Source organism: Marinococcus tarijensis (genome assembly GCF_054971385.1).
Window position 1 is genome coordinate 1 of sequence record NZ_JBQOJA010000016.1, and the last position, 55,983, is coordinate 55,983.

61 protein-coding genes and 2 pseudogenes (1 of these 63 only partly in view) are annotated in these 55,983 nt (G+C 47.7%); 41 read left to right on the forward strand and 22 right to left on the reverse strand.

The window, feature by feature from the left end:
- Positions 1-252, forward strand: a 252-nt coding sequence (locus ACTTK7_RS10240; RefSeq protein WP_462867928.1) for a transposase, incomplete at its 5' end; no start/stop codon positions are given.
- Between the two features lie 148 nt (positions 253-400).
- On the opposite strand, the gene istA is transcribed toward ACTTK7_RS10240, so the two are convergent.
- From istA to ACTTK7_RS10255, 3 genes are all read right to left on the reverse strand, one after another.
- Positions 401-1,615 carry an IS21 family transposase gene (istA, locus tag ACTTK7_RS10245; protein ID WP_462867930.1) on the reverse strand — a complete coding sequence of 405 codons (1,215 nt, stop codon included), beginning with the start codon at positions 1,613-1,615 and terminating at the stop codon, positions 401-403.
- A gap of 257 nt (positions 1,616-1,872) precedes the next feature.
- Positions 1,873-2,163, reverse strand: coding sequence for a hypothetical protein (locus ACTTK7_RS10250; RefSeq protein WP_462867931.1), 291 nt, complete (start codon positions 2,161-2,163; stop codon positions 1,873-1,875).
- Positions 2,164-2,289: 126 nt separating this feature from the next.
- Complete coding sequence (locus ACTTK7_RS10255; RefSeq protein ID WP_462867932.1) at positions 2,290-2,919, reverse strand: bifunctional 2-keto-4-hydroxyglutarate aldolase/2-keto-3-deoxy-6-phosphogluconate aldolase; 630 nt, start codon at positions 2,917-2,919, stop codon at positions 2,290-2,292.
- A gap of 247 nt (positions 2,920-3,166) precedes the next feature.
- Between ACTTK7_RS10255 and ACTTK7_RS10260 the strand changes: the two genes are divergently transcribed.
- From ACTTK7_RS10260 to ACTTK7_RS10290, 7 genes are read left to right on the forward strand one after another with little or no spacing between them, the layout of a single operon-like run.
- On the forward strand, positions 3,167-5,281 hold the full coding sequence (locus ACTTK7_RS10260; protein WP_462867934.1) for a BglG family transcription antiterminator: 2,115 nt from the start codon (positions 3,167-3,169) through the stop codon (positions 5,279-5,281).
- A gap of 16 nt (positions 5,282-5,297) precedes the next feature.
- A complete protein-coding gene (locus ACTTK7_RS10265) occupies positions 5,298-5,747 on the forward strand; it encodes a PTS sugar transporter subunit IIA (protein WP_462867936.1) in 450 nt (149 codons plus the stop codon).
- Complete coding sequence (locus ACTTK7_RS10270; RefSeq protein ID WP_298785411.1) at positions 5,744-6,013, forward strand: PTS sugar transporter subunit IIB; 270 nt, start codon at positions 5,744-5,746, stop codon at positions 6,011-6,013. The genes ACTTK7_RS10265 and ACTTK7_RS10270 overlap by 4 nt, the downstream gene beginning before the upstream one ends.
- Before the next feature lie 29 nt (positions 6,014-6,042).
- The gene (locus ACTTK7_RS10275; RefSeq protein WP_462867938.1) at positions 6,043-7,344 is read left to right on the forward strand and encodes a PTS ascorbate transporter subunit IIC; all 1,302 of its coding nucleotides are present in this window, start codon (positions 6,043-6,045) and stop codon (positions 7,342-7,344) included.
- Between the two features lie 41 nt (positions 7,345-7,385).
- Entirely contained in the window at positions 7,386-8,378 is a 993-nt protein-coding gene (locus ACTTK7_RS10280) for a phosphotriesterase family protein (RefSeq protein ID WP_462867940.1), read from the forward strand.
- 17 nt (positions 8,379-8,395) lie between these two features.
- The gene (locus ACTTK7_RS10285) at positions 8,396-9,148 is read left to right on the forward strand and encodes a creatininase family protein (protein ID WP_462867941.1); all 753 of its coding nucleotides are present in this window, start codon (positions 8,396-8,398) and stop codon (positions 9,146-9,148) included.
- Positions 9,145-9,873: an SIS domain-containing protein gene (locus tag ACTTK7_RS10290; RefSeq protein ID WP_462867943.1), complete on the forward strand. Its 729-nt coding sequence runs from the start codon at positions 9,145-9,147 to the stop codon at positions 9,871-9,873. The genes ACTTK7_RS10285 and ACTTK7_RS10290 overlap by 4 nt, the downstream gene beginning before the upstream one ends.
- Before the next feature lie 74 nt (positions 9,874-9,947).
- On the opposite strand, the gene ACTTK7_RS10295 is transcribed toward ACTTK7_RS10290, so the two are convergent.
- The 3 genes from ACTTK7_RS10295 to ACTTK7_RS10305 all read right to left on the reverse strand — a co-directional run bounded on the left by ACTTK7_RS10295 (position 9,948) and on the right by ACTTK7_RS10305 (position 14,943).
- Positions 9,948-11,078 (reverse strand): DUF418 domain-containing protein, encoded by a 1,131-nt coding sequence (locus ACTTK7_RS10295; protein ID WP_462867945.1) that lies wholly within the window; start codon positions 11,076-11,078, stop codon positions 9,948-9,950.
- Positions 11,079-11,257: 179 nt separating this feature from the next.
- Positions 11,258-13,072, reverse strand: coding sequence for an alkaline phosphatase D family protein (locus ACTTK7_RS10300; RefSeq protein WP_462867947.1), 1,815 nt, complete (start codon positions 13,070-13,072; stop codon positions 11,258-11,260).
- A gap of 152 nt (positions 13,073-13,224) precedes the next feature.
- Positions 13,225-14,943: a gamma-glutamyltransferase family protein gene (locus ACTTK7_RS10305; RefSeq protein WP_462867949.1), complete on the reverse strand. Its 1,719-nt coding sequence runs from the start codon at positions 14,941-14,943 to the stop codon at positions 13,225-13,227.
- Positions 14,944-15,088: 145 nt separating this feature from the next.
- Between ACTTK7_RS10305 and ACTTK7_RS10310 the strand changes: the two genes are divergently transcribed.
- The 4 genes from ACTTK7_RS10310 to ACTTK7_RS10325 are packed head-to-tail and all read left to right on the forward strand — an operon-like array spanning position 15,089 to position 19,452.
- Positions 15,089-15,409: a hypothetical protein gene (locus tag ACTTK7_RS10310; protein ID WP_462867951.1), complete on the forward strand. Its 321-nt coding sequence runs from the start codon at positions 15,089-15,091 to the stop codon at positions 15,407-15,409.
- Positions 15,327-16,919 carry a sodium:solute symporter family protein gene (locus tag ACTTK7_RS10315; RefSeq protein WP_462867953.1) on the forward strand — a complete coding sequence of 531 codons (1,593 nt, stop codon included), beginning with the start codon at positions 15,327-15,329 and terminating at the stop codon, positions 16,917-16,919. The genes ACTTK7_RS10310 and ACTTK7_RS10315 overlap by 83 nt, the downstream gene beginning before the upstream one ends.
- 22 nt (positions 16,920-16,941) lie before the next feature.
- On the forward strand, positions 16,942-18,168 hold the full coding sequence (locus ACTTK7_RS10320) for an allantoate amidohydrolase (protein ID WP_462867955.1): 1,227 nt from the start codon (positions 16,942-16,944) through the stop codon (positions 18,166-18,168).
- Between the two features lie 15 nt (positions 18,169-18,183).
- Positions 18,184-19,452, forward strand: coding sequence for an ArgE/DapE family deacylase (locus tag ACTTK7_RS10325; RefSeq protein ID WP_462867956.1), 1,269 nt, complete (start codon positions 18,184-18,186; stop codon positions 19,450-19,452).
- Between the two features lie 127 nt (positions 19,453-19,579).
- On the opposite strand, the gene ACTTK7_RS10330 is transcribed toward ACTTK7_RS10325, so the two are convergent.
- The gene (locus tag ACTTK7_RS10330; protein WP_462867958.1) at positions 19,580-20,353 is read right to left on the reverse strand and encodes an MBL fold metallo-hydrolase; all 774 of its coding nucleotides are present in this window, start codon (positions 20,351-20,353) and stop codon (positions 19,580-19,582) included.
- 272 nt (positions 20,354-20,625) lie between these two features.
- On the opposite strand from ACTTK7_RS10330, the gene ACTTK7_RS10335 reads away from it, so the two are divergent.
- From ACTTK7_RS10335 to ACTTK7_RS10345, 3 genes are all read left to right on the forward strand, one after another.
- Positions 20,626-21,651 carry a LytTR family transcriptional regulator DNA-binding domain-containing protein gene (locus ACTTK7_RS10335; RefSeq protein ID WP_462867960.1) on the forward strand — a complete coding sequence of 342 codons (1,026 nt, stop codon included), beginning with the start codon at positions 20,626-20,628 and terminating at the stop codon, positions 21,649-21,651.
- Positions 21,652-21,775: 124 nt separating this feature from the next.
- On the forward strand, positions 21,776-22,624 hold the full coding sequence (locus ACTTK7_RS10340; RefSeq protein WP_462867962.1) for an ABC transporter ATP-binding protein: 849 nt from the start codon (positions 21,776-21,778) through the stop codon (positions 22,622-22,624).
- A gap of 2 nt (positions 22,625-22,626) precedes the next feature.
- Complete coding sequence (locus ACTTK7_RS10345; RefSeq protein WP_462867964.1) at positions 22,627-23,334, forward strand: ABC transporter permease; 708 nt, start codon at positions 22,627-22,629, stop codon at positions 23,332-23,334.
- A 90-nt stretch (positions 23,335-23,424) separates the two neighbouring features.
- Here ACTTK7_RS10345 and mqo read toward each other — a convergent pair whose 3' ends face one another.
- Positions 23,425-24,981 (reverse strand): malate dehydrogenase (quinone), encoded by a 1,557-nt coding sequence (gene mqo, locus ACTTK7_RS10350; RefSeq protein WP_462867966.1) that lies wholly within the window; start codon positions 24,979-24,981, stop codon positions 23,425-23,427.
- 168 nt (positions 24,982-25,149) lie between these two features.
- Between mqo and ACTTK7_RS10355 the strand changes: the two genes are divergently transcribed.
- The 8 genes and pseudogenes from ACTTK7_RS10355 to ACTTK7_RS10390 all read left to right on the forward strand — a co-directional run bounded on the left by ACTTK7_RS10355 (position 25,150) and on the right by ACTTK7_RS10390 (position 33,821).
- On the forward strand, positions 25,150-25,935 hold the full coding sequence (locus ACTTK7_RS10355; RefSeq protein ID WP_462867967.1) for an SDR family NAD(P)-dependent oxidoreductase: 786 nt from the start codon (positions 25,150-25,152) through the stop codon (positions 25,933-25,935).
- 171 nt (positions 25,936-26,106) lie between these two features.
- On the forward strand, positions 26,107-26,700 hold the full coding sequence (locus tag ACTTK7_RS10360) for a TetR/AcrR family transcriptional regulator (RefSeq protein WP_462867969.1): 594 nt from the start codon (positions 26,107-26,109) through the stop codon (positions 26,698-26,700).
- Positions 26,701-26,746: 46 nt separating this feature from the next.
- On the forward strand, positions 26,747-27,967 hold the full coding sequence (locus ACTTK7_RS10365) for an MFS transporter (protein ID WP_462867970.1): 1,221 nt from the start codon (positions 26,747-26,749) through the stop codon (positions 27,965-27,967).
- A 181-nt stretch (positions 27,968-28,148) separates the two neighbouring features.
- Positions 28,149-29,216 carry a WD40/YVTN/BNR-like repeat-containing protein gene (locus tag ACTTK7_RS10370; RefSeq protein WP_462867972.1) on the forward strand — a complete coding sequence of 356 codons (1,068 nt, stop codon included), beginning with the start codon at positions 28,149-28,151 and terminating at the stop codon, positions 29,214-29,216.
- Between the two features lie 792 nt (positions 29,217-30,008).
- Positions 30,009-30,710, forward strand: a complete 702-nt coding sequence (locus tag ACTTK7_RS10375; RefSeq protein ID WP_462867974.1) for a carbonic anhydrase — start codon at positions 30,009-30,011, stop codon at positions 30,708-30,710.
- A gap of 214 nt (positions 30,711-30,924) precedes the next feature.
- Positions 30,925-31,257 (forward strand): annotated as a pseudogene (locus ACTTK7_RS10380) (YflT domain-containing protein); the annotation flags it as partial.
- A 286-nt stretch (positions 31,258-31,543) separates the two neighbouring features.
- Positions 31,544-33,151 carry an ATP-binding protein gene (locus ACTTK7_RS10385; RefSeq protein WP_462867976.1) on the forward strand — a complete coding sequence of 536 codons (1,608 nt, stop codon included), beginning with the start codon at positions 31,544-31,546 and terminating at the stop codon, positions 33,149-33,151.
- Positions 33,138-33,821 carry a response regulator gene (locus tag ACTTK7_RS10390; RefSeq protein ID WP_462867978.1) on the forward strand — a complete coding sequence of 228 codons (684 nt, stop codon included), beginning with the start codon at positions 33,138-33,140 and terminating at the stop codon, positions 33,819-33,821. Before ACTTK7_RS10385 ends, ACTTK7_RS10390 begins: the two co-directional genes overlap by 14 nt.
- Positions 33,822-33,869: 48 nt before the next feature.
- On the opposite strand, the gene ACTTK7_RS10395 is transcribed toward ACTTK7_RS10390, so the two are convergent.
- Entirely contained in the window at positions 33,870-35,201 is a 1,332-nt protein-coding gene (locus ACTTK7_RS10395) for a CitMHS family transporter (RefSeq protein WP_462867980.1), read from the reverse strand.
- Between the two features lie 884 nt (positions 35,202-36,085).
- Between ACTTK7_RS10395 and ACTTK7_RS10400 the strand changes: the two genes are divergently transcribed.
- Together ACTTK7_RS10400 and ACTTK7_RS10405 are read left to right on the forward strand one after the other, a co-directional pair.
- Positions 36,086-36,274, forward strand: a complete 189-nt coding sequence (locus ACTTK7_RS10400) for a hypothetical protein (protein WP_462867982.1) — start codon at positions 36,086-36,088, stop codon at positions 36,272-36,274.
- 72 nt (positions 36,275-36,346) lie between these two features.
- Positions 36,347-36,655, forward strand: coding sequence for a MazG-like family protein (locus ACTTK7_RS10405; RefSeq protein ID WP_462867983.1), 309 nt, complete (start codon positions 36,347-36,349; stop codon positions 36,653-36,655).
- A 117-nt stretch (positions 36,656-36,772) separates the two neighbouring features.
- Here the strand turns inward: ACTTK7_RS10405 and ACTTK7_RS10410 are convergent, their stop codons facing one another.
- A complete protein-coding gene (locus ACTTK7_RS10410) occupies positions 36,773-37,276 on the reverse strand; it encodes a hypothetical protein (RefSeq protein WP_462867985.1) in 504 nt (167 codons plus the stop codon).
- Positions 37,277-37,343: 67 nt separating this feature from the next.
- Positions 37,344-37,583: a hypothetical protein gene (locus ACTTK7_RS10415; RefSeq protein ID WP_462867987.1), complete on the reverse strand. Its 240-nt coding sequence runs from the start codon at positions 37,581-37,583 to the stop codon at positions 37,344-37,346.
- A 237-nt stretch (positions 37,584-37,820) separates the two neighbouring features.
- Here ACTTK7_RS10415 and ACTTK7_RS10420 point away from each other — a divergent pair, with 237 nt between their 5' ends.
- The 3 genes from ACTTK7_RS10420 to ACTTK7_RS10430 all read left to right on the forward strand — a co-directional run bounded on the left by ACTTK7_RS10420 (position 37,821) and on the right by ACTTK7_RS10430 (position 38,905).
- Positions 37,821-38,039: a hypothetical protein gene (locus ACTTK7_RS10420; RefSeq protein WP_462867989.1), complete on the forward strand. Its 219-nt coding sequence runs from the start codon at positions 37,821-37,823 to the stop codon at positions 38,037-38,039.
- Positions 38,040-38,060: 21 nt separating this feature from the next.
- Entirely contained in the window at positions 38,061-38,573 is a 513-nt protein-coding gene (locus ACTTK7_RS10425; RefSeq protein ID WP_462867991.1) for a hypothetical protein, read from the forward strand.
- 122 nt (positions 38,574-38,695) lie between these two features.
- On the forward strand, positions 38,696-38,905 hold the full coding sequence (locus tag ACTTK7_RS10430; RefSeq protein ID WP_462868053.1) for a DUF3923 family protein: 210 nt from the start codon (positions 38,696-38,698) through the stop codon (positions 38,903-38,905).
- Positions 38,906-38,915: 10 nt separating this feature from the next.
- Here the strand turns inward: ACTTK7_RS10430 and ACTTK7_RS10435 are convergent, their stop codons facing one another.
- The 3 genes from ACTTK7_RS10435 to ACTTK7_RS10445 all read right to left on the reverse strand — a co-directional run bounded on the left by ACTTK7_RS10435 (position 38,916) and on the right by ACTTK7_RS10445 (position 40,251).
- A complete protein-coding gene (locus ACTTK7_RS10435) occupies positions 38,916-39,386 on the reverse strand; it encodes an RNase adapter RapZ (RefSeq protein ID WP_462867993.1) in 471 nt (156 codons plus the stop codon).
- Between the two features lie 88 nt (positions 39,387-39,474).
- The gene (locus ACTTK7_RS10440) at positions 39,475-39,927 is read right to left on the reverse strand and encodes a hypothetical protein (protein ID WP_462867995.1); all 453 of its coding nucleotides are present in this window, start codon (positions 39,925-39,927) and stop codon (positions 39,475-39,477) included.
- Complete coding sequence (locus ACTTK7_RS10445; protein ID WP_462867996.1) at positions 39,928-40,251, reverse strand: class I SAM-dependent methyltransferase; 324 nt, start codon at positions 40,249-40,251, stop codon at positions 39,928-39,930.
- Positions 40,252-40,522: 271 nt separating this feature from the next.
- On the opposite strand from ACTTK7_RS10445, the gene ACTTK7_RS10450 reads away from it, so the two are divergent.
- From ACTTK7_RS10450 to ACTTK7_RS10460, 3 genes are all read left to right on the forward strand, one after another.
- Entirely contained in the window at positions 40,523-41,422 is a 900-nt protein-coding gene (locus ACTTK7_RS10450; protein ID WP_462867998.1) for a peptidoglycan DD-metalloendopeptidase family protein, read from the forward strand.
- A gap of 203 nt (positions 41,423-41,625) precedes the next feature.
- Positions 41,626-42,204, forward strand: a complete 579-nt coding sequence (locus ACTTK7_RS10455) for a hypothetical protein (protein ID WP_462868000.1) — start codon at positions 41,626-41,628, stop codon at positions 42,202-42,204.
- Positions 42,205-42,285: 81 nt separating this feature from the next.
- Positions 42,286-42,537, forward strand: a complete 252-nt coding sequence (locus tag ACTTK7_RS10460; protein WP_462868002.1) for a GNAT family N-acetyltransferase — start codon at positions 42,286-42,288, stop codon at positions 42,535-42,537.
- A gap of 27 nt (positions 42,538-42,564) precedes the next feature.
- Here the strand turns inward: ACTTK7_RS10460 and ACTTK7_RS10465 are convergent, their stop codons facing one another.
- Both ACTTK7_RS10465 and ACTTK7_RS10470 read right to left on the reverse strand, forming a co-directional pair.
- On the reverse strand, positions 42,565-43,065 hold the full coding sequence (locus tag ACTTK7_RS10465; RefSeq protein ID WP_462868004.1) for an NUDIX hydrolase: 501 nt from the start codon (positions 43,063-43,065) through the stop codon (positions 42,565-42,567).
- A 49-nt stretch (positions 43,066-43,114) separates the two neighbouring features.
- Positions 43,115-43,678, reverse strand: a complete 564-nt coding sequence (locus tag ACTTK7_RS10470) for a hypothetical protein (RefSeq protein ID WP_462868006.1) — start codon at positions 43,676-43,678, stop codon at positions 43,115-43,117.
- Positions 43,679-44,007: 329 nt separating this feature from the next.
- Here ACTTK7_RS10470 and ACTTK7_RS10475 point away from each other — a divergent pair, with 329 nt between their 5' ends.
- Positions 44,008-44,145, forward strand: a complete 138-nt coding sequence (locus ACTTK7_RS10475) for a hypothetical protein (protein WP_462868008.1) — start codon at positions 44,008-44,010, stop codon at positions 44,143-44,145.
- A gap of 113 nt (positions 44,146-44,258) precedes the next feature.
- On the opposite strand, the gene ACTTK7_RS10480 is transcribed toward ACTTK7_RS10475, so the two are convergent.
- The 4 genes and pseudogenes from ACTTK7_RS10480 to ACTTK7_RS10495 all read right to left on the reverse strand — a co-directional run bounded on the left by ACTTK7_RS10480 (position 44,259) and on the right by ACTTK7_RS10495 (position 47,841).
- Positions 44,259-44,816, reverse strand: a complete 558-nt coding sequence (locus ACTTK7_RS10480; RefSeq protein ID WP_462868010.1) for an NADPH-dependent FMN reductase — start codon at positions 44,814-44,816, stop codon at positions 44,259-44,261.
- 12 nt (positions 44,817-44,828) lie between these two features.
- On the reverse strand, positions 44,829-45,887 hold the full coding sequence (locus ACTTK7_RS10485) for an LLM class flavin-dependent oxidoreductase (protein ID WP_462868012.1): 1,059 nt from the start codon (positions 45,885-45,887) through the stop codon (positions 44,829-44,831).
- A gap of 336 nt (positions 45,888-46,223) precedes the next feature.
- Positions 46,224-46,987: pseudogene (locus ACTTK7_RS10490) on the reverse strand (glucose 1-dehydrogenase).
- A 266-nt stretch (positions 46,988-47,253) separates the two neighbouring features.
- Complete coding sequence (locus tag ACTTK7_RS10495) at positions 47,254-47,841, reverse strand: TetR/AcrR family transcriptional regulator (protein WP_462868013.1); 588 nt, start codon at positions 47,839-47,841, stop codon at positions 47,254-47,256.
- Positions 47,842-48,131: 290 nt separating this feature from the next.
- Between ACTTK7_RS10495 and ACTTK7_RS10500 the strand changes: the two genes are divergently transcribed.
- From ACTTK7_RS10500 to ACTTK7_RS10530, 7 genes are all read left to right on the forward strand, one after another.
- Positions 48,132-48,986, forward strand: a complete 855-nt coding sequence (locus ACTTK7_RS10500) for a GvpL/GvpF family gas vesicle protein (protein ID WP_462868015.1) — start codon at positions 48,132-48,134, stop codon at positions 48,984-48,986.
- Positions 48,973-49,206, forward strand: a complete 234-nt coding sequence (locus ACTTK7_RS10505) for a gas vesicle protein (RefSeq protein WP_298789188.1) — start codon at positions 48,973-48,975, stop codon at positions 49,204-49,206. Before ACTTK7_RS10500 ends, ACTTK7_RS10505 begins: the two co-directional genes overlap by 14 nt.
- 14 nt (positions 49,207-49,220) lie before the next feature.
- The gene (locus ACTTK7_RS10510; protein WP_462868018.1) at positions 49,221-49,523 is read left to right on the forward strand and encodes a gas vesicle protein K; all 303 of its coding nucleotides are present in this window, start codon (positions 49,221-49,223) and stop codon (positions 49,521-49,523) included.
- Between the two features lie 25 nt (positions 49,524-49,548).
- The gene (locus tag ACTTK7_RS10515; protein ID WP_298789186.1) at positions 49,549-49,917 is read left to right on the forward strand and encodes a gas vesicle protein; all 369 of its coding nucleotides are present in this window, start codon (positions 49,549-49,551) and stop codon (positions 49,915-49,917) included.
- Positions 49,917-50,177 carry a hypothetical protein gene (locus ACTTK7_RS10520; protein WP_462868020.1) on the forward strand — a complete coding sequence of 87 codons (261 nt, stop codon included), beginning with the start codon at positions 49,917-49,919 and terminating at the stop codon, positions 50,175-50,177. Before ACTTK7_RS10515 ends, ACTTK7_RS10520 begins: the two co-directional genes overlap by 1 nt.
- 519 nt (positions 50,178-50,696) lie before the next feature.
- Positions 50,697-51,149 (forward strand): universal stress protein, encoded by a 453-nt coding sequence (locus ACTTK7_RS10525; RefSeq protein WP_462868021.1) that lies wholly within the window; start codon positions 50,697-50,699, stop codon positions 51,147-51,149.
- 363 nt (positions 51,150-51,512) lie between these two features.
- Positions 51,513-52,562: a homocysteine S-methyltransferase family protein gene (locus tag ACTTK7_RS10530; protein WP_462868023.1), complete on the forward strand. Its 1,050-nt coding sequence runs from the start codon at positions 51,513-51,515 to the stop codon at positions 52,560-52,562.
- A gap of 86 nt (positions 52,563-52,648) precedes the next feature.
- Here ACTTK7_RS10530 and ACTTK7_RS10535 read toward each other — a convergent pair whose 3' ends face one another.
- Complete coding sequence (locus ACTTK7_RS10535; protein WP_462868025.1) at positions 52,649-53,464, reverse strand: hypothetical protein; 816 nt, start codon at positions 53,462-53,464, stop codon at positions 52,649-52,651.
- A gap of 210 nt (positions 53,465-53,674) precedes the next feature.
- A complete protein-coding gene (locus ACTTK7_RS10540; RefSeq protein ID WP_462868027.1) occupies positions 53,675-54,238 on the reverse strand; it encodes a DNA-3-methyladenine glycosylase I in 564 nt (187 codons plus the stop codon).
- A gap of 180 nt (positions 54,239-54,418) precedes the next feature.
- On the opposite strand from ACTTK7_RS10540, the gene ACTTK7_RS10545 reads away from it, so the two are divergent.
- Together ACTTK7_RS10545 and ACTTK7_RS10550 are read left to right on the forward strand one after the other, a co-directional pair.
- Positions 54,419-54,967, forward strand: a complete 549-nt coding sequence (locus ACTTK7_RS10545) for a dihydrofolate reductase family protein (protein ID WP_462868029.1) — start codon at positions 54,419-54,421, stop codon at positions 54,965-54,967.
- A gap of 450 nt (positions 54,968-55,417) precedes the next feature.
- A protein-coding gene (locus tag ACTTK7_RS10550) for an endo-1,4-beta-xylanase (RefSeq protein WP_462868031.1) crosses the window boundary here: on the forward strand, positions 55,418-55,983 show its 5' portion. It continues 757 nt past the right edge of the window; the window shows 566 of its 1,323 coding nt (coding positions 1-566); its start codon is at positions 55,418-55,420; the stop codon falls past the right edge of the window.

Consider the following 55,983-nt stretch of genomic DNA (forward strand, 5'->3'; position numbering starts at 1 on the left):
GATCTGTACGCCTTCTACCGGCAGGTGGAAGCGAGCGGATGCCCGGACATGGCCCAGGCTGCCGCCACCGTTCGGCGCTGGCAGACTGAAATCCTGAACAGTTTTACGTTCGATGACCATAATGGCACCGTGGAAGGACTGAATAATCAGACCAAGGTGATCAAACGGAACGCCTTCGGGTTCCAACGGTACGACCGCCTGCGGGCCAAAGTGTTATTGCATCATCAATATAAATGGTCGCTCGCCGGATAACGGAGGGGTCACCCCAACATTAGACATAGAACCTATAAAAATGTCGAATAAGCTATATTATCGGTGGAAGCCTGTTGGGCCATGGCGGACCATCGGTCCGCCGTGACCGGCAGGTTCAAGGTGCGGCACATGGCTTCAAGGCGCTTGTTCATGATTGTTCTCCCAGCGAGAACCGATCATAAAACGTCAACGAACGCGTGTCGACATCGAGCGAAGATAGGGAAGCAGATGGCCGGTGGTCAGCCGGGGCCGTCTGTTTCTTTTTGTTGTGGTCTTCCCATCGGGAAGCCGACGGGCCGAATCGTTGAAACGCAACCGGCGAGCCCTGACAAAACATCGATAGGTCGCCATGAAGCGTTTCTTTAATCAGAATATCGTTGCCCGCATAGGTGGAGGCAAGCATCCATTTCTCTCCCCGGTAGGACAGCGAGCCATCCCAGTGCGATTTTCGGTACGTATGATAACTGGTATCGTACCGTTTCACGGTATGTATCGGCTGCAGCTGTTCGTCGGCCCAGCGTTCCTGAGGGGAGACACCCGTCGTTTGATGGATCTTTCGATTGCCGGTCTGGTCCAGCCATCGTAAAAGCTCTAGATTCGTCTGATCCAGGGAGGTAATCGATCGGCCCTGAAGAAAATGATTCTGCAGGTATTGAATCGACCGCTCCACCTTGCCTTTCGTTTGGGCCCGGTAGGGCCGGCAGGCCTTGGGAATAAATCCGTAATAATCGGCAAAAGCCGCGAATCGTTCATTCCACAACACCCGTCCCTGATCTCTGCCATGGACCACTGTCTTCATGTTGTCGAACAGAAGGCGCTGAGGGACACCGCCAAAATACTCAAATGCTCGAAGGAGCCCTTCCATCACATGTTCCAGGTCCTGTTTGTCGGTTAACCAGGCATACTTCATGCGCGAATACCCCAAGATCACCACGAATAGGGACAGTTTTTGCTGGCTGCCGTCGATCTCCACCAGGCCAATGTCTTTCCAATCCACCTGCATTTGTTCGCCCGGCCGGGTTTCGTACCGCATCGTATACTTTTTCTTGGCGGCAGCCCGGTAGGGCTTCATGTAATCCTTCAGAATGGTAAGACCTCCGTCGTAGCCCTTCATCTCAATCTCTTCGAACAATTTCACCCAATTCCATACCTGATCTTCCAACATGCGCTGGTCCAGATACGGCTTATAGGGATCGAGTTTACTGGCTTTCTGTTTCCGTTTGGATGGTATCGGTGCTGACGGAGCCGTGAGATATTTTCGTACGGTTTTTCGGTCCATGCGAAGCTCGCGGGCAATATCCGAGATCGACATCCCCCGTTCTTTCATTTCCTTGATCATAAAAAATTCCCCTTTCGTTTTCACAAACCACAGCACTCCTTTCTCAGCTATGGTTTGTATTGTACGTGGGGAAATTTATTCCGGCTATAATGGGGAGTTTATCATCGGCTTTAACAACGGTGTTCACTAGTGATGAGCAAATACATTTTGCAATTTGAAACAAAGAGGCTGGAGATGGATCATCATTTTTCTGGATCAGCGCAGGACGGCGATCTTAAATTATATGCTTCGGGCGGACCCCGTCTTGGAAGTTGAAAGATTAACGAAGCAGTTCGGTAATCTCACAGCGCACCATCTATTACGACCTTCAGCAGATTGATGACTGGCTCGAGGAAAATAAGCTGACACGCACCCAGCGGATCTACGGCAAGGGCATCTACCTGGACCCGGAGACGAAGCGGAAGCTGCAGGATGTTACCCACCTCGACAGCGACTGGGACTACCGGTTTGACCAGTGGGAGCGCCTTTACCTGATCGTTCTGCACCTTCTCGTGGCGAAAGCAAACGTGCGGACGAACACGCTGCTTGGCTGGATTAACGTGAGCCTCAGAGTCGCTGAAGCCTAAATACATAACAGCTCAAATAGCAGCCCGCTCTTAATTACAGAGCGGGCTGCTATTTTTTTGTTTTAGTGATCTATTATATATTTACTGCTTTTCTTCAATTAATATATTAAGTATTAACGTAGATACTTAAAGTTACACTTCTCCGGCCAACCGCTGAAATTCAGCCGCGAGCTGGGTAACTTTCTCATAATCACCGGTTTTAGCCGGTCCAGTGATCGACCCGCCGGCACCAATCATGATGGCCCCGGCCTGCAGCCATTCCAGCATGTTATCCAGGTCCACACCGCCGGTTGGCATCAGCTGAAGGTGTGGCAGCGGGCCGCGAAGCGTTTTGATAAAGGAAGGGGCGTACATCTCCCCGGGAAAGAGCTTGACCACCTGGGCGCCGTAGGCGAGTGCTTCGGTCGCTTCCAGGACGGTCATGATACCCGGAAGATAAGGAACCGCATAGCGGTTGCAGAGCTTCGCAACATCTTTATCGAAGGACGGGCTCACAATAAAGGACGCGCCCCGAATAATCGCAAGCCGGGCCGTTTCGCTGTCGAGCACGGTACCGGCACCGACCACGGCATCGGGATACTTTTGCACCAGCGTGCGCAGTACGTCGTCGGCATCCAGCACGGTAAAAGTGACTTCGAGTGTTTTAGAGCCGCCTTTCACGCAGGCATCTGCCGTCTTTATAGCCTGATCCGGGCTGTCGCCCCGGATCACAACCGCCACCTTGTTTTCCATCATTTGATTCAGAATATGAAATACTCTCATCACGCATCTCCTTTAATATTATTAGCAGTACCAATGTTTTCGCTGTAATTCCTGCCATCCGTAGAAAGAAACTTTATCAGCAATAATAAAATAATAAGTAAATACAGAACCCCTTTGCAAGTTTATCTGCGAAACAATTCTTTTCACGAAACTATTGAAAGCATTTGGTCTTAAGCTTAATGAAGAAAAAAGCTAAGATTATTATTAACAACCAACTGAAATGTCGCGACGAAAGGAAGGTTGTCTTATGGCGTTAGATCAAAGGAGTTTGGAAATTTTAAGCAATTTGCTGGAAACGGAGGAGCCATTATCCGTTTCTTACCTGGCAGGGACTTTTCAGGTCTCGGAACGAAGCATTTATCTGGACCTAGATAAAATCAGTCACTGGATGAAGGAAAACCATTTTTCCGGCCTGGGTCATCAAAGATCCAGGGGATACTTTATCGAGCCGTTCATGAAAAGGGCTATTGCAGAAAGTGGAATATTGTATCAGCAGGAATACATTTATTCACGCGAGGAAAGAAAATCGGTTATTTACCTTATTTTAATCAGCAGCATAAAGAATAAATGGATGGTAGCTGATTTTCAGGAGCTGTTCCATGTGAGCCGCAATACGGTTTTAGATGATGTCCGTCTGCTTCGGGAAGAGCTGAAAGCGTGGTCGTTGTCGATATCCTTTGATTTGACGGAGGGCTATCGCATCAAAGGCTTGGAAAAGGATAAACGCCGTAAGATCAGTCATTTGCTGCATTATCATTTTACAGAGGAAGGACGTTTCTCCTTTTCATTCTTCTCCAGGCTCGGGGAATCGATGAATTTTTTGCAATATTCTGCTGTAAAGCATATTGAAACAGTTATTCATCAGATTGAAGAGGCTGCGGGGATAGAATACACCGATGACATTATTGAACAGTTGAGTGTACGTTTTGCTTTCTTCCTGCGTCGTTCTAAGCATGGAAAGCATATACAGCTTGACCCGGCCGAACGGGAAGTGATTGTGAATACGCATCTCTACGAAATATCAAAGCAGCATTTACGTGCGCTTCCGTTATCAGAAGGAACATCGGCCACTGAAGAGATCATCTACTTTACGGCGCATCTTCTGAGTGCACGCACGAACCGTATATCTGAATCGATGTGGGGAGAGCTTGGAAGATCAGAACTGTTGGCAGCGATTTATTCTTTCATTCGAGAATTCGAAAAATTCGCACTCGTGGAAATCGAGGATAAAAGAGGCTTGGCCAACAACCTTTCAATTCACCTGCAGCCGGCCATCTTCCGGATGCGCTACGGCATACAGATGAAGGATAAAGCCCTGGAAAAAGTTAGAGAAAATTTAAATGATGTATATATTTTAACGAAACAATCCAAGCACGTTTTAGAAACCTTCCTCGGTCAGGTGATCCCCGACGAGGAGACAGCTTATCTGGCCATGCATTTTGGAAGCTGGCTGCAGCAGGAAGGTCTGGCACCGGTGAAAAAATGGAAAATGCTGATCGTCTGTCACAGCGGCATCGGTACTTCCAGGCTGCTGGAGAGTCAGCTGCGTGATCTGCTTTCGGATATCGAAATTATAGATACGGTATCACTGCGTCAGTACCATGACATGGATATCAGCGACGTTGACTACATTGTTTCCACAATATCGATCCCGGAGCGGGAAATTCCGGTCATTCATGTACCTATAGTTTTTAGCGAAACGGATAAAGAAATACTGCTTAATCAGATTAACGGACGCTGGAAGCAGAAAAGCTTCAGCCGGGAGCAGCAGATGAAGCAGCTGATGAAAATTATTGGCAGGTATGCAAAGATTCAGGATGCCAAAGGGTTGTCGGGTGAATTACAGGAATGGATGGAGCCCGAATTAGTGAGGGGAGCAAACACAAACAAGCAGACTTCTTCATTAGAGCATGTTTTGCCAGCGGGACATATACGTATGCTTCCTTCAGTAGGTTCATGGCAGGAGGCTGTCGAAGAAGCGTCCGCTCCACTTTTAGAAAATAATATTATCAGCAGAGAGTATGTAACGGCCATGCGACAGAATTTATTAGAGCAGGGGCCCTATGTAGTAATCGCACCCGAAATTGCCATGCCGCATGCAAGTTCAGATGCAGGTGTCCATCAGCTGGGCTTCAGTCTTTTATTACTCGAAAATCCGGTAGACATGATTGGCAAATCAGTAAAACTTCTTATTGTGGTAGCTTCTCCTGATGACTATAGCCATTTAAAGGCATTGGCAGAGCTGAATCAGTTGCTTTATGATGCCGGGAAACGTGAAGCGTTATTACAGGTGAGGGATGAGGAATCACTAATCAATATAGTTCATCCTGTGGGCCAAGACTCGGCCTCTTCCATATATTAATAAATTAGGTGATAGAATGAAATTTTTACCAGAAGAAATGATAAACGTGCAACATCCAGTGTCTTCACCAGAAGAGGCCATTAGGGCAGCTGGGGAGTTGTTGGAAAAGGAAAAAACAATAAGTGCTTCATACAAACAGGCAATGGTGGAGGCCTATATTTCCCAGGGGGCGTATTTTGTGTTGGCGCCTGGCGTTGCTGTACCTCATGCAAGGCCGCAGGACGGTGCGTTAGAGTCCGCTATTTCATTTGTACAGTTGGAGGAACCTATTGTATTTGGCCATTCGACAAATGATCCTGTCACCTTGGTATTTGGGCTAAGTGCAGCATCGAATGAAGAGCATCTTCATATTTTGCAGAAATTAACGATGCTTTTAAATGATCCATTAACGATAGAACATATGAAGGAAGCCAGAAACGTTCAGGAAATTACAAAAATTATTCAAAGGAGCGGGATGAAGAAATGAAAATTTTAACTGTATGTGGTTTAGGACAAGGTACAAGCCTGATTTTGAAAATGAATGTTGAAACCGCTTTAGAACAGAAAAATATTGATGCTGATGTGGAGCACATGGATGTTTCGTCTGCATCCGGCGTGCAGGCAGATTATATTATTACCAATCAGGAATTAGCCCCCAACTTAGAAGGACATAAAGCAAAACTGATAATTGTGCAGAACTATTTTGATCCTAAAGAGATCAGTCAGGCAATTGATGAGCAAATGGAAGTTTAATTAAGAGGTAACGCATAGGGGGATTTAGCATGGAATTTGTGTTTTGGCTAGCAGACAACTTCTTTGGGACACCGGCTATCCTTATTGGATTGATTGTATTAATCGGCTTGCTTCTGCAAAAAAAGAAAGCGAACCAGGTTATCACAGGTACATTTAAAGCAATCATCGGCTTTTTGATCATTACAGCCGGTGCGGGTATTATTACAGGTTCCCTGGAAGTATTCGAGCCGCTGTGGGCAGAAGTTTTTGGCTTGGATTACGCTTCCATCTCCAATTATATGGGACAGGAAACGTTTAACGCGGAGTTTGGAAGTGTGGTTACGCTTTCGATGACGTTTGGCTTTCTGATCAACGTACTGCTCGCACGATTTACACCATTAAAATATATTTATTTAACCGGACATATGATGTTTTGGACCTCGACGATCTTTGCCGGAATCATTGTCCATGCATCTGGTGGAAATGCAAATATGTTCGGTATGGTGGCATTTTTATCTATCGTTCTTGGAATTTACTGGACAGTGCAGCCAGCTATTGTTCAGCCTTTCATGAGGAGGATTATGGGTAATAATGAAGTTGCTTTAGGCCATACAAGCGCTTCTGTCGGATTGTTATCTGCACTGGCTGGAAAGCTTGTCGGTAAGAATTCACAAAATACAGAAGATGTCCAATTGCCAAAAGGACTGGAGTTCTTAAGGGATTCTAACGTTATCACGGCTCTTACGATGGCTCTTTTGTTTGTGACCGGTGCCATTTTAATCAGCTTCCGAAACTCTCCAGGAGCGGAGGAATTGGAAGCCATGGCTGGTGATCAGAGCTTCATCGTTTATGCCTTAATTCAATCGTTTACGTTCGCAGCTGGTATTGCCGTTGTCTTAACGGGAGTCAGAATGTTTATCGGAGAAATCGTACCCGCTTTCCGTGGTATAGCGACCAAAATAGTACCAGGAGCAAAGCCGGCATTAGATAACCCGATTGTATTTCCTTCTGCACCAAACGCAGTAATCGTAGGGTTTATTGGCGCTTTTTTTGGAGCATTGGTTTGGCTGGCGGTACTGGGTAACACCGTGAGTTATATATTTGTTCCAACGATGATCGTTTTATTTTTCCACGGTGCAACAGCAGGGGTGTTTGGAAACATCACTGGAGGCATCAGAGGAGCGTTCATGGGGGGAGTTATCACAGCCACTGTTGTAGCCTGGGGCCAGTTCGTTATGGTACGTATGCTGCTGCCGACTACCGTACCGGACACTGCCATGTGGGCTGCGGATTCTGACATGTTTATTCTCGGTCCAATCATCTATTGGCTCGCCCGATTATTCTTTGGATAGTATTGTTGGTATAGTCTACTAAACAAGAAGGTGAAATATTAATGTCATTTGTACGAACGCTTCATAAAGATATAGATCCAAAAGAAATGAATACCACTTATGCTCATGAGCATATTGTCTGCCGGCCCCCGTATTGGGTGGAAAAGCAGGAAGCAGATTTACTGTTGGATGATAAAGAAAAATCATTATTGGACGTGAAAGATTTCGTAGACCTTGGCGGCAAAACCATTGTTGATGCCACGGCTATAGATTACGGCAGGGACGTTACGGCTGTTGCAGACATTGCGGAGCGTCTTTCCATGCACATTGTAGGCACAGCCGGGTTTAATAAAAGCTTTCTATGGAATGCGGCCATTCCCGGCCATCTCCAGAAGAAGCTGGGCGAATTTAGAACCTACGGAGAATGGATCGAGCATACCTCTATACAGGGGCTGACAAAGCACGTTACAGAAGAGGTGGAACAGGGGCTGGAAGACACCAGCCAACGGGCAGGGCAGGTGAAATTCGGTACCGGCTACAACCGCATTACGCCGCTCGAGGAGAAAACGATCCGTGCAGTAGCACGGGCTCATCATGAAACGGGGGCTCCTGTGCATTCTCATACTGAAGTAGGCACGATGGCTTTGGAGCAAATTGAACTGCTGAAAAAAGAAGACGTTCCTTTGGACAGAGTGAGCTTTGGCCATATGGATCGGAACCCTGATCCTTATTACCATGAGCAGGTAGCGAAAACAGGGGCTTTCCTGAGCTTTGATGGCATTGGAAAAATCAAATATGCACCAGAGAGCACGAGGCTGCATTGTATTTTTAAGCTGGTGGAAAAAGGATATGCTTCTCAAATTCTGATTAGCGGAGACACAGCGAGGAAGTCCTATTACAGACATTACGATTACGGCCCGGGCCTGGCCTATATTTTAGAAAGCTGGGTTCCAAGGTTTATCGATGAAGCAGAGCAGATCGGTTTAGATGGTGAAAATTTAATCCATCAATTTTTCGTCGAGAATCCAGCCAGATGCATGACTTTTCACCGGTAAATAGGAGGAAACCAACGATGGATATTGCATTTGAAAGGTCCACAGAAATAAAAGAAAAAATTAATGAAAATCCGACAGCGGTATTACCGGTAGGTGCAGTAGAAGCCCATGGTGCTCATCTGCCGCTTGGCACTGACAATATTTTGGCTGAACGGCTGGCAAAACGACTGGCTGAGGAGACAAAAAGCTTCCAGCTCCCGCTTTTACCCTATGGGCAGGTATGGAGCCTGAAGCAATTCCCCGGCTCCATTAGTATCTCAAATGATGTGCTCATAAATACGATTGTCTCGATTGGTAAAAGTCTTCACCAGCAGGGGTTTTGTGTTTTTGCAATCGTAAATGGACACCTGGGTAACCAGACGGCCTTAAAAGAAGCAGCAAGACTGTTATACGAACGTTTTCCGGATTTTCGAGTATTTTACTTCTTTTATCCTGGGCTCAATCAGAAGCGGAAAGAAGTAGAGGAATCAGCGGTGCATCACTCCTATTTTCACGCCTGTGAAATTGAAACATCCATGATGAGGTATGTGGCTCCTGAGTACGTTGATATGAGCCGGGCCATTGATGATCCGCCCAATATCCCTGTGGAAGCAGATTTTACACCGACCCCCTGGGAGGTATTTACCGAAACAGCAGTTCTGGGTGAAGCCACAAAAGCAACTGCTGAAAAGGGAGAAATTATCATTGAACACGCTTTGCAGCAAATGAAAATGATGATGGAGCGTGCCAATGAGGAATGCAGGAAAGCAGGAAAGGAGAATAAAAAATGATTGAAACGTATTTTAATCGCATCCATCAACAGCTTGAGCAAGTACAAAAGTCGCAAACCGAACCGATGACTCGGGCGGCTGCACATATGGCTAAGTCACTCCAGCAAGGAGGGATTATTCAATTGTTTGGATGCGGGCATTCACATTTGCTGACTCTTGATGTGTATTACCGTGCAGGAGGAATGGTGCCTGTTCAGCCTATTCTCCACGAGCCATTAATGCTTCATGAAGGTGCTCTGCGTTCATCCGAATTGGAAAGAAAAAATCATTATGCAGAGACATTTATGAAAGAACAAACGATCAAACCAGAAGATACAGTGATCGTCATTTCTACTTCTGGAAGAAACCCTGTTCCGGTAGATGTTGCTTTGGAAGCAAAAAAAGCTGAAGCCACAGTAGTCGTAATTACATCAATCGCCTATTCAAGCAGTCAGCCGTCCCGGCATGAACAGGGATATAGGCTGGCTGATGTGGCTGATGTTGTCATAGACAACGCCGCTCCTCCGGGAGACGCTCTGCTGGAACTGGAGGAGGTGGAGGTGCCGTTTGGTCCCAGCTCTACTGCGGTAGGAGCTACTATTCTTCAAGCTGTGATGGCTCAGACGGTCCAAGAGCTTACCAGCTTAGGCATTGATCCACCTGTATTTCTTAGTGGGAATATTGACGGGGCAGATGAGCGAAACAAACGGTTGATTGAAGCGTATAAGGATCGTATAAAATTATAGCCGAGCGTGTATATGGAAATAGCAAAACCGCCTATTCATTCGAAAAGGCGGTTTTATTGATATTGGAATATTATTCACGACCGCTTACGAATCATCGGCACCCATTTCATATGCGTTCCGATCCGCCATACCCACTCCAGCGGGCCGTAGTAAAAGTATTTCAGCCACAGCGGGCTGGCGAGCAGCTGGGCGGCAAATACAAGCAGGCCGATGAACAGTGCGAACACGTAGCCCGGCGGGTCCCAGAGGCCCATGCCGTTAAAAAACGTCCGTCCGCTCTCGCGGAACAGGCTCACGAAAATGACCGACTGCAGCAGGTAATGGGTAAAGGTCAGTTTTCCCACGGCGGTAAACGGGACAAGAAACAGGGCGATGCTTTTTTGGCTCGTGCCGGTGAGCAGCAGTCCGAGGCCCAGCCCCAGGCTCACCAAAAACGCGTACACGTCGTCAAGATGAGCGACCAGCGGGCTGGCGGCTCCTGCGTACAGAGCGGCTTTTCCTAAAAGTCCGGCAAGGAGAAACACGACGGCGAGTCGCCATTTACGGTTGCGATCGTCCAGGGCTCTTGAAAAAATGCCGCTGCGATAGGCGTACATCCCAAAAAAGAAATAGCCAAAATGATCGATCATCGTCGACCATTCAATCAGCAGGTATTCCACGCCGGTCGGATATGTTTGATTTGTCGGCAGAGCGTCCTTCATCCACTGCTCCGGGTTCATCTGAAAAGAGGTATAGCCGTCCAGCAGGTCGATACCGGTGGAATAGCCGAGCCAGAACAGGAAGGCAAGCTCGAGCAGCCAGTTGGCTGGAAGCCGTAGGCACGTGAGCAGCACGAGTCCCGCAGAGGCATACATAAGTAAAATGTCGCCCGCCCATACAAAGAAGCCGTGCAGACCCCCGACGAAAAACAGGATTACAAGCCGCCGGATGAGGGTCGGATAAGGATTTGTGCCCTTTGTATGCAGCCGGCTGTAAATAAGCACGAGACTGATGCCAAACATCATCGCAAACAGCGGCCGGGCGCTGTCCTCGAATACGATGGCGACGGTTGTTTCAATAGTGGTGCCGAGCCAGGTTGGATTGGCCGGGTTCACCAACGCGAGGCCGAAGATATTAACGATAAATATCGCAAACAAGGCGAAGCCGCGTATTTGATCGAGTATGTCTATGCGCGGGCCTTGAGCGCCGCCCTGGGGAATTGCCATACGAAAACCTACTTTCTGCAAAGGGAACTTGTTCTCGGGTGTTGATCTAGGATGGGGCAAAGAACCCTCATAGAGGATATACGAAACTCAGGCAGAAAATAAAGGGCCGGAAGTCGGACAGGCTTTATTCACTCCGGGTGACCCTGTGTCACCGTCATCCGTAAAGCCGGGCCCTTTTCTTAACCGAAAAGGCTGTTTTTCTCCTTCACGTTAATTGCTACTTCCCCGTTTGGAATCTCACATTGGAGCAGCACGGATTTTGATGCCTGCTTTTCTTCGATGCTGTCCACCGCATAGGCTGTCCAGACTGCCTTGGATTTCGAGAGCTCCAAAAGGGCGTAGCCATGCGAGGTGCTGTCGAATAATTCAATCCAGGGATTTTCAATTTTGATGGCATTCTGCAGCTCTTTAAACAGAAACTCTGTGGGAATAATGCTTTCACTTAACGCGTCCGGCAGAAAGGTGCGAAAGATTTCGAGCGTCGCATTTTGAGGCAGGGGACTCGTATGGTCGAACAGGTTATTCAGGTTTTTCTGCACCATTTCGTTCAGATTGCTCGACGTCACGGACCCAACCATCAGCTCCACACCGTATTTATGGCCATCCCGGCTGTAATCCTCCTGCAGGTAGGAGGATTCAAAGGAATGAAAGTCGCCTGTCAGCGCAATGAAATTCTGAATGCCTTCATTCACCACTGTCTGGGCGATGGCCTGCCGTTCGTGTGCAAATCCGTCCCAGGCATCAAGGTTAATGTACCTGCCCAAAAATTTCAGCTGGGTGAGCTGCACCTGGTTGGCCCAAATGTTCCATAAGCTGTTGGAATTTTTCAATTCACCGAGAAACCAATCCTTCTGCTCCCTGCCGAGCATGGACCGGTCGGGGCTGTGAATGTTATCGCAGCCATCGGTGAAATAACGCTCCAGCTCCTGTTCGCCGCAGGGGTGAGCATCGCGGTAGGCGCGCTCGTCTGTAATGTAGAGCGTGGCAAGGTCACCAATAGTCATCGACCGGTACAGCTTCAGTCCCTCACCGGATGACGATCGGGACGGCACATACACCCTCGAAGGCATGTATTCCAGCCAGGCGCTGTTTGCCGAATGGCGCCGCTTTGGATCGGGCTCCAGGCTGTCATCCGGGGCCACCGCCGGAGCGTAGGCATCGTTTGCAAATTCATGATCGTCCCAGGTGGCCACCATGGCGTGGTTTTCGTGCAGCTTTTGCAGATCGGAGTCTGTACGGTACACGCTGTACAGGTGGCGGTAATCCTCCAGGGTAAAGGCTTTGTCTTCACCGCTTGGAAGGGTGATCTGCCTTGCTTCCATGCCGGTCTGGTACGAAGCGTCCCCGGCGGCTTCATACACATAATCTCCCAGATGCAAAAAGAAATCCATCTGCTCGTCCGCCAGGTGGGCCAGCGCATTGAAATAGCCGCTCGTGTAATCCTGGCAGGACACGTAGCCGATGGTGGCTGCGGGGCAGTCGCTGCCTTCCGGTGGAAGCGTGCGGCATCTGCCGGCTCTGCTCACCAGGCCGCTCGTTGTGATAAAACGGTAATAGTAAGTTTCATCAGAGTGCAGCAGTCCATCCAGATCAATGCGGACGACGTTATCGTGGTCCTTCCATAGCGGAGAAAACCCGCTCAATTCCACGAAAGAAAAATCCAGATAGGTGCTTACCTGAAACATCACAGTCTTTCCCTGATCGATGCCTTGCGGCTTGTTCAGCCACTTGAAGCCTTCTCCGCCGATTTCGGTATCAGAGGCCCCCGCCTCTAACGAAGGATCCACTCTGGTCCAAAGCATCATTCCTGACGACGTGGGGTCGCCGGAAGCGACTGATTGGGGAAATCCTTTCCCCGCCGGCTGAGTTGCGCAATACGCTTTCATTTCTATATCGGATGAACCATCAACTATTTTGAAGGCCGAGCCGGTAAGAAAGCACTCGGGGAAAGGGGGCTTTTTTTCATTGTCCGTGACTGAATCATTAAAATGCAATATGGTGCCTCCTTGATTGTTTCGTTTCTGCTGGCGGTTTGAATTGATGAGATTCGCCTTCCTTTTTATCATTAACAGAAATGATTGGGGTAAAACCTGAGAGCGGTAAAATCAGGCATAAATGAAAGAGCCAAAAGCCCGGCAGGCCTTATTTACTCCGAAGCACTGCTCTGCCAGTCTGCTTCCCGCCTCGGGTCTCTGGCCCCGGACAGCGCCCCGGTCTCCTGATCCAGGGCTAACGCCTGAATCGACCCGAAGTAGAGCGGCGTCGGCTGTTCACGTATATCCTCGTACCCAATCGCAAGCAGCTCCTCACGCTGCTCCGTGTCAGGCGGCTCTTCCATCACCAGATCGTCACCATCCAGATGAAAGCGCGGGGCTTCAACGGCTTCCTCGAGACTCGCATCATTTACCGCCCAGTCGGAAATCACCTGGGCAAGCATAATCGGGATCCGTTCGCCGCCCGGGCTGCCGATGCCAAGCACCGGCCCGTCGTCATTGGCCACAAGCATCGGAGACGACCAGGTCACCGAGCGCCGGCCCGGCTCCGGTTCGTTGACGCTTCCCTCGCCAATATCAAACCGGTCCATCTGGTTGTTCAGAAAATAGCCGTCGGCATATTCCCCGGAGCCCCAGAAGTTGGTGAGCGTATTGGTCATCGATACAAACGTTCCGTCCTCGTCAACAACTGTAATATGGGTCGTGTTGGGGTCTCCCGTGTAGGAGGAGGCTTCCTCCTCGGAGATAAGGCTGTCACCGGAAATTTCCGCAGCCAGCTCCGCGTTACGTGCCGGATCCGTCAGTTCATCCACCGGCACATCGACAAAATTCGGATCGCCGTAGTCCGTTTCAATAAACTGGGAGGCAAGTCTCCAGGACATGGCGGTATCGTGGATAAAGGCCGTGCTCTCCCGTCCGGCTTCCATACTGTTCTTTTCCTCAAGCATCTGCAGCATCTGAATAACGCTAATGCCGGGGAGGGGAGGGGCAGCACCGATGATGTCATATCCTGCGTATGTTCCGACGGACGGGTCGTTCTGGCTCACCTCAAACGCTTCAAGCGAAGCGGTGTCTATGTCTTCGATTTGAGACGCGAGCGACTGCCCGGCCTCTCCTTCATATAAAGTGTCACTTCCGTTGTCACGGATATCGCGCAGGGTGTCGGCGAGTTCCTCCTGTTCTACGGTAGAGCCTGCTTCTAGAGGCTCGCCGTCCGGATAGAAATGACTCAGTTCACTGACAGGGAGCCTGCTTTCTCCCGATTCGAGCTGGTCTGCAAACAGCCCGGAGACCTCCGAGCTGTCAGCGAGCGTCACGGCAGGGTCCAGCAGCTCCTCCCACTCTGCCGTGCCGTGGTCGGTGTGGAATTTGTTCATGCCGGCGGTAAAGCCGGGCACGCCGATGTCAGAGGAGGGGATGCCGCCTTCTGGCACGACTTCACGGTAATCATACGCCTGCGGAGCTTCTCCCTGCTCCTGGATCAACACGGATCCGCCTCCGCCGATCCCGGAAGCAAATGGTTCGACCACCGAGACCGCATAGGCGGCTGCGACAGCGGCATCGGCTGCGTTTCCTCCATTATCAAGCACCTCCATGCCGGCTTCGACCGCCTCCGGGTGCCCGGCGCTCACCCCGTAATCAGTGGCAGGTTCATTGGACGGCCCGGATTCTTCTTCCAAAGCTTCCTCGTTTTCATTGGTCTCGGTTTCCTCCTCCGGGGGCGCGCTTTCATTTTCGCCTTCCTCCTCTGACGAACATCCGCTGATCACTATTACGGACAGAACGGCTGCGGCGGGGACGAAGCGGCGGACGTGACCGAAAGAGGGGGAGGGGACTTTTTTCCGGACGGGTATCACCTTTCTGTTAGCCATGCATCATTCTCCTTTCCCGGTTTTTACTTGATTCTGCTTTGGTTCGGCCACCTCCTGCCATGCAGGAACAAAATAAGTAAAAATAAACCTTGAATCTGGACAGTGACTGTTGATGCTTACAAGGAGTGAAGGGGAGCAGGGAGCGATGGAAGTGAAATATGTATATGGGCAATTGGAGCTTGCAAACACTCCTTTAGTTGAAGTTTTAATATTATTTATAAACGCCACACTAGTAACTGTTGTTTCTTCGATTGTAGTAATCGCTATTTTAAGAAAGCAATATCTTCCTGTGATCAAGGAAATGGAAAAAAAGAAGAGGAAGAGAAAAGCAATAATTCTGAAAAGAAAGAAAATAATAACAGATATTAGCAGGGGGATTACATATGGCGGTAACTATATTTGCAGTCGTTTTATTACTTTATGTGGTCGTTGGGGCCATCGTTTCCCGTTTCGTCAAAAACAGTGATGATTTTTATACGATGGGAGGGAGAGGATCAACGATATTAATTGTCGGCACTCTGGCTGCTACATATCTGAGTGCTGCGACCCTGCTGGGTATTGCCGGGCAATCTTATGCGGAGGGGCCTTTGGTTATCGCTGCACTTGGTTCCTTTGGCGCCTGGATTGGCACCTTACTTGCTGTCGTCTATGTGGGAAGAAGAATGAAAGCCTTAAAGTGTAAGACGATGCCGGACTTTTTTGATAAACGTTTCAACAATAAATGGGTTAGTGTAATTGCTATTATTATTATGATTGTCGGACTTATTGGATATGGTGTGATTCAATTCATTGGAGCAGGACTGGTGCTCAGTGAAGTCACCGGCATCAACTTTCAGGTGCTTATCGTACTTTTTACAGTAGCTTTAATTGCCTTCACTGCATTCGGTGGTATGTACGGGGTGGTAGTAACTGATACCCTCATGTTTTTCACGATGCTCGCCATCTCTGTCATCATTGCTCCGTTAATTATCGGCCAGGCCGGATTTGAGCAAATGAAAGGCCTGTCGGAAACCTTACCGAACTATTGGACTATCGGGGGCACAGAAGAAAGATCTATTGGATGGTCCATTTCTCAATTCCTTGTCTGGATCTTATTCTTTACGTGCATGCCAGCACTGGTGTCCCGGGTATTTCCGGCTAAAAACGATTTTGTTATTTTGAAAGCTGCCATTATCGGCGTATTTTTTGCTCCTTTTATGCAGCTGACAGTCTTTATCGCTGCAGGCGGTATGCAAGTGCTTGAGCCAAATATTACACCTACTGATAACGCGATGATCGTCGGATTTATGGAGTTCACTCCGCCGGCCATTGCTGGTATAGGGCTTGCAGCACTTATGGCTTCTATCATGTCTACGGCTTCTACGCTGTTTGTGCTGGTAGGTTTTGCTTTATCCAGAGACCTCTATGAAAGACTCTTCGAGAAAAAAGTTAACGAAAAGCAGAGTCTTAACGCAGCGAGAATCGGCCAGCTTATTGTAGCAGTAGTCATTTGTGCTATAGCTATTTCCCGGCCTTCAGCAATTTATTGGATTTCTATTTATGCTGGTTCCATTTTTGCTGTAGGCTGGCTGCCAACTATAGTAGCATCCTTCGAATGGAAGAAAATGAACAGTAAGGCTGCATCTATCAGCATGGTGTCAGGAACAGCCTCATTTATAGTATTCGGGGAACTCATAAGAGGCGGTGTAATGACCTTGCCTACCGGCATAGATGAATTAATGCTGGCGCTTTTAGTTTCGATAGTTTCACTTGTTGTTACAGCTTTGTTAACGAAGCCGAACACGCATGAACTAAATTATTATGGGGAAATGAAAAACACGAGTATGGCAAAGCAAACAATCCAGGAGCTGTTAGCACAGCCAGGCGGTCTTCAAAAAATAAAAAAACAGTATAAACAGGTGATTCAAATTTCAGTCCTGTTTACTGTGATATCTGTTGTAGTATGGGGATATTTCTTCATTAAACTTGGTCTGTAGAATCTAAGAGGTGATATAGGAAATGGAGACGCTGAATAAAATTAATGAAGCAAGATTGTTTCGAATGCTGGCCAAAAGTTCAGAAACGGGAGCAATACCCGGAAAAGGACTGCGAAGATTAGCTCTTTCTGCTGAAGATAAAGAGATGAGAAATATATTCAAAGCTTGGTGTGAAGAAGCCGGACTTACGGTAAGGGTTGATGACTTTGGAAATATGTACGGACGACGGGAGGGAAAGAAAGATCTTCCACCAGTGGTCCTTGGATCTCACCTGGATTCCCAACCGGAGGGAGGGCGATTTGATGGCGTGCTTGGAGTTCTGCTTGCCCTCGAAGTAATCCATTCCTTAAATGATAATGGGGCAAACACAGAGAGACCAATCGAAATAGTCAATTTTACTAACGAAGAAGGAGCAAGGTTTGAACCTCCCATGCTCGGATCCGGCGGAATAACAGGTGTGTTTGATCAGGATTATGTTCACAGCCGGCAGGATCATGACGGCTTCAGCTTTTTGGATGAACTAAAGAAGATCGGCTATCACGGCACAAAGGAAAACAGGATAAAGGAGTTTTACTCTTTTGTGGAACTTCATATTGAACAGGGACCGATTCTTGAAGACGAAAACAAACAGATTGGAATCGTAGAAGGCGTACAGGGAATTAGTTGGCTGGAAGCCGCTCTTTCCGGAGAAGCGGATCACGCAGGCCCCACGCCAATGCATTTACGAAAAGATGCGTTAATGGCCGCTGCCGAAATTATGACCCAGTTGGAGTCGAAAGCCATTCAAGCAGGGGTAACAGTTACTGTAGGAAAAATTTCTGTTTCCCCGGACACAGTCAATTGTATTCCAGGTAAAGCTGTTTTCACCATTGACGTCCGGAGTGCTGACGATCAAAAGCGAAGCGAAGCAGTACAGGAAGCAAAAAGCTGTATCCGTGAGGTTTGCCAAAAAAGAGGTGTGAAAATAGATATAGAGGAACTGTGGGACACGGGCAAAACTAATTTTGATAAACACATTACCAACGTCATTGAAAAAAATGCAGAAAATCTCCATTATTCTTCAAAAAGAATGCTGAGCGGCGCCGGTCATGATGCTAAATATGTAAACAATCTCGGGCCGACAGCGATGATCTTTCTTCAGAGTGTTAATGGTAAGAGCCACGTACCATCGGAGCTGACAGAGGATGACGATATTGTAAAGGGCGCCAATGTGTTATATCATACGGTTCTTGAATTAGCTAATGAGTAGTGGGGTGAACAAGAAATGAGTATTAATAGAGAACTAATCGAAGAGAAACTAGAAGAATTATGGGACGAAGAAAAACTATTTTTGCAGACTATCGGAAGCTTCCCCAGCACATTGGGAAATGAAAAAGAAGTACAGGCCTTCATCTATAATTATTTGGAAGAGATGGGGCTTGAAACAGAAGCGGTGAAAGTCGAGCCGGAGCAGCTGAGAAAATACGAAAATTTTGGAGAGCCGGAATGGTCATACGAAAACAGGCCGGTAGTCGCAGGAGTATGGAAAAGTCCAGGGCCGAAGAAAGGTAAAAGCCTGATACTGCAAAGCCATTTGGATGTGGTCAGTGCCGGGCCGAAAGACCAGTGGGACAACGATCCTTATTCTCCTGTTATAAAAGGGAACAATATGTATGGCAGAGGCCTGCTTGATATGAAAGGCGGCTTTGCAGCGATCGTATTTGCGGTTAAAGCCCTGCGTAAGGCAGAAGTGGAGCTTGGAGCAGATCTGCAGATTCATAGCGTCATCGAAGAGGAATGTACTGGGAACGGAGCGCTCGCATTATTGGATAAAGGCTATACGGCGGACGGGGCCTTGATACCTGAACCTACCCATTTACGGCTTATTAATTCCCAGCTGGGTGTCTTGTGGCTGCGTGTAACAGTAAAAGGCGCCGGAGCTCACGTAGAGCGTGCAGAAAGTGCGCAAAATGCGATCATGAAGGCGTCCAGGCTCATGGAGTCACTTATGGAATACCGCGAGCACATTAATAGTCGTCCTAAGCACCAGGACTTTGAAAAGCACCCTCACCCGCTTAACGTAAATGTTGGTGCAGTCAAGGGTGGAGATTGGGCTTCCAGCGTACCCACGGAATGCACGTTTGAAGCGAGAGTGGGATTTTATCCAGGTACTGCGCCGGAAACGGTACAAAAAGAGGTGGAGCAGTGGCTGCTGGATGCAGCCAATGAAGATGAGTGGCTAAAAACAACACCTCCGGAAATTACGTTTTTCGGTTTTGCTGCTCCAGGCTATTCTATTTCAAAAGACGAAGAGATTATGCAGGAAATGGCTGCTTCACATGTTTCTGTTACTAACGAAAAAGTAGAGCATCTTCCTTTTACGGCTACGACGGATTTGCGGGCATTTGGAGAGTTTAATATTCCCGCTACTTGCTACGGGCCGGTTGGTGGCGATATGCACGCCCCGAATGAGTACATCGACCTTGCTAGTTTAAAGACCGTGACACACACGATAGCTGATTTTATCACAAGATGGTGTGAAGAAAATAAGTAGGTAAGGCAGGCTTACTGTTTCAAACCTAAAAATAGGACTGAATAAAATACTATAAAGAAGCCCCTGCATAAATGTAATATGCTCAGGGGCTTCTGTTTTTTAATAATATAGCAGGCATGCATTCACTTTAAAAACGATAAATTTCCCCGTCGTCCGGCACCCAAAGATTTGCTGAGATGCCTTTTTCTTCAGCAAAGGTTTTTAATTCATTTTTCGATAACGTCCAGTGGTTGACCGCTTCCATGTGCACGGTGATAATCTTTGCCCCGGGGGCGGCCTGCTGCAATTCGTACACGTCTTCCTTGCCCATCACGAGCGAACCGCCCTCAGCAAACTGGTTGTCTCCGGCATTGACCACAATAATATCCGGCTGGTGAAGGTTCACCGCTTCCTGGACGCCCTCGTACCAGACGGTGTCACCGGCCACATACAGCGTCTGCTCTGATTCGTGGCGGAACACAACGCCGCAAACCGGTCCGGTCATTTCAAGGATGTCGCCGCGGCCGTGCTCGCCCTTCGTTTTGCTTAAGCTGATCCCTTCGAAGACGGTGTCTTCGTGCAGCACCTCGACGTTCTGAAAGCCCTCGTTCCGGATGGTTTCCGCTTCACCGGCATTCTGGGTAAACAAAGGAATGTCCCTGGACAGCGCTTCCTTTGCGGTCTCGTCCCAGTGATCCGGGTGGGTGTGCGTGACGATCACCGCATCAATGCCTGCAGTGATTTCCTGCAACGAAACCGGCAGCTCGGTGACCGGGTTGTTCCGGTCACCGTCCGGGGCGTGGGGAGCCGGATTCGGCAGTGGCGGATAGGCCCCTTTTTCACCTAAATAAGGGTCAATTAAAAACTTCTTGCCGGCGTATTCGACAATGAGCGTAGCGTTACGGATCTGTTGGATATTCATATGGCAAAACTCCCTTTACTTGAAATTTAATCGCGTCTTATTTATTGTAACCGAAATCCGCCGTGGAAACTTTGTTTCGTCATTCATTGTTAGTTTCCTTTGCTCGTCCGAGTATTAACATTTTTGTAAATATGCAGCCTATTTATATATTTCCGGGGTAATAACAAGCAAGCCTCTGGAAAACCAAACACATCACCACTACCACTATCAGGGTCGTTTTATGTATACTAAACAAAAAGAGGTGGCGGAAACCTTCGAAAGGAGAACGTGAATTGGCTACACTATCACTTCATCAATGGGAAAAACAAAACGAAGGGATCACGCTGTTTCCCGCTTTTACAATGGAAGTGACTGGGCCCTCGGTGCTTGCGGTTTATACACATACCCACATCCGGGAGGTGCTGCTTCAGGCATTTCTCGGCAGGTCTGTGCTTTCAGAGGGAGCGACGATCGTAAACGGCGACCCGCTTAAAAAGCGCCGGTCGTTTACCCGGGAAGTTGGAGTGTGCCGGCTGGAGGACGGATTGTACGAGCGTATCCGGGTCCGGGACCAGGTGCGTTTGTTTCAGCAGCTGTATGCTTCCTCCTGGTCGGTCGCTGAACTGCTTTCGGTAGTGAAGCTGCAGGAGCGGGCACACTTAGCGGTAAAACAGCTGACGCACTCGGAAAAGCAGCGGTTAAAACTGGTGCGCCTGTGCGCCCAGCGTGCGCCGCTTTGTGTGTTCGAAGAGCCGGACCAGAACGTGGACCTGGAAACGAGGCGCATCATCGCCCGTCTGTTTCAACGCCTGCAGGAGGAAGGCAGCACGGTGCTTGTGCTGACGGGAAATATGGAAAGTGCGGTTCTGCTGGCAGAAAATGTGTACCGCCTGGAATCCTCCGGGCTGCATTTGGTGCCGACGCAGACGGAAAACGAGGAGGAGGAACCTGCAGACGTGGAGGATAAAGAGCCGGGGCTGCCGTTTGATAAAATACCAAGCCGCGTGAATGAAAAATTAATTTTGTTTCATCCCACCGAAATTGACTTTATTGAAAGCGTGCAGGGCGAGGTGCATCTTCACGTCCAGGGAGAAACCTTTCCGGCGGTATTCACGCTCACCGAGCTGGAGGAACGTCTGCAGCCGTTCGGCTTTTTTCGCTGCCACCGGTCGTATATTGTAAATCTGCAGAATGTGCGCGAAATTATGACCTGGACCCGCAACAGCTATACGCTCGTATTAAATGATGCCTCCCAGGCGGAAATCCCGCTGTCCAAAACGAAAATGGCCGCGCTGAAGGCAATGATCGGCATCAAATAAGTGTTCCATTGAGAGCATTATATGCATCATTGGGGCCCGGATATGCTCCATTGACCCGGAATATAATGCACCAGACCGCGTTTCTTCGTATGCTGAGAGCAATCACATAGGAGGAGGCACAACAATGGAACCGATTCTTCATCTTCAAGGCGTATCCAAGATGTACGGCAATCAGGTAGCCGTCGCCGATCTGAATATCGACGTGCAGCCGGGCGAAATTTTCGGCTTTTTAGGCCCGAGCGGCTCCGGAAAAACAACCACTATTAAAATGATCACCAATCAGCTCGAGGCCACCGACGGCGAGGTGTGCGTCTTTGGACGGTCTCTGCCGGTGCGGGCCGCGGGCGGGTTTTACCGGCGGTTTGGCGTGCTGACGGATAACAGCGGCCTGTACCAGCGGCTGAGCATCGAGGAAAACCTCGCCCTTTATGCGAAACTGTACGACGTGCCGAGGCAGCGCATCCAGGATGTACTGGAGCTTGTGAACCTGCAGGACGCACGCCGCAGGTCTGTGGCTAAGCTGTCCAAGGGTATGAGGCAGCGGACGGTTCTCGCCCGGACTTTGCTTCATGAACCGGAGCTTCTCGTGCTCGACGAACCGACGTCAGCGCTTGACCCGGCCAACGTGCAGCATATTCACCAGGGGCTTCGGGCATTAAACGAACGGGGAACAACGATTTTTCTTTCGACCCATGACATGCAGGAAGCGGAAACGCTCTGCGACCGGGTGGCCTTCATCCATGACGGGCGTCTGCAGCAGGTTGATACCCCGAAAAACCTGCGCCGCCGGTATTCGGAGGGCATGATCGAGGTGGAGCTCACAAATGGGGACGTGCATACGCTTGCGAACACCCCGGCGTATGCCAGTCAGCTGTACGAATATATGGCTGACGAACGGGTGGCCGCGATCCATTCCCAGGAACCGACCCTGGGAGACATTTTCGTCCGTTTAACAGGAAAGGAGCTGGTGTAACAATGATGGCCGTGCAGCGTATGTATGCAATTTTTATGAAGGATGTTAAAGATTTATCGAAAAATCTGTTTGTGACGACCACTGTAATAACGCCGGTCATCCTGGCTTTATTTTACGGACAGCAGGGCCAGCTGCCGATAGAGATTCATTACTTAACGATCAACATCGCGCTGGTGCTCGTGGCGACATTTGTTCAGGCCGCGCTGATTGCCGAGGAAAAAGAAAAGCATACCCTGCGGGGGCTGATGCTGTCACCGGCATCCCCGTGGGAAATTCTGGCCGGCAAAAATGTGTTAACCTTTCTGTTTACGGCATTGACGCTGCTTGTATGTATTCTCCTCGCCGGCTACGAGCCGGCTCACGCAGGCATTGTCGGGGCGGGGCTGGTGCTGTCGATCGGTTTTTACCTGGCGCTCGGTACGTTACTGGGTCTCTTGGCGACGTCGGTCGTTCAGGCGTCTGTCGCTCTGCTTCCGATTATGTTTATCTTCGGATTTTCACAGATTATCGAAGAGATGGCCAACCGTTACCAGGCAGCGGGCGTGCTGGAATATCTGCCAAACGTCCAGCTGGTGGAGATGGCCCGCCAGGTGGAGCAGGGAGCGGCATGGGGCGACGTGACGGCTCCGCTCCTATGGATTGTCGGCTGGACGGCGGTCATGTGGGGCGTCGTTTTCATCACCTACCAGCGGCGTCAACTGGAGGACTGAGAAGAAGGCCTTCGCATAAATAAGGGAAGCATCAAGCGCCGTTTGGCACATTGGTGCTTCCTTCCTGTCGTCATTCTATTAATGGTTTTTTTATGCTTTAAGCGCCGTTAACTTAAGGGTGCGCGAGGTGGCATCATGCACCATGTCAAGCAGCTCGGGATTATCCTCAAGGGATTTACCGTACGACGGAATGATTTCCTTCAGCTTCGGCTCCCACGCCTCGAGGTGATCGGGGAAGCATTTGTTGAGTACTTCAAGCATAATCGACACGGACACGGAAGCCCCCGGTGATTCCCCGAGAAGCGCTGCCATTGTGCGGTCTTCGGCATGAATCAGCTTGGTGCCAAACTGCAGGGCACCGCGGCCGCCCTCCTCGGTATCCTCAATCAGCTGCACGCGCTGGCCGGCGACGAGAAGCTCCCAGTCCTCACTGGACGCATCCGGCACAAAGTTTCGCAGCTCCTCCATCCGGTGTTCCTTGGTCATGCTCAGCTGCTGGGCAAGGTACTTGAGCAGCGGGGTATTCTTTGCGCCGGCTGCAAGCATCGTCAGCACGTTTGTCGGCTTGACCGAACCAAACAGGTCCATCGGCGATCCCTGCTTCAAAAACTTGGGCGTAAATCCGGCGAACGGGCCGTACAGAAGCGTATCCCTGCCTTCGATATGACGCCGGTCCAGGTGCGGCACCGTCATCGGCGGCGTGCCCTCCGGTTCTTTGCCGTATACCTTGGAATGATGCTTTTGGACAATCTCGGGATTATCACAGACAAGAAACTCGCCGCTGATCGGAAATCCGCCGATATGCTTGCTTTCAGGAATGCCTGTTTTCTGCAGCAACGGCAGGGCCCCGCCGCCGGCGCCGATAAAGGCGAAGGAAGCCGTATGTTCCTCGAGCGTTTCCTGCTGGTGGTTTCGGACCTTCACCTCCCACGTGCCGTCTGGTCGCTGGGCAATATCGTCGACAGAATGATTGTATCGGATTTCGACATTACTTTGCTTTTCCAGGCTGGCAAGCATCTGGCGCGTGAGTTCCCCGAAATTAATATCGGTGCCGTGGTCGACCTTCGTGGCTGCGATCGGCTCGTCGGAGTCACGCCCCTCCATCATTAACGGAATCCACTGCCTGATTTGCCCGGGATCCTCGGAAAACTCCATGCCCTGAAACTGGGGATGGCCGTCGAGGGCCTCGAACCGTTTCTTCAGAAAGTTTACGTGATCCTGCCCGTACACAAAGCTGATGTGGGGCAGGGGACGGATAAACTCTTCGGGGTTCTGAAGATCGCCCTGGTCCACGAGGTGCGCCCACAGCTGTCGTGAAATCTGAAACTGTTCATTAATTTCGACCGCCCGCCCGGTTTTAAGAGAGCCGTCCGGCTGCTCAGGGGTATAGTTCAGCTCACAGAGAGCCGCGTGCCCGGTGCCGGCGTTGTTCCATTCATTCGAGCTCTCCTGTCCCGCGGAATCGAGCTTTTCAAAAATGGTAATGCGCCACTCCGGCTCCAGCTTTTTCAGAAGCGTGGCGAGCGTCGCGCTCACGATGCCGGCGCCGACAAGAATCACATCCATGGTGGTGTTGCTATGGTTCATAGTTTTTTCCTCCTTCAAAGGTGCATAAGTGTAAGCGTTAGCGTTAAGTAGTATGGTCATCTGATGACTCTTTATTTATAATAACATACTCGTCGCTGAAAAACGAGACAGAGTATGAGCCGGGCGCCTTAGTTTGACTCAGGCCGTCCAGGGAATAATGGGAAGGGCAGGCATGATAATATTTTAATAACAATGGATGATTCATAAAATACTACTGGAGGGATTATGATGAAAATTTTAATTACAGGAGCGACCGACGGAATCGGTATGGAAACGGCAAGAATGCTGATGGCCGAGGGCCACGAGGTGCTGCTTCATGGCCGCAGCGCGGAAAAGCTTGAAAAGGTGGCAGAGGAGCTCGGCAATGAACAGGCGGATCAGTATGTGGCAGACCTGTCCAAACTGGCGGATGTAAGAAGCCTGGCTCTGGGAGTCACGAACAAGCACAGTCATTTGGACGTGCTTATCAATAACGCCGGGGTCTATAATGCCACGGACGCTGCCACCGCAGACGGCCTGGATATCCGCTTTGCGGTGAATGCGTTCGCCCCGTATATTTTAACAAACGAGCTGCTTCCGCTGATGGATGAGTCGGGACGCGTCGTAAACCTGTCTTCTGCAGCGCAGAAGCCTGTGGATTCGGAGGCTCTTTCAGGAAACAAACATCTCCAGGACGGGGAAGCCTATGCCCAGAGCAAGCTCGCCCTCACCATGTGGACGATGGAGCTCGCCCCCCGCGTGGATCCGGTGTTGGTGGCGGTGAATCCGGGATCCCTGCTTGGAAGTAAAATGGTGAAACGGGCGTTCGGCGTCGAAGGCAGTGATATTACCATCGGAGCGAATATTTTGTATCAGGCGGCTCTGTCGGATACGTTTGCGGATGCCTCCGGCAAGTATTATGACAATGACGCCGGCGATTTCGGCGACCCGCATCCGGACGCCAGCGACAGCGAAAAACGCCGGGATCTCGTAAAACAGTTGGACGACTTAATAGAGCAGACAGGTAGTTTGTAAAGACTGTATCAGGATTACTACTGTAAATTTGACAATAAAGCAAGGCTCTGTAAAAGAGCGTTGCTTTATTTGTGTATGCGTTCTTTGAAACGATGCTGGCATTATAATAAGGTGTATGTTAAATTTACCTAACGTTAGGTAGGAAATGAATACAAAAAAGGTGTTGGTCCGATGGAAACGCGCGAGCGCATTCTTCATACAAGTCTTAAGCTGTTCACCGAACGGGGGTACGAAGGGACAACGCTTGCGGCAATCGCCGGGCAAATAGGCATAAAAAAGCCGTCGCTGTATGCTCATTTTACGAATAAAGAAGCTTTATTTCTGGCTGCGGTCAAAAAAGCGGTGCTGGAATACAACGGTGTTGTGCGCAGTGTGTTAAAAGCATCGGAAACAGAATCCACGGAGAATCAGCTAAAAACCCTATTATACCGGCTGGCGGAAGTTTATTACGATGAATATACGATCAGCCAGTTTTATTACCGGTTTTTATTTTTTCCACCGCCGGAACTTGCCCCGCAGATGCAGGAGCTGGTGGTGTATCACGGCAGTGCTGCGGAGCAGCACATTGAAGCCGTGGTGCAGCAGGGCAAGGATAAAGGAGAGGTGGAGCTATCGCTTGCCAATGATCTTATTGCGGAAAGCTATTTGACCCTGCTTAGCGGCATCGACTTTGACACCCGCTATTACGATTTTAATAAAGAACAAATCCGGACCCACGTCGACCGGATATGGCAGGTATTCTGGCGGGGCATCCGGGCTTCCTGACTAAAAATTAAAGAGGGAAGCAGCGTAGGTTTACAGGAGGGCACAGATGGCGGATTCATGGGTTTCGTTACTAAAAAATAAAACGTTTGTGCTCGTATGGCTGTCGGGCATGACGGTAATGCTCGGCTTTTCCTTTTTCTTTCTGTCCGTTTCGTGGTTTGTTGTCGATGAAATGCAGCAGCCGGCGATTCTCGGGGTCGTGATGATGACGATCGCTATTCCGCGTGTGGCGATGATGATTTACGGCGGGGTGCTGGCGGATAAAATCCAGAAATCGCGGATTATGTTTACGACAAATGCGATGCAGGTGGTCGTAATGATCATTCTGGTGGTGCTCGTGCAGCAGGACGCCCTGCAGACGACGTCGTTGATCATCCTGGCGTTTATCTTCGGGTTTCTGGATGCCTTCTTTTTCCCGGCGGCTTCGGCCATGATACCGAGTATTGTCCCGGTGCATCAATTGCAGCAGGCCAACTCCTGGTACCAGGGGTCCACGGAGCTGATGTTTATCATCGGCCCGGTGGGGGCGGGGCTGCTGTTGACCTTTGGCGGCTTTAGCTTTGCGTTTTCCGCAGCGGCGGGTTTGATCGCGCTGTCGACCGTGCTGATTTATCCGCCGCTGTTGAAGGACCCGGTGCCGGAAGTAAGAACCGGGCGTCATACGGCATGGATGGATCTGAAGGAGGGCCTCGCTTACGTGCGGCAGTCAGGCATCCACCGTTCCGGTACAATGGTGATTATTACGATTAATCTACTGATGATCGGCCCGCTGTTAATCAGCATTCCGATGCTTATCAGTGCGCTCGGAGGCGCCCCGTGGCAGCTGAGCCTATTGGAAGGAGGGTTTTCGACCGGGACCTTTCTGTTGAGTGTGCTGCTCGTTACCTGGTCGCTGAAGCAGCGACGGGGCCGGTGGGTACTGGGAGCCCTGGGGACAGGCTTTATTCTCCTGTTTGTGTTCAGCCAGGTGGAGGCGCTGCCTGTGCTGGTCGCTGTAATTACGCTCATGGGCGGGGCAGGAATGCTTGTGTACCTGCCGACGATTACGATGATTCAGGAAAAAACCGACAACAACAAGCTCGGCCGGGTGATGAGCCTCGTGAACTTCGCAGCCAGCGGATTCGAGCCTATTGCCTTCGCGCTTATTTCCTTTCTGGTTGCGGCCGCGATTCCGATTCAGACGGTGCTCATGTATACCTCCATCACCGGGCTTGTGCTGACCGGCCTGCTGCTGTGGCTGAGCCCCGAGTTTCGGCAGACCGATTAGTGCCGCCAGAAGAATACTGCTTAAGCCTTCCGCCCGGAAGGTTTTTTTCGTTCCGGCAGGACTGCTGCCACTCCGGCATCAGCAGAGCTCTCCCGGCATCACAGGAATGTCTTTAAGAAAAAACGGGAAGAGAATACTACTGGCATACATAAACCACGACAGTTCAGAAAGGATGAAAAGCATGAGGATATTATACGCGGGTATGGAAAATGAACTGCTTATTCTGACACAAAGCGGTGAAGGGTGGCAGGCGCAGACGAAGCTAAAAGGAACCCAGCCTGTCCGGGTGGCGGTGGACCCTTCTGATACATCCATTGTTTACTGCGCCACGTATGGGCACGGATTGTGGAAAAGCGAGGACGCAGGAGAAAGCTGGCAGGCGACAGGGAAGCCGCAGCTGTATTTTGAGCCGGCGGGCAACCTCGGCATCCCGTCGCCGTATATTACGTTTGTCGGTACACACCCGGTGAAAAAGGGGAAGGAGTCGCATATAGTGTATGCCGGCACCGAGCCTTCGGCGGTGTATTACTCGGAGGACGGAGGAAAGCACTGGCACGAGTGGACCGGTATCCAGCAAATGGCCTCCCGGCCGGAATGGCAGTTTCCGCCGCGTCCCCATACGCATCACGTCCGCTGGATCACGCCGGGCTACGGGAATCCGGATCATGTAGCTGTGTCCATTGAATACGGGGCCGTGCTTTTTTCAGAGGATCAAGGAAGCACCTGGCAGGACCGGGCGGAGCACAGCCCGAGAGATGTGCATACCCTGCTGGCTCATCCGTCGGCTCCCGGCCGTTTGTACGCAGCCTGCGGGGACGGCTTTATGAACGCTTCGCATTCGTATGCAGAAAGCGAAGACGGCGGACGGCACTGGCATTACAAGAGCGAAGGACTGGAGAAGCATCCGTATCTTTATAATATGGTACTGAATGCCGCGGACGCGGACGACCGGTTCGTTTCCGCCTCCAAAGGCCCGCGTGAAGCCCATTTTTCTGGTGCTGCCAGCTCCGCCATTTACCGGAAGCAGGGGGAAGCGCCCTTCCGGGAAATATCCCGGGGGCTTCCAGCAGGCTCCTTTGCCCATGTCCTGACCCAGGACCCGGAGGACACCGGCATCTTTTACGCGCTCAATAATCACGGCATCTTTTTCCTCCGTACAGACGAAGACATATGGAACTCTGTCAATATAGCCTGGAAGGATGAGTATAAGCACCAGCACCCGTCGTGCTTGATGGCGGTCTCACGGTAAGATAATTAAACACACTCCGAAATATTAGTGATTGAAGGACCGGCATGTTTTACTTGGAAAACAAGCGGGTAAATATATTTTATAACGCAAAAAACCACAACAGCTTTTGCTGTTTTAAACATTAAATGGTCGGCAGAAATGAATGGATATAAAAGCCAGTACATGAGCCGGAAAAAGGGACCCCATTTCTTTTTCTGGCTTTTTTTATTGAAAGCATACTTAAAAAGTTAATTCCCGGGCGGTCTGTGCCAAACAGACTGAACCCCGGTGATACGGGGTAGCCATTCTTTATCGGTTTCTCGCTATGAGGCGTTAAAAATGATGAGAGCAAGGAAAGAGAGGAAACATAAAATGGAACTAGCAGCAGTGATTTTGTACGGCGTGTTTGCCGCGCTTCTATTGATTAATCCAGCACAGATTAACAAAACTAAAAGCCAGCAGCCAAAATAAATATTAAAGTTCACGGGGAACCATCAGGGCATACATTGCCCTGGTGGTTTTTTTAATTTTTATTGTACACGCGGGAAGAAAAAGGGAAGGAAATAATGAGTACGCTTCCGGGTAACTAAACAGGAGGATTGATGGAGAGTAGCAAAAGCCTTCTTACCTCGCGTTTGGCAATGGCTGGAAAAGGAAACATGCAATGATACAGAGCGGCTGCTTCACCATCTGGCGGTTCTTCATGTTTTCGTTTTACTATAATTTGATAAGGAATGATGCCGTATCGCTGTATCTTTTGTTTATTCGGCCGTGCTGGCGGCCGTAAGTATTCTACCTGTTTTTCCTGCAGAGGTGGAGAAAGCGCCTGAAAAAAAGCCCGAATGGTCCTATCAGGGCAATACGTCGCCGGCGCACTGGGGGAGCCTGGACGCTGATTATACTACCTGCACCAATGGAGAAAGCCAATCGCCCGTAAATCTTCGGGAAGCAGAAACAAAACGGGGCAGTGCCGATGTACAAATGAATTACAGACCAACCAATTTCACCCTTAACAACGACGGGCATACCGTATTGGCAGAGCCCGGAAACGCCAATAATACGTTAACCTATGAAGGTGAGGAATACACGCTTTCCCAATTTCATTTTCATGCGCCAAGTGAACATCTAATCAACGGCGAATACGAGGATATGGAGCTCCACCTTGTGCATGAAAGTCCGGAGGGAGAAATCGTTGTGACCGCGTTTATGCTTGAGGAAGGGAGCGGCAACACTTTTCCTTCTTCGTTCTGGAACAAGATGCCGTCAAGCGAAACAGACACCCCGGCTTCTGCTGATAACCGTCTCAATCTGGAAGAACTGCTGCCATTTTCCGAAACGAACTTTCAGTATGAAGGCTCGTTAACGACGCCTCCATGTACAGAAGGCGTGAATTGGATCGTTTACGAAGAGCCGGTATCTGTTTCAAGTGACCAATTAGCAGATTTTCAGCAGATCTATGACGACAACCACCGTCCGGTCCAGCCGCTTAACGGAAGAGAAGTAATAAAAGACTGACGCATATTATTTCCAGTGCTCTAGCGGCCGAAGAAAAAAGAAAGCAGGAAGAGTTTGTATACAAGCACCACGGGGTATCATCATCTATGGCACACTCTTCTTGGCCGTTCGTTAAGTATTGCTGGGAAATACCAGGAAACGAAAGAAAAGAAGATGTCTGGCTACAGACAAAGGCTCTAAACTACACGAGGAGGATTCAATCATGAAGCCATAAGTACAGGAATACACCAACGAAGACAACATCGAGCAGGATGTACAAAAGCTCACAGATAACGGCATCAGCCGTAACGACATTTATGTCATGAGTCACGATGATGACCGTACCGACCGTATTGCTGATAAGGCAGATACCAATGAACCTACCGATAAAGAATTCGGCATTGATTCCGAGAATCGTTTCTCGAAAAAAGGAGACGAGCTTCGCTTTAAGCTTCAGGAGCTTGGATTTACGGAGCAGGAAGCCGAGGACATGGAAGATGATCTCGACGAGGGCAAGGTATTACTGATGGTTCAGGACGACAAGAATTTGAGTGAACTGCTGAAATAATATTAGGTAAAACAGCCGGAGGCCGGTGGCTCTCCGGCTTTATCTTTCTGCTCAGCTATTAAACAAAAATCATCCATAAAGTAAACGTGACAAAAATTGCGGTAACTCCTTGAATGAGCGTTCCTGTGGCCTGCGCCTTATGCGCCTGTGTTACTGACATACCGCCTAAACTCACTCAAAATAGATTTAAAAAACTTTGTGTGCTGCCATCATTTCTTCCATTCAATTTTAATGGAAAATGGCATAGAATAAAAAGGAATTGATTACTAAAGTAGGATGGAGAATTATGACAGGAAATTGGAAGCTTTTTCACCGGATGGGAGCAGCAATTGCCTTACTTATTCTGGCAGTGACAGGGATTTTAGCGATCTGTGCATATATTATTTTTTCCGATTCACTTGAAAACCAGGTTGGACAGAATGCTTTAAATGTAGCGAAAAGCGTATCGGAAATTCCCGAAATTCGCGAAGCTTTTGAAGATGAGGAGCCTTCAGCCACAATTCAGCCGCTCGCTGAGCGTATTCGGGAGAGTACAGAAGCCCAGTTTATAGTGGTGGGTAATGAGGAGGAAATCCGCTATTCGCACCCCGAAACTAACAGAATTGGCGAGGAGATGGTCGGCGGCGATAATGAGCGGGCGCTCGATGAAGGGGAGAGCTATGTGTCGGAAGAGCGAGGGTCGCTCGGTCCTTCCATACGCGGGAAGACCCCTATCTACAACGATGAAGGTAGAATCATTGGTGTAGTCAGCGTCGGTTTTCTTCAACAGAACGTGAATGACATTATAGCTGATAACAGCACAGGTCTGTGGGTGGCGCTCGTTTTACTGATTCTTCTCGGCATGGCCGGGGCTTATGTGATAGCGCGGTGGATTAAAACCAGTCTGTTTGATTTGGAGCCTGATGAAATCGCCCAGCTGTATATGCAGAAAGAAGGTGTTTTACAGGCAACCCATGAAAGCATTATTGCCCTTGATGTAGATGGAACTGTAACGTTCATGAATCAGAATGCAGAGAAATGGGCAGCGTACGAAGGAGAGATAGCTCATTTTCTCCAAAAACTTATTCCGGATGATAGGTTACATGAGGTTCTTCACCAGGGACGATCTTTCCATCTGCTGGAGCGGACCTTAACCGCTGCGGAAATGGTTCTTCATGTGATTCCAATAATATATAATCATAAGATTACTGGAGCGGTGGTTTCTTTTCATCCTAAAAATGAGGTAGACCGCCTGAATATGGAATTAACTGAGATGAGAGCTTACTCTGACACTTTGCGTGCCCAAACGCATGAATTTTCCAATAAACTTTTCACTATTTCGGGTCTGCTTCAAATGAATAAAACGAAACAGGCCACGGACTATATTCAACAAGAAACGAGAACCCAGCAGAACCGTATACAGTTCTTCACTTCCAATGTTGCAGACGCTGCAGTAGCCGGTCTTTTACTGGGAAAGTATAATCAGGCATACGAGAAAAATATTCAATTTACGATTGACCAGGACAGCAGCCTGGAAGCTCCCCTTCCTTCGTCAAATCAGCATGCGGTACTGACAGCGCTTGGGAATGTGCTCGATAATGCTTTTGAGGCTCTGCTTTCGGCGGAAGTAAACCGGAAGGAGGTCAAGGTTCATTTCACAGACGTGGGGGATCATTTGATTATGGAAGTGGATGACAGCGGACCGGGAATTCCCGAACAGCAAATGAAAGCCATGTTTAGTCAAAGGTGGACAACGAAACCGGAGGAAGGTCACGGCTACGGTCTGATGAATGTAAAAGAAGCACTGGACCGCGTCAATGGATCTATCTATTTTGAGGAAAGTGAATTGGGCGGAACTTGTGTTATCTTGAGTGTGCCGAAAAAATCAGGAGGGAAAGCAGATGGAGCATTTTGATGTTTTGATTGTGGAAGATGACTTTCGTATTGCAGATCTTATTGCTGCCAGGGTGGATCAACTGGATGCTTTTCAAACGGTACAAAAAACCAAAACCGGAGAGGAAACGCTGCGCTATTTGCGTGCGGCTGGTACCTCCCCGGCAGTGATCCTGTTGGATGTGTACATACCGGATGTTTCAGGACTTGAATTGCTTTGGTCTTTAAAAAATTCCCCGGCTCGTGATTCAGAAATTATTATGATTACCGCGGCTACGGAAACAGAAACCATCCGGGAATCACTTCATGCGGGTATTTTTGATTATATTATCAAACCTATTGATTTTGACAGGCTCGATCAATCCCTTCATCAAATAAGGCAAAAGCGAATACTTCTGCAGGAACGAAGCCATATGGACCAGCAGGCAGTCGACGCAGTGGTTCAAAAAGAAGGGGAGAGCAGCACAGAGGAACTGCCTAAAGGCATAGATGCTTACACGCTAAGACGTATTAAATCTGTATTTGCGGCAGAGACCGATTCCTTATCAGCTTTTAAAGCCGCCGGTAAGGCCGGGGTCAGCCGCCCGACTGCCAGAAGATATCTGGAATATTTAGCGGGCGCTGGATATCTGGCTGTTGATTCCAGCTACGGGGAGCCAGGGAGACCCCAACGCCTCTACTATAAAAAATAAGCAAGCCGGCCCATGTTTAAATGCCGGCTTGCTTTTTCATTTATACACCTATACACCAACGATACCCATAAACCATGCCACAATTAATAATAGAATACTGAACCCCCATACCCAGAAGAAAGAGTATTTTAAATGCTCCCCGATTTCAACCCGTGCCAGTCCCAGTCCGAGCCATAAGGCCGGAGCAAAAGGACTGACCATTGTTCCGATGATATTTCCAACAACGAGAGTATAAATAATCGTGGTGGATTCAACGCCAAATCCTGAAACAATTTGCTCGATAATAGGTACAAGAGCAAAATAGTAGGCATCAGTACTGAGTAATAAATCGAACGGTACACCGAAAAAGCCGATGATTAAATGGAGATAAGGAACCAAAAGTCCTGGAAGAACGTTAACAATGTCATCTGCCATGGCTTCAAGCATCCCGGTCCCCTCCAGAATACCGAGAAAAGAACCGGCTGCGAGAATAATCCCCGCCATCATTAAAGCGTTGGGCGCATGAGCTTTCACCCTGGCCATCTGTTCATCAACCGAGCGGTAGTTTAATGGCAGGGCAATGGCCAGGCCGAGCATAAACACTAATCCGGAAGGAAGAATACCGCTCATTAGCACAGCAACTAAAGCAGCAGTTAAAAGAAGGTTGAGCCAAAGCAGCTTCGGCCTTTTCAACGACTCCTGCATGGATTCTTCATCTGATTGGGTAGGAGCTGCTTCCTCAGTTGCAGCAACTTCCTTTAAGGTCTGCTCGTAGAATCCTCTTTTGGCAATTCTCTTTTTTTCCCGTAGTCCAAATAATGCCCCAATGATGAACAAGAGAACGATTTCAACAAGCTGCAGCGGAATTAACGGTCTCCATAATTCCACAGGGTCCATGTTCAATACCGAGGCTGCGCGGCCGATCGGTCCCGCCCATGGGAGCAGGTTCATCACCCCAATGCTTAAAACGGTAAGAAGCATCAACAGAAGGGGACTCATATTTAAACGCTTATAGAGCGGAAGAAGGGCAGGAATTGTAATTAAAAAAGTAGATGCTCCTGACCCGTCTAGCCCTGCGATAATAGCAATAGCTATGGTCACCATGGCTACGGCAACCACATTACCTCGTGTAAGTGCTATCATTTTATTTATGATGGGATCGAATAAGCCAGCGTCCTGCATTGTTCCAAAAAACAAAATTGCAAAAATAAACATGATGACAACAGGCATGACGGAATCGATGCCGTCTTCAAAGTAAGTGGTGACATTTTCGAATCCGGAGCCAAGTAAAAAAGCAGCTGTGACCGGAATTAACACCATTGCTACAATAGGTGACAGCTTTTTCGTTATTAGCAGAGTAACGATCGATATAATGGTTAAAAATCCTAGTATGCTAATCATATGGACCTCCTGTTTTTAAAGCGCTTTCAATTAAATTAACAGATTTTTAATTGATGAGGTCCTTTTGTACATATTGATCATGTTTTGTTCATAATGGTTATAATGTTTGAAATGCTATGAAAGATTAATTTGCTTTTTTCAGTACTTTTGAGCAGGCTAAGGATATGGCAGAAAAAAGAAAATAGGAAAAGTTTTTACGCAGATACAAGGGGGTAACACGATTTATGGAACCTTCTCCTCAGTTGCAACGATATTTACGTCATGAGTCATGATAATGACTGAACTGACCGGATTGCCGATAAAGCAGATATCAATGAACCAGCCGATAAAGAATTCGGCATTGATTCCGAAAATCGTTTCTCGAAAAAAGGAGACGAGCTTCGCTTTAAGCTTCAGGAGCTGGGATTTACAGAGCAGGAAGCCAAGGACATGGAAGATGATCTCGGCGAGGGCAAGGTATTGCTGATGGTCCAGGACGACAAGAACCTGAGTGAACTGCTGAAATAATATTAGGTAAAACAGCCGGAGGCCGGCGGCTCTCCGGCTTTATCTGTACATAAAAAAGGCGCTTCCACGTGGGAACGTCTTTGGTTTATTCTTGATTAAAATCAGTTTTGACAGCTTTGGCAATTGCAAGATAAACAATTAAAAATCCGGCGATGCTGAGGGAAGCAGGGTCAGCAGGCAGGAAATAAAGCCTCTCTGTGTTATTCATTGGTGAAGAAAGAAGCATATATCATCAGGACTGAAGAGATGGTCGTTGCGGGCACTGAATACTTTCTCAATTAAGAGAATTGCAATGTTGGTTCACTGACCATAGCATTCTATTTGTTATAATGGAAGGAAAATACAATTAACAAATTTTGCTTTGAAGGGGAAAAAGGATGAGGACATTTATTCTGTTTCATCGCGTATTTAGCACCGTGGTTCTCTTTTTGGTGATTGTGGATTTAGTTCAGCTGATTGAAGCGCCGTCATGGGTGTATATTGTTCTGATGAGTATGTTAGTCGCTTCTACAGCAGTCGTTTGGACGTACGAACGAAAACAGGCCAGAATAGAACCGAGGCATTAGGCCGTTGCCAGCAAGCCGGTCTTTATATGTTAGAGCATAAAAGAATAATTGTATGGAAGGAGGAGGACAGCCATGAACGCATCTTTATGGGAACAGCTTCGGACGCTGAGCTCTCAGGAGCCCAAAACCATGGAACAGATGGCATTAAAGCTTTCGGAGGAATCGGGCGAAGTCGCCGAAGCGGTGCTGACAGCAACGGAGGCGAGTGGAAGCGAATACAAACAGGCGTCCCGAAACCACATCGATGAAGAATGCATCGACGTGATGCTGGTGGCAGCCGCCATGTTTTACCAGTCCGGTCATGATACCGCGCATATGGAGCAGCTGCTGCAAAAGAAAATGGAAAAATGGCGGGAGCATATGGCGAAAGGGGAAGACTAGTTTAATGGAAGGCATCTGCTGAAAACAGGGACGGAAACAGTGCCGGGCCCTGTTTTTGTGTGCGTTTCGATCCTGATCTAATCACCTCAGGAGGGTTACATATTACGTGTTTGGAAACTACGGATTTCCGTTCCAAAAGGCATAAACCATAGCGGCAAGGAGGACCGGCGAAATTCCGGCAGCTGACTCTTCCACGCGTATTTCCACCGAACCCTTCCAAAGGAAGCCGGTACGTTTGGTTTCTCCCACGCATTCGTCTTTCACATAAATATGGCCCTGGCCGTTCCACTGCAGTTGAATAGTCACGTCCGGCAGATGGTTCATGCCGCTCAGTGTCACCGCGTATTTATGTTTGGACGCATGCATGCTTGTCATATCTGCGATGTGCATACGATTTTGAAAAACGCGCCAATTGTGCCCTTTATCGAATGATTGCTGGACGATGGCATAACTATTATCTGCTTCCATGGTGATATTAACGTCGTGAACCGGTCTTCGGGAAGGATGGTCGCTTGCATCATGAAACCAGCGCTGCATTGTTCCAATTTCTGCTTCACGGTCATATACGGAAAGGGGCTTTGTGGAGGCACCCCGCAAAGGACGGGAATACGTTAGCAGCATGACGGGCTCTCTCCTTTTCTAAATGAGTATAGATAAAACGGCGTTTTGGTGCTGAACACCGCCGCTTCTAAAAATAAAAATAGTAGCCTACGGCCATAAAAACGAAAAAGCTGTTGGCCATCAAAAACGTTGGAAGAAGCAGCCACCACAGCCGACCCACGACGGCAAGCACAAAGCCAACGGCGCCGAATACCTGGCCTAAGATCCAACAGCTGAACCCATAATCCCAAATAAAGTTGGGCAGCCACGTAGCCATGCTCAGCAGGAGGCATAAGACACTCCATTTACGAAGTGTGCACCCGGGCATGAATAATCCTCCTTCCGGCATTCCATGGTGCTAGTAAATTTCATTTTCGGGGTTTTGGAAGAAAATTGCAAACGGAGGAAGAGGAATCTTAATCAGGGTTGCAGTTTTAAAAGAAGAGATAGTACAATTCAGAATAAAAGGAATGATTTTCCATTTATTATTTTTTGCATCTCCAGGTCGCATGAAATAGTAGTTGGTAGGACTAAAAGAATAGTTGTATATATGAGAGGAGGCCGCATGAAATTTCTTCAGGTAATGAAAGGGATACTTACGATATGGATTGCCATTCACAGTCTGAGTGTCATGATTTTATTGATACTATTGCTGCTTGCAGTTCCCGGTACCGGTTTTCCTTTAAATTCTGTCGGGTCATTGCTGGCGGGAATATTAGGGTACGCTGCTGTCGAATATAAACTGAAGCAGAAAGAAGAAAATCAGGAAAAAGTGCGGGAATAATATTTGAATGTCAGGAGCACCATGGGTGTTTTATGGGACAGAGTTGGCAGAGTGAAAGCAGGTGAACTTTTTTATAACATGTTTCTATTCGACTATGTTATTGCCGGCATTACACTTGTGCCATTTGTGCTTATCCTGTACTTGTTTGGCGTAGTCCCGCTAAATGATACGATGCGCTTGCTTTTACCTGCTGCTTTCATCGTTTCACTGCTGGTTTTTATTTTTGAATTTAACGGCAGCTTCAAACGGCCTATAGACAGAAAAAATGCCGATAAATGGTATCACAAAAAGATAATGCAAGACATACAATATATTAAAAAACAGGAGGATGGCGGGTCCTCAATGAAATGGACAATGAAGGATACAGGTTTATTTATTATATACATGATCGTCGGCTGTGGATATGTATGGTTATTTAATCTCTTTTCAAGCCATCACTATTCATACTTTCCGTTGCTGGCGATAGGGGTATTATACGTGTACTTTACAAAGCTGCTTACACACCTGGAGGAGAAAAAGAAAAAGCGTACATAAAAAGACTTATTTTTGCTTTATTATGGTAAAGAATATGGCTTTATTTATACGTCAAATTCGTACATGGAAGAACGTCTGATATAGAAGGTGATACTATTAAATGGTCGTGGATAGGCTGGTCGATCGTAAATGTGTTTTGGCTGCTTTTATTCATTCCAAGCTCGGTATTCGTGTGGACAAGGGAGGTGGACGGGGCAGGAGCCGTTCAAACACCAGAAATAAAGCTTCTTTCATTTTTGGTAGTATTACTGGTGTTTGCGATACCCTTCCTGCTTCAACTGGCATGGATGATTATAAATATAGTTGTGTATAAAAGAAAAAGAGCTCGCTAAAACAACCTCTTTATCGAATTAATAAAAGTTTTAAACGCTTACACACCTTACCAACGTTTAAATTTGTTGTATCGATGGTGATATCTGCAGCTTCCTTCAACAAAGGGAGGATTCGGTAGTAATTATCTATTATCTCATTTTGTTCCTCTGCTGTTTTTCCATAATGATTTGTAGTTCTAGTGTCTATTCTTTTCAGTAATTCGTTACGTTCTACCGTTAATAGTACGACTAGGTCTACGTGTTTATAAATTTGATATTGGTTAGAGTACACACCTGCAATAAACAAATCAGATTTAGCGTTTTCTTCCAATAGAGATACTATTTTATCATTATCCAGAACCGTTTCCTCTGTATCACCGCTGCTAATATTTTTAATATAACTATCATCTGCATCAACAACGTTATAGCCTTGATGCTTTAGTTTTTCCAGACTGGATGATTTACCGGCTCCGGGCAATCCGGTCACAAATACAATAGTCATTAGTGAAGGCTCCTTTTTTGTTTACTGTCAATCATTTGATTGGTGGTAAACATTTAGAAGTATTGCGGTTAATTTTAAAAATAAGCCATCATTCAATCTTATGAGCGACGATGCGGATTCGTTGGTAGTCGGCGTACCAGCCCTCGTTGGTCTTAAGTTCAGAAGCGAGCTCATGATTGATGGCTGTGTAAAGCTGCTGGCGTTCTTCCTCTGTAAATTCGGGGAAGAAACTGCCGGCGAACTGATCCAACCAGTGATTTAATCCCTGATCTCCTTTTCCCAGGAATGTAGGACGCGGGAAATGATGGGCGTAGCTTACGTAAAAGCCTTGTTGCTCTAAGAGATTTGTATACTCCCCGATACTCGGAAAATACCACGGGATCCGCGGATGAATATCTATCTGGTAGCGTTCGGCCATCACAGTGGAAAGGCCCTGAATGATGACAGCTACATTTCCCCGGCCGCCAAACTCGGCTGTCAGACGTCCGCCGGTTTTTAATACGCGGTAAACGGAAGCCAGTACACGTTCGGGCCGCTTCATTCAGTGAAAAGCAGCATTGGAAAATACAGCGTCGTAATGGTCAGCGGAAAAGGCGGATAAATCTTCAGCATCAGCAATATAAAAAAACTGGTCCGGGTATTTGCTTTTGGCCCGGCTGATCATCCCGGAAGAAGAATCAATCCCGGTTACATAGGCACCCGCCCGTGCAATATCCTGCATCAGATCCCCGGTGCCGCAGCCTATATCCAAAATTTTCTCTTTCGGCTTCGGCTGCAGTAATTCAATGACGTTCTGACCGAACCGGGAGACAAAGGCGGCCTGCTGATCGTAGTGTTTGGCGTTCCAAATATGGGTACATGGCATAAAATGGCTCCTTTTAGTTACAAACTGAATGTTTAAATTACTTTCTGTTAGCTATTCATAAGCCAAAACAAGCTGTGATCAATAGTTTTTGTAAATTTATTCCTTTTTAATTCTACTCCTGGCAATTCAAAAGATAAATAGTTCTTTTCACCAGAAGGCTGTAGGGATGCGTGTTTCTTTTATGAAATTATGAAGCGGTGATTTAGCAAAAATTCGGATACAGCGCTAGTATTATAAATCATTAGCCAGCCCGCGAAAGGAGGGCGCGTAAATGCTATTTAGTATTATACAGCTTGCCTTACTTCAATTAGTGTTGCCCCTTATCTTTATCTGGACACTGTGGAAGGGGAGGTTTCAAACGAAAACAGAATGGGCCGTTCAATCACTGTGCACTATCATGCTGGTAGTTTGGACAGTGCTATCTGGACGGTGGGATATGTTCAGCTATTATCTGCGCTTGCTGTTGCCGGTATTGTTAATATTGGCTGTATATCGTTCGTATCGAAAAAATGCCAGCTTGCCATGGTGGACGACGGTGGAAAGAAAACAGAAATGGTCGCTTGGAATATACGCACTGCTCATTGTTGTTTTCACCTGGTACAATGTGTCGATTATTTCAGGGTATACGACCGAGGGGGAGGAGGTAGAGCTCACCTTTCCCCTGAAAAATGGCACACACTACATAGCTCACGGCGGAAGCCAGGAACAGATTAATTATCATCAGGCGGTGCGGGAACAGCAGTATGCTTTGGATATTCTGCAGTTAAATGCTTTTGGTACAAGAGCTTCGGGTCTGTACCCTAAACAGTTGGACCGCTATGCAATCTACGGAGAAAAATTACACAGCCCGTGCAACGGAGAGGTATTGGAAGCTGGAAGGGGACAGGCTGATCAAAAACCGCCTCAGTCTGACCCGGAAAATCCTAACGGAAATCATACCCGCCTTGCCTGTGAAAACACCGAAGCTGTCGTTTTCCTTTCGCACATGCGTGAAGGAAGCGTAGAGGTGAAGGAGGGAGAGAAGGTAGAGGAGGGCCAGGTGCTTGGCCGCGTAGGCAATTCAGGGAATACGACGGAACCGCACTTGCACATTCATGCGGAAAAAAACGGGGAGGGAGTTCCTATAACGTTTCAGGGCCGCTTTTTAGTCAGAAACAGTCTTTTCTGGTAAGAAACAACTACGGATGATTTTCTCAATGAAACTTATTTAGCATTAACTGTGGGAAACACGGGCCGCTTACAGCAATAAAAGGTCATTGCTCGATAATTTAACAAAACGGACTGGAAGAAGTATATTACATGAATTAACCGATAAGAAACTAGCAAAATTGGTCCAATATATTGAGAAAGCTTTGCCAGAAAATACGGACATCATTGAAAAAGACAGATGGACGATTTGGAAAGCAACAAAATAAAACCAGTAAAACAGGGGTTATTATGATGCAGGGTAGAAAGAATATTTTTATAATGTTTATTGGTACTTTGGCTCTCCTGGCTGGATGCCAAAGCGATGATAAAAGCAGCACCGCGACCAATGAAAGTCCAAATATTGCTGAAGCCGAACTATCCTATATTCAGGACGGAAAAGAGCTTGAAGCCAGTTTTATCGCTGAATGTCTTCCCGAAAATGATTGCACCAAAGAAAACTCTTTTCTAGCACAAGACAGTTTAAACATTGCCGAAACCACTGAAGATATTGAAGCCGTAAAAGCCGAGCCCGGTGAACCCATTCAAATTGAGGTTAATGGTGAAGAACCGGAACAAATCAGCTACAACATGCATTACAAGAGAGAAGAAACAGGTAGTACCTCTGTCGATTCTGGCATAGTTAACCAAAAGCAGTTCACTTTAGGCGGAAATGGTCAAAAGCGAATCCTTATTGACGCAGTATGGGAAGACGAGCAGGGAAGTTTCATTGGAGCGAAAAGACAGGCACTGGTGGTGAACCTTTAATATCCATAAAAAATAGCAATACGTGCAGGTGCACTGGTTGAACGTGCAATAATACTTTTATTTACTGAAAGGAAGTTGGTTATGGATACCTATCAAACGCCGGACGGGATTACCGTCCGTCCGTATTATCAGTCCAGAGGTCTGGGAAGCTTTCTTTTAGCGATCGTTGAACAAGTAGCACGAGAGCAGGGAGTTGCTGAATTGGCTCTGGATACGTCTGAAGGAGCTGCTCACTTGCTGGCCTTTTATAAGCAGCGCGGGTATCGGTTCATTGAATATGCTGACTGGGATGTCACCAACTACCAGAGCGTCGTGCTAAGCAAAACGTTATAGTGAACAGAAGGAAACATCTCAGAGAAGCTAGCCTTCGAGGAAGAGGTAGCCATGGAGATGCGCCTGAAGCAGTGCAAAGCTTAATTCTCCGTCAGAAAACGTATTGTTTCTGACTTTATGGATGCATTCGGTAATAGGAAGAGAATATACCTGAATATTTTCGTGATCTTCGAGCTGCTGTTCCTGCCGATCGTGCATATCATCGGTAAAGAAAACATGGGTGCGGTCGTTACTGCGCCTGGAGGCCGGAAGCATCGTTCCTAGATAATTTAAGTTTCCACACATGTATCCTGTTTCTTCAGCCAGCTCTCTCCGGTCGGCTTGCACGAGCGTTTCCCCCGGTTCCACACCGCCGCCTGGCAGCTGAACAACCACAGCATCGACCGCCGGACGGTATTGCCTGATAAGAAGAAAAGCATCTTCTTTTTTGGCCAGAACTACGACCCCCTCCGGTTCGTCCAGCGAAATATACTTTCTGCCGCGCTGATCCGAAATGACGTGCTCGCCCTGTTCCTGCTTCTCATGCATGATAACTGCATCCGTTTATTAGTTAGTGGTGATGTATTTGTTGCTGGTGCTACATGTCCCGAAGCTTGTCCGCTAATTTGTGCTCCGAAAAACGGATGCGGGTGATCCGGTGGTTGTCGTTCATCCACGCATGCCCCTGAATGTTTTCGATGCCCTGGTGATCGTTACTCTGATAGGCGACCTGAATGTGAAAATCGTAGATCCGGTCGGCGGTCTCCTTTTGGGTAACGCGAAGATCTTTGACACTCATCTCCATCTGGTTCTCCTCCGCAAGCATGTGATAGTGGGCGGCGTGCACATGTACAAATTCTTCATAGGCCTCCGCTGTAAAATATTCTCTGTACTGCTCCTGGTAATACGCGTCGAGTTCGGAATTACCTTCGGCGTTATCCGTGTCGTTTTCTGTATCCCCAATTACCGTAGCTTTTTCGGTATCATACAGCAGCTGTACTAACGTTTCATCCGGAACGCTGAATTGGTTCGTTAATACGTGTTCTACATTTGATCGGTCCTGCTGAACGGCGGCATTTTCAGTGTCGGCGCAGCCTGCTAAAAAAATGAGAAGAACAGCTATCATAGTCACAAAGAAAGATCTTTGCAGCAACAGCGGCATTCTGTTCACTCCTTTTCAAAGAGAAAAAACCATCCCCTCTTTCTCCATTTATTGTAAGAAAGTATCATAGCGGAAAAGTAAATTCAATCACTGAAAATATAAAGCTTAGATGCTGCTAGCGAATTATGCAGGCATTTGAAGGATTGTTATCCGGGAGTCGGCGGAATTATTGATGAACTAAAGGAGTGTTAGATGAATCGAGTAATTGTCAGTGAAATTGCAGGCACCGTAGCACTTACCGCCATTGTGAATTACTTTTAGCTTCTGCACTGACTCCTGTGGCGGTAAATGTCGGGATCGCTTTAGGATCGGCGGCAGGAGGGCTGGTTGTGGCAGCGGGAAGTATCGCGCTTTTACCGTGGACCGGCGGGCTATCCGCCCTGATAGCCGCGGGACTTGCTTCATTAAGCTACGTTCTGGATAAAAAAGAGACGCGCACCATGGCAGCACGTGTGCCATCTGAATAAAACGATCAGAAAAATCTGGTGTCGTTACATCAGTTAAAATTGCAGCCGGGGCTGTCCTGTTTTTGGGACAGCCCCGGCTGCGTTTTATAATCTGCCGCTTTTCTCATTACAATTTAAAAGTCATATTGGCTTTCCCGTATTTGTTCAAAGGTCTGCGAGAGAACAACCGTATCCTCTACTAAGCGGTCCAGACGGTCGAGCACATCGGTATTAATAATTTCTTTCTGGTGAAAATCTTTTTCTTCCATAAATACATACGTCTGCACGATTTGGGCTTTCATATAGGACAAAATCGGCTTAAGCTGTAGATCTGCAACTAAATAATGCTTGGGCGACCCGGCGGTGACGAGCATACTTACTGTTTTGTCACGAAATGCATCAACCGGCAGCAGGTCGAACACGTTCTTTAAAGCTCCTGGAATCGACGCCTGAAAGATGGGCATCCCGATAATAACAGCGTCTGCTGCCATCAACTGCTGGGTCACATAGCCGGTGTCTCCTTCGTAGTCGAGGTAATGCCGGCCGTCGCTGAACTGCATGTCGTATTCCGCCAGGTCAATCAGCTCTGTTTCAATATCAGGATATCTTTCATTGACTCTTTTTATCGCTTCGTTCATGGCCGTTCTTGTTTTGGAACCAACCTGTGAGCCGGACAGTCCAATTAGTTTCATTTGTTAGTCTCCTTATTTTTGTGCCGTGTATTTTTTAACCGCCGGCAGAATGGTGTCTCCGATCAGTTCGATATTTTTTCTTATTTTATCCATCGGCATCCCGCCGAAATCAATCTGGGCAATGTAGCGCTGATGCCCGAATACTTCATGCTGGTGCAGTATTTTTTCGATAATTTCCTGGGGGCTGCCCGTGTTCATAATATTATGCGGCTCCGCCCCCTGGGCAAACAACTGCTTCGGGAAGCCTCCGCCGTTGGTGCGCTTCATGCCTTCATTAATATGGGGATAAAGGTCCCTAAGCGCTTGCTGGGTCGTCTCGGCTGCGTAAAAGAAGCCAGCTGTGGCGACCGGAAGCTCCGCCGGGTCATGACCGCCGGCACGGGCTGCCTCCCTGTACGCGTCAACGGTTTGTTTAAAGCGGTCCGATGATCCGCCCAAATGAGCCATAAACATAGGAACCCCGGCATAACCCGCTTTCATCGCGCTGGCCGGCGTTCCGCCGACGGCACGCCAGATGGGAAGCGACCCTTCCGAAGGGCGGGGGAGGACCTTGGCGTTCTTTAACGACGCACGGAACTCTCCCTGCCAATTTATATTTTCCTGTGCATTAATCTGCCGGAGCAGATCAAATTTTTCCTCATACAGGGCCTCATAATCACGGACATCATAACCCAGCAGGTCAAATAATCCAACCCGGGAGGCGCGTCCTGCCACAAGCTCGGTGCGTCCTTTGGAAATCAAGTCAATGGTGGCGAAATTCTCGTATACCCGGACAGGATCGGAGGTGCTGATGATTGTGGAAGAGCTGCCGATTTTTATTCGATTTGTTGCCTGGGCAATAGCTGAAAGAACAACCGCGTGGGCCTGGGTGGCGAAATATTCCTGATGGCTTTCCCCGACGCTGAAGAAATCCAGTCCTGCCTGTTCAGCAAGCGTGGCGTATTCGATTAATTCGTGAATTCGGTCCTGGGCTGATATTCTCTCGCCCGTATGCGGATCGGGCAGGTGATCTCCCAGGGTATAGATACCAAATTCCAATCCATTCTCGGGATGAATGCGATATTGTTTCATAACGTAAAGGCCACCTTTTTTTATTTTGTCTAATGCTATTATAATTAATACCCAACACATTAGTAAGTACGTACATCAAAGTGGCATAGTATAAAAAAGGGTACCAGGGAGAAATAATTTTCTTGTTCTATAGATCAAAGTCATAAAACAGCCGTCCAGGCGATGTAAGAAATCGTCAAAGACGGCTGTTCATCATGCGGACCATATTGGTACGCTTTTTATATTCTTGTTTACGCTGAAATGACTAAGAGAGGGAAGTGCAATTGTTTTGTTATTCTCAACTACTTATAATACCTCTCTCATTCACGGAAGATAATGATCCAGGCGTTTCAAGCTCTAATTGGAGGCGGTAACCCCGCCATCAATGACAAATTCGGACCCGGTCGAATAACTGGAGTCGTCGGATGCTAAATAAAGAAGCAGCTTGGAGACTTCTTCGGATTGGCCTTTTCGCTTCATAGGGATGGTCGCCAATAATTGTTCAACTAACTTTTCTGTGCCTTCTACTTCTATCATGGGTGTTTGAATAACTGCTGGGTGCACGGAATTGACGCGGATACCATATTCCGCAAATTCCAGGGCGGCGCTTTTGGTTATACCCCGGACTGCAAATTTGGAAGAGTCGTAAGCGGCATTGCCGGCAGATCCCCTCAGACCGTTAATCGAAGATATATTAATGATGGAGCCGTTACCAGTTTTTTTCATTTCATAGAGGGGAGGGCGGTTTTCATTCCCAGGAAAATAGAAACCTGGTTAATATCCACGACTTTTCGATACTCTTCTTCTGAAAGGTCTTCAAATTTTTTCGTGACGACGACCCCTGCGTTGTTGACAAGAATATCCACAGGACCAAAGACTGCCTCTGTTTCCTCGATGACTTTTTTCCATTCATCCGCCTTCGTAACATCATGCTTAATAAAACGGACACGTTCCCCGAGTTCCGTTGCCAGTGCTTCGCCTTCTTCTGACAGGATATCCGAAAACACCACGTTTGCGCCTTCTTCAACGAACGTTCGTACATGTGAGGCTCCCTGGCCACGGGCTCCTCCCGTAATCACAGCTACTTTCCCATCAAGTTTTACCCATCTGGGACCCCTCATTTCTTCATAATTTGTGATTATGAACCTATGGACTATATATCCATTAAAACCATCGATTAATCTTTAGATTAGAACGATTTCACATAAAAAACCGTTCTATAGTTAGGTGCTCGGGCAGGCCAAAAGACCTGTAATTAAGGCATGGGAGGCTGCACCAATTATGAAACGAATATTTTTTCCAAAAGGGATAACCCGGAGAAAAATTTTTTAGAGAAAACATAATTCGGCTGCTGCTTGATATCGTCTTTATTTTCATAAGAGGTTCGTTAATATTTAATGGAAAGGACGACGCGTCTCATCAGCTGTTCGGTTTTTTCTTCGAGGGAATAGCCTTCGTCGGTGATACACCAATCCAGCATGACGCCCTGCATGATAATAAACAGGTATTCCGTCATTTCTTCTTCGCTCATGGAGGAAGTAAAGACGTTGTCGGCCTGGCCGGTTTTAATGATTTTCTGCAGGGCTTCACTCATATACAAGTCCTTATAATACGGAACAGGGCCTTCTTTAAACAAGGAATATTTAATAATATTTAACCCTAAATCCGAAACGCTGCGGGCCAGTTGAAGAAAGAAGGTAATGAGAAGATCTTCCCCTGACTGTGGGTAATCTCCGGGATTAAAGTCACGAAAAAGCTCTTCATCCAGTTTTTTAAACATGCTTAAATAAATATCTTCTTTCGAATGAAAATAATAATAAAAAGATCCGACGGACACTTCGGCTTTTTTACTGATTTCTTCTATCGTAACGTCATCAAAGCTTTTATGTTGAATAAGTGCTAAAGCGGCGTTATAAATATTCTGTTTTGTCTGTATCGCCTGCTTTTTTCTTTTTGTTAATTTGGCATTTTCCATTAAAAACGAACTCCTATTTTCATGATACGGGCTGAAAAAGATGTGTTTCCAGTGTATCGGCTGCAAAGGGGATTAGCAACTTTTTATGGAAAGAAAGAGCCTTAAAAAGCCCGGAAGCATTCATTTTGACTGAATGAAATTCAATGAATACATTTCAGTTAAATGGGGAAACAGGTTAGTACAGGCAGACGTTCTTTGCCTTTGAATGAAAAGGAAGAGGCAGAAACAAATGAATTCTGGACGTGAGCTCTCATTGTGGGAAAAATCTTCAAAGCAAGGAGTGACGAATATTGGAAACGAATGCAGGAGCTCCGGCTCTAGTATATGTTTACGCTTTTGTACCTACAGCAGAATACCAGGAAGCACCGATGGAACCAGTAGAGGGGATGGAGCCGGATAACAGCATTGATTTTTTCGTGCAGGAAGAGATTACAGCGGTTATCTGCCAGGTGCCTGAATCGGAATTTTCTGAGGAACAACTCCAAAAAAATGTGGAAAATATGAAGTGGCTGCAGAATAAAGCCTTTCATCACCATACCATCATGAATCAGTTGCATGATCGTTACACGACCATTCCTTTAACATTCGGGACCATCTTTGAACAGAGGTCGAGTCTCGCAGCGATGATGGAAGATTATAAGGAATCCATCATATCGAAATTTTCCACTCTGGCCGGTAAAGAAGAGTGGAACGTTAAAGTGTATGCTGATCAGCAATTGTTCATCGAGGCTGTCGTGCAGGACAGTGAAGAGATACGGGAAAAAGAAGCAGAAATCGAAGCGTTACCGGCCGGGAGGCGTTTTTTTGAAAAGAAGAAAATGAACCAATTTGTCGAAGGAAAAGCGGACGATCACATTGAACAGCACTGCACCTCATTTCATGAAGAATTAAAAGCAAAAAGTGAAGGAACCGAGATAAAGAAAAATTGGGAACGAAAAGTGACAGACCGGGAGAAGGATATGGCCTGGAACGCCGTCTATTTAATTGAATCCAAAGACCGCGAAGCATTTATCCAGTTTATTGAAGACCGTCAGGGACAGGAAGAAGCAGCCGGTACCGGACTGGATTTGGAATGTACTGGCCCGTGGCCATCCTTTCATTTTTCCGGACTGACAAGCAGGAGTGAAGCCAATGCCCAGGGATAGTCTTCAAAACCGGGAAGTGTCCCTGCTGGACGTTTTAGACGCCGTCCTGGAAAAGGGGGTCGTGCTGCAGGGGGATTTAACGATATCGATTGCAGGTATTGATTTGGTTTATGTTGATCTACGGGTGTTGATTGCCTCGGTCGAAACGCTCCGCCAGGCTGAAACGAAAACACAAAAGGAATTTGTTTCTCATTCGCCGGAATCTTCTCCCGTTGAATAAAGGAGGCTGAAACGATGGATAAAAACCCTCAAGTAACAGAAGCCCAGCAGCCCACCGGGCGTATTTCACTGGACCCGGAAAAAGCTGAAGAAGGATTGACCCAGCTGGTCATGACCGTGGTCGAACTTCTGCGTGAGCTCGTGGAGCGCCAGGCCATGCGCCGGGTCGAAGGCGGCGATTTGACCGAGGAACAGATTGAACAGCTGGGAGAAGCCCTCATGCAGCTTGAAGACAAAATGGAAGAAATGAAAGAAATATTTAACCTGACCGATGACGATTTAAATATTGACCTTGGACCACTCGGTAACTTAATTTAAAGCCCGACAAAGGAGGAGAGGACTAATGAGTGAACAACCCGTGCGCCGCTCGGCTGAACCGGCCAACGTAGATAATTTGGCCGGCGGCCTCGTAGAAATACTGGAAACGGTACTGGATAAAGGCGTCGTGATTGCCGGAGATATAAAAGTAAATATTGCAGATGTGGAGCTCTTGACCATCAAGATTCGCCTCGTCGTCGCTTCGGTCGACAAGGCCAAGGAAATGGGCATCGACTGGTGGGAAACGGACCCGCATTATTCTTCCAACGCAAAAAGGCTTGAAGATGAAAATCAGCGCCTGCTCGAACGTGTGGAACAGCTCGAATCCAGCGAAAAGCCGCAAGAAAAGGAACGGGCAGAAGAAACAGATAAAACCGAAGAGAGGGAACGCTAATGATTTTCCGCGATTTATCGAGAGATATTGGGCGATTAGTAAAGGATATGCAGCAGCAGGAAACATCCGGGGTTCGCCGGGTCGAGGAAAAAACAGTCGGAACACAGGAGGAAAGTCCTGCGATCCGTACAGAATATAACATGAAAATGCGTACGCTCCCGTCAAAAGAAGAATTGAATGAATATCAAAACGACATCCGCAAAAGAAACGGCGCGGGGAACGAACTAGTGGAAGCCAGGAAACAAAACGATCAAGAGTAAAAGGGGGCGCCATGGCTTCCGGGTCGCTGAAAAAGAGTGTGCTTTGGGCAAGAAGCCTGAAGCACACTCTTTTTAAGTTCTATGTCTGACATGGGAGCGGCCATTTACATTGACGATACCAAAACGCCTTTGGCTGCAAAGGGCTGCACCGCTTGAGAATCAATCGTAAAGATATTCAGGGTTGCAGGCTAAAAGCGGTGACTCCACAGGATTTTCGGAAGCAGTTGAAGGCGTTATTTTTTTCTTACAATTTTCCCTATGGCCATCTCTCCAAAAATATTCCTCCTTTGTAAATGTACGAAGTATTTTTGTAAACATTATGTCAGCAAAGTGAAAAAAAATCCGGTTATTATGGGGCGGCTGTTTCCCGATTAAGAAGGTTACAGAGATAGGAAAGGAGGGAATGGTTGAATACCATCTTTACTGCAGTTAATGATTCAGCAGGAAGGACGCCTTCTTCATTAGTGGACAGAGGGTAAGAAAAACCATGATTATTTTGGAGAGTAAGGAGGAAAAAATATGAGCCATTATCAACGGATTTTAGTAGGAATTGATGCTGTCGAGATCCCCACCTACACTGTGTTCGACGAGGCAAAGAAAATGGCGGCCGAGCACGGGGCCACATTAATTATAGCTTTTGTTTTCGATCAAAAGAGGTACGCCACGCTGCAGCGCATGGACCCCAAGGGGATTGAACGGTTGCGGACGAAAGCCGCCCTGTATCTTGAAGCTTGTCAGGAGGCTGCGTGGGCTCACGGAATTGAGAACGTGGAAACGGTTATGGATTCCGGGGCTCCGAAGAAACGATTAGCGATCGATTTAGCCAACCGCTACCAGGCAGATGCCATCATTATAGGCGAAAGCGGTGGCACGCGTCTCGAACGGCTGATGTTTGGCCACACGTCTAAAGCTATCCGCCGAAAAGCGAACTGCGATGTGCATGTGGTGCGGGATAATAAACAGACTACCTGAGCCATCATGATTAAGGAAAGCCGCGATCGGACCAAGGCATTCTTCTGCTCGGACTCAAAGGATGATCTTGCTTCCCTAATAAAATGCGCTCTTAAAAATTAACAATTTTTGTAAGCGCATTTTTTCTGAAAAGCTTAGATGAAAAGCTTAGAAGGGAAAAGGAAAATCATAAATTTATCAGAAATTATAAAACTTTCGAACATCCGGTTGACATGAAAAATGCAGCCTGCGTATATTAGATACAACTCTTTGGAAGATACGGAAGCAGTTCTCGTATTAATGACTGAAAATACAAAAAAAGCGGTTGCCAGAGGGAGAGCAGTTAGGAATATTTAATTAGGTAGAGAAAAGGGTGGAGATTGAATGAAGCGAAGCTTACAGGAGCGTCTAGAGGCAGGAACTGTTATCGCAGGAGAAGGATATTTATTTGAATTGGAGCGTCGGGGCTATTTACAGGCAGGCACGTTTGTGCCGGAGGTGGCGCTGGAAAATCCCGAGGCCTTAAAGCAGACGTACCGGGACTATATGCGCGCCGGTTCGGTTGTAATACTGGCGTTTACATATAACGCCCACCGCGAAAAAATGCGGATTATTGGAAAAGAAGATCTGCTCGAGCCGTTGAACCGGCAGGCGATACGGCTCGCAAAGGAAGTCGCCCAGGAGCATCCGGAGGAAGAGGCGCTTGTTGCAGGCAATATTTCCAATACAAATATTTTCAATCCGGACGATGAGGATTCCAAAACTGCAGTCCGCCGGATGTTTGCTGAAATGATTGGCTGGTGCAGCGAGGAAGGCGTCGACTACATTAAAGGTGAAACCTTTTATTACCACGAAGAAGCGCTGATTGCCCTCGAGGAAATTCAAAAGCAGGGACTGCCGGCTGTTGTTACCCTGGGATTAATGGGCGAAAATGTTCTACGGGACGGCTATACGGTCGAAGAGTCCTGCCGTATTTTATCCGGGAGCGGGGCGCTTGTGGTCGGCATGAACTGCTTCCGCGGCCCGAACACGATGCAGCCGTACATGGAAAAAATCCGGGCATCGGTTGATGGATATGTGGCGGCTCTTCCTGTACCTTACCGGACGACAGAAAGCCATCCCACCTTTTTTAATTTGCCTGATTCCGGCTGCAGCTGTCATACTCCTCTGGAAACAACATTTCCTACCGCACTGGAGCCGCTTTACCACAATCGGTATGAACTGGCGGAGTGGGCGAAGGAAGCGACAGACGGCGGCGTGAATTACATTGGCTTGTGCTGCGGAGCCTCTCCGGCTATGCTGCGGTCAGTAGCTGAAGCCGCCGGCCTTCAGACCTTAAGCTCAGAGTACTCCCCGAACATGGAAAAGCACTTCCTGTTCGGCCAGGATGAAACCCTTCAGGACCATAATACAAGCTACCGGACGAAAGCATAGTTAATCAAGAAGCTCTCCCGCAGTATACTGCCGGAGAGCTTCTTGTGTTTAAGGGGGAGGCATTTAAATAAATGATAAGAACCCTTTTATTCCATGGAATTTGCTATCTGCAGGCTTTCCACTGGCGGCAGGCTGGTCCGGACCGCATAAACGGTTTTTCCTTCCTGCCAGCGGATATCCACAGTAACATCCTCACTGGACGGAGCGTAATAAATATCAACGACTCCCTGGTCAGCAGAAGCGGGGAGAGGGTGACGCTTAAGATATTCTGCTATCTGGCGGATCACAGCTGTCTGATCGAGGTTTGTCGATGATGACGAAGACAGGCTCACCAGCCACTGATTCTGCTGCCCGCTGTAACGATACTGGTCTGCACTATTTTTCATGTGTCCGGATAAGCCTTGCCGGAACGGTTCTACCCCTGGTCCGGATGGGTTAACGGTTTTCCCTTCCTGAAAAGCTTCGATTTCACTGACGGCTTCCTGCACATCCATGTACTGGGCAGCAGTAACGTGCGCTAAAGGCTCTCCAGTACTGGTCTGATACTGGATGCTGTAGGTGGCTGAATTGTTGGAAGCCACCGATCCCTGGGTCTGATTGGGCTGCTGGCCTGGAAATTGTGAAGGCAGCTTGATCCACTTATCGTTCATCAGAAGCTCCTGCCGTATTTTTTCAACGTCCTGTTCGGAGGGTGTACGAGAAGACATATTTTCCCTTTGAGGCTTCGGCTGGGGGGAACGCTCTTCTTCTACATCCTTCTTAGGCAGATCATCTTCATCCTCAATGGAAGCTCCTTGCGCGTTATTCGAGGCCTGGGGAGTTTCTTTTTCGCTCGTACAGCCAAAAAGTAGAGTTGCAAGCAGAGTTCCTGACAGAAAATATATCAATCGCGGTTTTTTCAAAGTGGTCCCTTCTTTCTAAATGGGAGTAACCAGAGACTGGGTTGAAATTTTTTCCATAAATAAAGAAAAAGCCAGAAAAAGTAGCGTCCTCTTTTTCTGGCTTATGGATTGGCTGTAGTATCCATCCATTGCTGCCTCATTTGTTTTGTAATTTCCCCTTAGAGCTAGTGGTAAAACCGGTATACTGGCGGCTCTTCCCCCGGCAATTTTTCAGTTGGAATTGAACGTGTGGAAGCTGCAGGAAATAATATGGTCATCCACCATGCCTACTGCCTGAAGAAAGGAATAAGTAATAACCGGCCTCATAAATTTGAATCCTCTTTTTTTAAGATCATTACTGATTTTGACAGATAAAGGCGTTTGGGCAGGAATGTCCGTATCAGCTGTCCAGTTGTTTATGATCGGTTTAAAATCCACATAGTTCCACAAAAAGCCGGCAAAGCTTCCGAAATCCTTTTGTATTTTCAGTACCGCCTCCGCATTGGAGCGCACCGATTGAAGCTTCGAAAAATGCCTGATGACCTGATAATTCTCTTTAATTGCTTTCAAATCGGTGTCTGTGAGCCCGGCGCAATATTCGATGTCAAAGTTGTTGAAAGCGGATCGGTAAGCCCCTCGTTTCGCTAATACAATATTCCACGATAACCCGGCCTGTGCGCCCTCCAGCGTAAGCATTTCGAATATATACCGGTCATCCCGGCCCGGTCTGCACCATTCTTCATCATGGTACGCCTGCAGAAGTTCACTGTTTTGCGGCCATAAACATTGTCCCATCGACTGTGTTCTCCTTTCCTTCTGTTGAACTTACTGTACCATGCCCAGTAGGACAGCCGCGTGTCCTAGTAAAAAATGTGTCGTGCATCGAATTTTTCGTTCCAGCTTTTGATAGTGATAGTTTAAAGGATTCCAGGCGGAAAAAGGAGAAATCAATAAAAAAGAAGCGGAGGGAAGGGTATGGCAAAGGTATGCCTGGGCATGATTTTATCGCTGGATGGATATGTTAATGACCGTCACGGAGAGATGGGAAAGCTTTATGCCAGCTTTGAGCCGAATGAAGTGATTGAAGCAGCGATGGCCAATACGGGAGCCGTGGTGATGGGGCGGAACAGCTTTGATGAAAGCCCGGATCCGGATGCCTACGCGGACGATTATGAATTTCAGGTGCCGTTGTTTGTGCTGACGCACCGTCCGCCGTCCAATCATCCAAAGGAAAATGAAAACCTTACAATCACCTTTGTCACGGACGGCATTGAAAGCGCGGTCCGCCAGGCGAAAGAAGCAGCCGGAGGAAAAGACGTCGTGGTGCTCGGGGCAGACATCGGCCAGCAGCTGTTAAAGGCGAAGCTCGCGGATGAGCTGCAAGTCGCTTTTGCGCCCGTCATACTCGGTCAGGGACTGCGGCTATTTGAGCACCTGGAGGACTATGAGATTCATCTGGAGAAGCTGCAGGTCATTGAGACCGCCCAGCAGGTGGAAATCTGGTACAGGGTCCTGAAGGAATAGGAAAAGATTTAGGCGAAGCGCTCCTGCGTTTACAGCGGAAGGGCTTTTATTTCTATGCCTACCCGCGTTTTAAAAAAATACTGTAAGCTCGCTTACAGTAAAAATATAAACATACGGGACCAATAAACGGAGCCAAACAAAACAATGACGGAGGAAGAATTTAAGACAACGTCAACCGCCGGTGAAAACAGGAGAAATTAAAAGCTCCAATCAGAATTCATTAATATAATTTACTAGGTAAACAAAGAATAATAACCAATTATAGTTAAAGCGAGTAATGCGCCAAATATATACTTATTATTTTCCTATTTTTTTAAAAACTTTGTTTATTAGGTATATCAACTGATTGGTATATGATAGCATGACCTTGTAATGAAATCGTTTTCATTGTTGGAAGGGGGTCAGATTAGTTCATTATGAATCCAGGGGTTAACTATTAAGGGGGATATGATGAAAAACAATAAAAAATTTATCGCTTCCGGTATGGCTGTGGCTTTAATCAGCAGTGGGGCGGCCATTGCCTCTGCTGACGAAGGAGAAGACGTATCGGCACTCGAAGTACCGGCATTGAAGGAAAGCTATAGTGATTCTTTTCCGATGGGGGCTGCAGTTGAACCAGAGCATTTAGAGGGCACTCAGGGGGAAATTCTTGAAAAGCATTATAACAGTCTTGTTGCAGAGAATGTAATGAAACCGATCTCTCTGCAGCCGGAAGAAGGGGAATTTGACTGGGAGGAAGCCGATCAGATTGTTGAATATGCCAATGAGAATGATATGGAGCTTCGCTTTCATACGCTGCTGTGGCACGAGCAGGTCCCGGACTGGTTTTTTCTCGATGAAGATGGCAATGAAATGGTAGACGAAACCGATCCCGAGCAGCAGGAAGCAAATAAAGAATTACTGCTGCAGAGAATTGATACGCATATCGAGGCCGTAATGACCCGTTATAAAGATGATATCGATGCCTGGGACGTCGTCAATGAAGTCATTGATCCAGAGGCCGAAAATGATGAAGG

Coding starts and splice junctions, on each gene's coding strand:
- ACTTK7_RS10310 (WP_462867951.1), top strand. CDS start 15,089: ATGGAAGTGAAATATGTATATGGGCAATTGGAGCTTGCAAACACTCCT.
- ACTTK7_RS10465 (WP_462868004.1), bottom strand. CDS start 43,065: ATGCATGAGAAGCAGGAACAGGGCGAGCACGTCATTTCGGATCAGCGC.
- ACTTK7_RS10385 (WP_462867976.1), top strand. CDS start 31,544: ATGACAGGAAATTGGAAGCTTTTTCACCGGATGGGAGCAGCAATTGCC.
- ACTTK7_RS10545 (WP_462868029.1), top strand. CDS start 54,419: ATGGCAAAGGTATGCCTGGGCATGATTTTATCGCTGGATGGATATGTT.
- ACTTK7_RS10495 (WP_462868013.1), bottom strand. CDS start 47,841: ATGGAAAATGCCAAATTAACAAAAAGAAAAAAGCAGGCGATACAGACA.
- ACTTK7_RS10285 (WP_462867941.1), top strand. CDS start 8,396: ATGGATATTGCATTTGAAAGGTCCACAGAAATAAAAGAAAAAATTAAT.
- ACTTK7_RS10275 (WP_462867938.1), top strand. CDS start 6,043: ATGGAATTTGTGTTTTGGCTAGCAGACAACTTCTTTGGGACACCGGCT.
- ACTTK7_RS10360 (WP_462867969.1), top strand. CDS start 26,107: ATGGAAACGCGCGAGCGCATTCTTCATACAAGTCTTAAGCTGTTCACC.
- ACTTK7_RS10295 (WP_462867945.1), bottom strand. CDS start 11,078: ATGGCAATTCCCCAGGGCGGCGCTCAAGGCCCGCGCATAGACATACTC.
- ACTTK7_RS10390 (WP_462867978.1), top strand. CDS start 33,138: ATGGAGCATTTTGATGTTTTGATTGTGGAAGATGACTTTCGTATTGCA.
- ACTTK7_RS10540 (WP_462868027.1), bottom strand. CDS start 54,238: ATGGGACAATGTTTATGGCCGCAAAACAGTGAACTTCTGCAGGCGTAC.
- ACTTK7_RS10355 (WP_462867967.1), top strand. CDS start 25,150: ATGAAAATTTTAATTACAGGAGCGACCGACGGAATCGGTATGGAAACG.
- ACTTK7_RS10330 (WP_462867958.1), bottom strand. CDS start 20,353: ATGAATATCCAACAGATCCGTAACGCTACGCTCATTGTCGAATACGCC.
- ACTTK7_RS10445 (WP_462867996.1), bottom strand. CDS start 40,251: ATGCCATGTACCCATATTTGGAACGCCAAACACTACGATCAGCAGGCC.
- ACTTK7_RS10530 (WP_462868023.1), top strand. CDS start 51,513: ATGAAGCGAAGCTTACAGGAGCGTCTAGAGGCAGGAACTGTTATCGCA.
- ACTTK7_RS10460 (WP_462868002.1), top strand. CDS start 42,286: ATGGATACCTATCAAACGCCGGACGGGATTACCGTCCGTCCGTATTAT.
- ACTTK7_RS10440 (WP_462867995.1), bottom strand. CDS start 39,927: ATGAAGCGGCCCGAACGTGTACTGGCTTCCGTTTACCGCGTATTAAAA.
- ACTTK7_RS10425 (WP_462867991.1), top strand. CDS start 38,061: ATGGGTGTTTTATGGGACAGAGTTGGCAGAGTGAAAGCAGGTGAACTT.
- ACTTK7_RS10250 (WP_462867931.1), bottom strand. CDS start 2,163: ATGTATTTAGGCTTCAGCGACTCTGAGGCTCACGTTAATCCAGCCAAG.
- ACTTK7_RS10515 (WP_298789186.1), top strand. CDS start 49,549: ATGAGTGAACAACCCGTGCGCCGCTCGGCTGAACCGGCCAACGTAGAT.
- ACTTK7_RS10340 (WP_462867962.1), top strand. CDS start 21,776: ATGGAACCGATTCTTCATCTTCAAGGCGTATCCAAGATGTACGGCAAT.
- ACTTK7_RS10480 (WP_462868010.1), bottom strand. CDS start 44,816: ATGAAACTAATTGGACTGTCCGGCTCACAGGTTGGTTCCAAAACAAGA.
- ACTTK7_RS10315 (WP_462867953.1), top strand. CDS start 15,327: ATGGCGGTAACTATATTTGCAGTCGTTTTATTACTTTATGTGGTCGTT.
- ACTTK7_RS10400 (WP_462867982.1), top strand. CDS start 36,086: ATGAGGACATTTATTCTGTTTCATCGCGTATTTAGCACCGTGGTTCTC.
- ACTTK7_RS10415 (WP_462867987.1), bottom strand. CDS start 37,583: ATGCCCGGGTGCACACTTCGTAAATGGAGTGTCTTATGCCTCCTGCTG.
- ACTTK7_RS10435 (WP_462867993.1), bottom strand. CDS start 39,386: ATGACTATTGTATTTGTGACCGGATTGCCCGGAGCCGGTAAATCATCC.
- ACTTK7_RS10510 (WP_462868018.1), top strand. CDS start 49,221: ATGGATAAAAACCCTCAAGTAACAGAAGCCCAGCAGCCCACCGGGCGT.
- ACTTK7_RS10405 (WP_462867983.1), top strand. CDS start 36,347: ATGAACGCATCTTTATGGGAACAGCTTCGGACGCTGAGCTCTCAGGAG.
- ACTTK7_RS10305 (WP_462867949.1), bottom strand. CDS start 14,943: ATGGCTAACAGAAAGGTGATACCCGTCCGGAAAAAAGTCCCCTCCCCC.
- ACTTK7_RS10280 (WP_462867940.1), top strand. CDS start 7,386: ATGTCATTTGTACGAACGCTTCATAAAGATATAGATCCAAAAGAAATG.
- ACTTK7_RS10505 (WP_298789188.1), top strand. CDS start 48,973: ATGCCCAGGGATAGTCTTCAAAACCGGGAAGTGTCCCTGCTGGACGTT.
- ACTTK7_RS10370 (WP_462867972.1), top strand. CDS start 28,149: ATGAGGATATTATACGCGGGTATGGAAAATGAACTGCTTATTCTGACA.
- ACTTK7_RS10395 (WP_462867980.1), bottom strand. CDS start 35,201: ATGATTAGCATACTAGGATTTTTAACCATTATATCGATCGTTACTCTG.
- ACTTK7_RS10290 (WP_462867943.1), top strand. CDS start 9,145: ATGATTGAAACGTATTTTAATCGCATCCATCAACAGCTTGAGCAAGTA.
- ACTTK7_RS10450 (WP_462867998.1), top strand. CDS start 40,523: ATGCTATTTAGTATTATACAGCTTGCCTTACTTCAATTAGTGTTGCCC.
- ACTTK7_RS10255 (WP_462867932.1), bottom strand. CDS start 2,919: ATGAGAGTATTTCATATTCTGAATCAAATGATGGAAAACAAGGTGGCG.
- ACTTK7_RS10270 (WP_298785411.1), top strand. CDS start 5,744: ATGAAAATTTTAACTGTATGTGGTTTAGGACAAGGTACAAGCCTGATT.
- ACTTK7_RS10525 (WP_462868021.1), top strand. CDS start 50,697: ATGAGCCATTATCAACGGATTTTAGTAGGAATTGATGCTGTCGAGATC.
- ACTTK7_RS10345 (WP_462867964.1), top strand. CDS start 22,627: ATGATGGCCGTGCAGCGTATGTATGCAATTTTTATGAAGGATGTTAAA.
- ACTTK7_RS10265 (WP_462867936.1), top strand. CDS start 5,298: ATGAAATTTTTACCAGAAGAAATGATAAACGTGCAACATCCAGTGTCT.
- ACTTK7_RS10420 (WP_462867989.1), top strand. CDS start 37,821: ATGAAATTTCTTCAGGTAATGAAAGGGATACTTACGATATGGATTGCC.
- ACTTK7_RS10520 (WP_462868020.1), top strand. CDS start 49,917: ATGATTTTCCGCGATTTATCGAGAGATATTGGGCGATTAGTAAAGGAT.
- ACTTK7_RS10470 (WP_462868006.1), bottom strand. CDS start 43,678: ATGCCGCTGTTGCTGCAAAGATCTTTCTTTGTGACTATGATAGCTGTT.
- ACTTK7_RS10410 (WP_462867985.1), bottom strand. CDS start 37,276: ATGCTGCTAACGTATTCCCGTCCTTTGCGGGGTGCCTCCACAAAGCCC.
- mqo (WP_462867966.1), bottom strand. CDS start 24,981: ATGACCATACTACTTAACGCTAACGCTTACACTTATGCACCTTTGAAG.
- ACTTK7_RS10320 (WP_462867955.1), top strand. CDS start 16,942: ATGGAGACGCTGAATAAAATTAATGAAGCAAGATTGTTTCGAATGCTG.
- ACTTK7_RS10365 (WP_462867970.1), top strand. CDS start 26,747: ATGGCGGATTCATGGGTTTCGTTACTAAAAAATAAAACGTTTGTGCTC.
- ACTTK7_RS10485 (WP_462868012.1), bottom strand. CDS start 45,887: ATGAAACAATATCGCATTCATCCCGAGAATGGATTGGAATTTGGTATC.
- ACTTK7_RS10260 (WP_462867934.1), top strand. CDS start 3,167: ATGGCGTTAGATCAAAGGAGTTTGGAAATTTTAAGCAATTTGCTGGAA.
- ACTTK7_RS10325 (WP_462867956.1), top strand. CDS start 18,184: ATGAGTATTAATAGAGAACTAATCGAAGAGAAACTAGAAGAATTATGG.